The sequence below is a fragment of the Lysinibacillus sp. YS11 genome (assembly GCF_002896375.1).
GTDB classification, from domain to species: Bacteria; Bacillota; Bacilli; order Bacillales_A; family Planococcaceae; genus Lysinibacillus; species Lysinibacillus capsici.
In genome coordinates this window covers 1,757,303-1,814,973 of the sequence record NZ_CP026007.1, presented here as the reverse complement: position 1 = coordinate 1,814,973, position 57,671 = coordinate 1,757,303, and the positions used below count along the sequence as shown (strand labels likewise).

The window sequence follows — 57,671 nt, the reverse complement described above, 5'->3', positions numbered from 1 at the left end:
GTCCGCAATGTCTTCAAATTGCTCATAAATATCCTTGAAAACAATCAAACGCATTGGGTCTTTTTCTTGGATGAATAATTGCTTCATTGAAGAACGGAAAATTTCATCACATTCACGTTCATTGTCCTTAATTTGAATAGCATGTTTACGCATTTCCACAAGCTTTTTACTATTTAACAGTTCCATGGCTTGTACCATTTCGTCCGTGCTTTTCGCAATATATGTGAGGAATTGACGCATTGGCTCTGTTACTTCTGTTAGGTTGTACATATTGAAGTGCGCAATACAGCCTTCCATTCCATCAATCACATCATCTAATTTATTGGCTAATGCTAAAATATCTTCACGCTCAATTGGCGTCATAAAGGATTTATTCAGCATAACGATTAGCTCATGGATTAATTTATCGCCACTTGTTTCATATTGCTTCATTGTATCTGCAATTTCTTTTAGCGCATCTATATCTTGAATACGGGCATTATGAGCATAATAGATACCCTCATTCACGTTTTTCGCGATTTTTAATAGTGACTGAAAAAATGGATCTTGCTTATTTGAGTTGAACATCCTGTTCCTCCTGTTGAAAAAATATTGTCAATTTCTGAACCATCATAACAAAACATTTACACAATTCTACAAAATTTTAAACACTAAGATGTTGATTTTACAAAACTGTAATATAAAATTTGCCACATTTATTTTTAAGCTATTTCGCAAGTTGTAAACGTTGGAAATCAAATATTAAAAATCACTATTTTTTCTTTAAAAATGACCATTTTTTCTTTTATTTTTATAAAAATACTTGAAATAAACTTTTTTCTGCTTATTTGTTTGTCTTGTGAAATGTTAAGGAATTGTAAACGAAATTTACATGAAAATGCTGGAATTTCATTGTTATTTTTTGACTTCCGCAGTACGCTATGTTAAAACGCAATGAGGAAAGATGGGAGCATATTTATGGATATTGATTTACTTTCACTCACAATATTATTATTACTTGCTTTTATCGCATCTTTTTTAAATGCGATTGTTGGAGGTGGTGGGCTCATCTCCTTACCTGCATTAATGGCTGTTGGTTTACCTCCAAGTACAGCCATTGCCACAAATAAACTGGCCAATACCATTAGTAATGGTACAAGTATGCTAACTTTTTTACGTGCAGGTAAAGTTGATATCAAGAAAATCGGAAAAATCCTCCCCTTTATCTTTGTAGGGTCTTTACTCGGTGCCTTTACTGTCCATCTTGTATCCCCTGCTATTTTAAAACCACTTATGCTTGTTATGCTCGTCCTTGTAGCTGCTTATACAATGTTTAAAAAAGATTGGGGACAGCAATATCAAGAGCGTGTACTTAGTACAGCCAAACATTTAGCCTATATAGGTGCATTTGCGGCTATTGGCTTTTACGATGGCTTTTTTGGACCAGGTACGGGTTCATTTTTTATTTTTATTCTATTAATGATGGGCTATGATTTTCTCCAAGCTGCTGGTAATGCAAAAGCTTTTAATTTCACCTCAAATTTAGCGGCATTAATCATGTTTTTAATTTTAGGAGAAGTTCATTTTCTCTATGGTTTTTCGATGGGCTTTGTCATGATCTTTGGGGCAATCCTTGGATCCAAATTTGCACTGAAGCGTGGAACGAACATGATGCGGGTCATCTTTATTGTCATGACATGTTTATTGATTTTGAAAAATGCCTGGGATTATTTCTTTCATTGAGACCGCCAATTTTCAGTCAATTGACAAAAAATATTAGCGTGCTATAATACTTTTGGGCTTCACCGCATTGAAGCGCAGAAGTATTTATTAGGAGGATTCACATGTTTCGAATAGAAGCAAAGAGTAACCCTCGATTTCTTGAGGCAAGCTTTATCACTATTTTAATTATCGCCATAATGGCTTATAGTATTGGCTATTTAAAGGCTACGCCGCATATCCCGATTTTTCTGGTGATTGCCATTTTACTGGCTTATGGATTACTGAAAAAAGTACCCTTTCGCGATCTTGAGGGTGGTATGATTGCTGGTGCTAGCGCTGGACTTGGCGCCGTTTTTATTTTCTTTTTTATTGGCATTTTAATTTCCAGCTGGATTATGGGTGGAACGATCCCAACCCTTATCTATTATGGCTTTTTAATTGTGTCGCCAAACTTTTTCTTTGCTATCGTGTTTTTAATTTGTAGTATCGTTGGTATTTCAATTGGAAGCTCTCTGACAACTGTCGCAACGGTTGGTGTAGCATTTATGGGCATTGCCGGAGCTATGGATATCTCGCTAACCATTACAGCTGGAGCGATTGTTTCTGGGGCCTTCTTTGGTGATAAAATGTCTCCATTATCCGATACAACCAATCTTGCTTCTGGTACAGTTGGTGTAGACCTTTTTGAGCATATTAAAAATATGGGCTGGACAACCATCCCTGCTTTTCTTATCTCCTTTGTGCTCTATGCTATTATCTCCCCAACAGGAGCTGCTACATCCTTTGAGACAGTGGAGCAATTTAAAGGGGGTTTACTGTCTACAGGACTTATTCATTGGTATACATTATTGCCAATTGTTGTTCTCGTAATCATGACTTTTTACAAGGCACCTGCAGTCATTACATTGGCTGTTGTGTCCATTATTGGAGTAGGTCTTGGCTCTTTACTTGACCCAGTTCCCGCTTCGGATGTCTTCAAAATTCTGTTTGATGGCTATGTCTCTCAAACTGGTAATAAAGAGGTAGATGCCTTGCTCACTCGTGGTGGGATGAATAGTATGCTATTTACAATCGCGCTTGTCTTACTTGCTTTAACAATGGGTGGCCTTTTATTCACACTAGGCATTATTCAAAGCATTTTAGCGAAGGTCGAAAGCTTATTTAAAAGTGCTGGTTCTGTTATTACAGGTGCTGCCATCACAGGCATCGGTGTTAATACATTGATCGGTGAACAGTACTTATCCATTCTATTAACTGGTGAGGCCTTTAAGGCACAATTTGCAAAGGTTGGGCTTGCACCAAAAAACCTTTCACGCGTCATGGAGGATGCAGGTACGGTCGTCAACCCTCTTGTGCCTTGGAGTGTTTGTGGTATTTTTATCACAAGTGTCCTCGGTATTTCCACACTGGATTACCTACCATTCACCTTCTTCTGTTTACTAGGACCAATTCTAACGATCTTGTTTGGCTGGAGTGGCAGAACATTAACAAAGCTTTAACCATAGCAAAAGGTAGCTGAAAACAACATCAGCTACCTTTTTATTTTATTCAAAATTATTGTGGAAACACCATTTCTTACTACCTTGACTATGTGTTGTATAAAATAATTTTAATCCCTTATCGGCTCGGAAATTTGATAGCGTGTAAAGCTAGCTGTTGGAGAGAAAGCTATCATTCCAATTTGGAATCAAAATTCATGATTTTTCGCATTTCTGTTGGATGACCTCCTTTGCTATGCTCTACTAAAGGAGATGAAATAGGATGACAACAAAAACAAAATGGAATGCTCATTTATATGATGAAAAGCATGATTTCGTGTCAAAATTGGGTACAAGCTTAGTCGATCTACTAGCGCCTCAAAAAAATGAATATATTTTAGATGTGGGTTGTGGTACAGGAGATTTGGCTAATGACATATCAGCACTTGGAGCTTCTGTGCTCGGAGTAGATGCGTCGGCTACAATGATTTTAGCTGCTCAGCAAAAATATCCTGCCATTAACTTTCAAACGATGGAAGCTACAGCGATGCACTTTTCTCAGCAATTTGATGTCGTTTTCTCCAATGCCGCACTTCATTGGATGAAGGAACCTGATGTAGTTATCGAAAATGTCTATGGTGCACTGAAGAACGGTGGACGCTTTGTTGCTGAAATGGGTGGACAAGGCAATATTGCATCTATCATTTGGGCTCTGCAAAAAAGTATGGAATCTTTACAATTTCCCTATATCGACCACTATTTCCCTTGGTATTTTCCAAGCGTCGAGGAATATCAATCAAAATTAGAAAAGGCAGGCTTTCAGGTCGAGAATATCACACTCTATAAACGCCCTACACCACTTCAAGGGCAGGATGGGCTTCGCAACTGGTTGGTCATGTTTAGTGAAAATCTTCTACAGCACTTAAAGGCTGATGAGAAAGAGCAGGTTTATGTGACATGTGAGGAATTATTAAAGCCAACTTGTTTCCAACAGAATGAATGGGTCATTGATTATTATCGTCTGCGCTTTATTGCTCGTAAAAAATAGATTACAAAAGGTTACTATTCTGTTGTAGTAACCTTTTTTCAATGCTAAGAGCGAGGCAGCAATATTACAATGACGCCTATTAAGCATATCCCTGCGCCAATAAAGTCTAAATGATCGGGCTTTTTGCCATCAATGCCCCACCCCCATAAAATAGACAACACGATGAATACCCCACCATAGGCTGCATAAACTCTGCCAAAGGTAGGGAAGGACTGGAATGTTGCAACAACGCCGTACAGAGCAAGTGCAATACCACCAATAATGCCCCAATAAAAAGGTTTACCCTCTCGTAACCAAAGCCAAATTAAATAGCCCCCACCTATTTCACCAATTCCCGCAAGAATAAATAATAATATAGCGATCATATTGTATCTCTCTTTCTCATTTTCACTCTATTATACATGTCCTACATACTCCAATATGTAATGGTGTCCGTTATTCCGATTAAAATTAATAGGATACCTGCTGTTAGTTGAATAGCTCTTCCCATCTTCATACTTTTTCGTAGGATAATACGCTTGGCATCAAAGACATAGATCAACAGAAGCATGATGATGAGCGGTACAGCGGTCGCTACGCCAAAAATACTAGGTAGAAGCAGCCCATAGGAAGTGCTCGCCACAAGGGGCATTAACCATACAAAAAATAGAACAAACATAGTGGGACAAAAGGCAATAGAAAAACTAGCGCCCATTAAGAACGAGCCAAATTTCCCCTCTTTTACTACAGGCGGCAGCAGCGATGTTAAACGTTGTAGAAAGGTTAATTTGAATAAACCGATTAGCACCAGCCCTGTTAGCAGCATCATCGGCCCAATAGCCTGACGAAAGATTGGAAAATAAACGGTCATCTTTGTTTCAAATGATTGTCCAAAAAGCCAAGCACAAAAGCCAAGCACACTAAAAACAACCACTTTCCCCACTATAAAAAACATAATTTCTTGACAATTACTGCTCTTTTGAAGTGTTCGATTGCCGTAAAATGTAATGGCACTCATATTACCTGTTAACTGACATGGAGCAAAGGCGCCTATCAAGCCAAGAAGAATGGCCATCATCAGGGCAGAATGCTCATAGCCCTGTAGAAATTGCGTAAGCGGTTCACTAATAAACTGACTAATGGTGGACATCTAAACACCCTCTATCTATTATTTATACTAAAATAGTATAAAGGTACATTATGAATAAACAGTGCAGAAAACGGCTTTACCCATACACGCTATTACACGCTACTAAAAAATCATCATAATCAGCCGAGACATACTTTGTAAGCAAGTAAGTATCCGATACAATGTGAGAAAATTCTTTTACTGAATAGCTATGTAGAAGATTTTGCTGACAATCTGGTTCAATTACACTCTTAGGCAGCAAGGCAATACCAAGACCATGCTTGACGAAATGCTTGATTACCTCTGTTTGATTAATATGCATTGTTTGATGGCTAGTAAATTGCTGTAGCACCTGTTGTACTTCCTGCCAATAGGGCGCATATTCATGTGTGAAAAGCGTTTCCTGCTGTAAAAGGGTGAATGCATCATATTCCTTTTTAGCAATAGGAGCAATTAAATGCAATGGTTCCTGTGCGAGCATTACCGTGTGAAGCTCACGAGTTGAGGTTAATTTGGATAAGCCCATATCGATTACACCAGTAAATACCGCTTCCCCAATTTCATTGGATTTTAAAAGTTCTATCACTACCTGAGTAGAGGGCTTTCGATGCTGGAATGCTGTAATAATAGCTGGTAATGTTGAATTCGCTATTTGCGGAGCAACGCCAATCGTAAGCTTAGCGGTGTAGCCTTTTACGAAGGAATCCATTTGTTGTAGCCCTTCATCTAAAGCGGACAGGATTTTTTGTGCCTGCAGACGAAAATAAGCACCCTGCTGATTTAACGTCACCTGTTTGCTCTGTCGATTAAATAATGGGGTTTGCAATGCCCTTTCTAAATGTTGGATATGCTTCGTTACGGTCGATTGTGTAATAAATCGTTTTTCAGCTGTTTCTCGAAAGTTTTCAGTTTGTGCTGCCACTATAAATGTGCGTAGCCACTCTGTCTCCATCGCCATCCCTCTTTCGTTTTCAACTAGTATAACGAAAAATTTGTAAGTCTTGAAACCTTTTTTCAACATAAGCGTATGTATAGCTAACGATGTCAGTAGGAGGAATGAAAGATGTCTTTTTTTCATAAAGCATTAGCAAGTATTGGTATAGGTTCAGCGACAGTGGATACAAGATTGGAGAAGGATACTTATCGTGCTGGAGAGGTCATGCAGGGTGAAATCATTGTGCGTGGCGGTCAAGTTGAGCAACAGGTCGACACGATTTACCTATCCGTCAATACGACCTATATCCGTGAGTCGAATGATCACAAACATACAGAGGTTGCCGCACTGCAGAAGGTCAAAGTAACAGAGCCTTTCACACTGGGCGCCGGCGAGGAAAAAATCTTCCCTATTTCATTAACATTGCCATTTGAAACACCGATTAGTGCAGGTAAAACACAGGTATGGATTCAAACGGGCCTTGATATTAAAAATGCGGTCGATCCGAGTGATAAGGATTATATTCGTGTCGAGCCAACAGCACTAGCAGGTCATATATTAGATGCAATTCGTGGATTAGGTTTCCGTTTACGTGAAGCTGAATGTGAACAAGCTCCTTCACGCTTCCGCGGCTACTATCCATTTGTCCAGGAATTTGAATTTGTACCCACTGGACAATATAGAGGCCATTTAGATGAGCTTGAATTAGTTTTCCTTTCTCAATCCAACCATTCTGCAGAGATTTTCATGCAAATTGATCGCAAAGTAAAAGGCATTGGTAGCTTTTTTGCTGAAGCATTAGATATGGATGAAAGCTATGTTCGCACAACGGTTACGATGCATGACCTACCGACACTGCAAGCAAAGCTTCAGCAAATCATTTCAAAACATGCCTAATGAACTAAAAAGTAGTTGAAGCCTAACTTCAGCTACTTTTTTTATGATCAAATAGGAGGGTGAAAAGGATGATGATGAAAGCGGCATTATTTGATTTAGACGGAACATTATTAAATAGAGATGCATCTGTCGAACTCTTCATTAAGCAGCAATATGAGCGATTAAAGGGAGTACTAGGTTTCATTCCAAAAGAACAATATATAGCTCGTTTTATCCAATTAGATAAGCGGGGCTACGTTTGGAAGGACCATGTCTACCAGCAATTGGTAGAAGAATTTCACCTTGTTCATATTACGTGGGAAGAACTTCTTCAAGATTACCTAAACGAATTTAAATATAGCTGTGTCCCTTTTCCTAACCTTATCCCTATGCTAGAACAATTGAAAAGGGATCAGTTGGCTTTAGGCATGATTACGAATGGCTATGGGCATTTTCAGATGGACAATATAAAGGCATTAGCAATTGAACATTATTTTGATGTCATTTTAGTTTCGGAATGGGCAGGAATGAAAAAACCCGATCCCCAACTGTTTTTAAATGCCATCGAAAAGCTGAATGTCCTTCCTCATGAATGTGTTTTTATCGGCGACCATCCTGTGAATGATGTCAAAGGTGCTCAACATGTGGGAATGAAGGGCATTTGGAAAAAAGATAAACAATGGCAACATGTTCAAGCGGATGCCATCGTGGAGGATTTATTAGAAATACCGATATTCATTGACTCTTTCAGCCAATAATAAATAACCCATCTACTTGTTGGTAGATGGGTTTTTGTTTTATCCTATTTCACAGCTTGCTTTACTTTTTCCAGCACTTCTTCAGCTGTCGCTAGCTGTAATGCCTCTGTTGCTAAAGTCTGCATCTCTGGGACAGATAATTGCTTTAGCAAGGCCCTCGTTTTTAAAATAGACGTAGCACTCATCGAGAACTCATCTAAGCCTAAGCCTAGCAATAGTGGAACAGCATGCTCATCGCCAGCCATTTCTCCACACATTCCTACCCATTTTTGTTCTTGATGGGCAGCTTTAATGACCATTTGAATTAAACGTAATATGGCTGGGTTATATGGTTGATATAAATAGGAAACTTTTTCATTCATCCGATCTGCCGCCATTGTATATTGAATTAAATCATTTGTCCCGATGGAGAAGAAATCCACTTCTTTGGCAAAATATCTGCCATTACGGCTGTCGAGGGAATTTCAACCATCATCCCGACCTCGATGGAAGAGCCTACTGCAATCCCTCCAGCTATCAGCTTTTCCTTTTCCTCAAGCAAAATGGCTTTAGCCGCACGGAATTCTTGAATGGTCGCTATCATAGGGAACATAATTTTTAAGTTTCCGTAGACAGATGCTCGCAGTAGTGCTCGCAATTGTGTGCGGAATAACTCCTGCTGGTCAAGACATAGACGAATGGCACGGTGACCAAGGAATGGATTCATTTCTTCTTGCAAAGGTAAATATGGCAGGTGCTTGTCGCCACCAATATCGAGTGTTCGAATAACAACTGGCTTGCCCTTCATTCCTTCCAAGACTGTTTTATACGCTGTAAATTGTTCTTCCTCAGAGGGTAAATTTTCTCTGCCCATATATAAAAACTCTGTTCGATATAAGCCAATTCCCTCTGCTCCATGACGCAATACACCATCCAAATCATTTGGCGATCCAATATTAGCCGCTAGCTCAACATGCACGCCATCTTTAGAAACGGTATGCTCATTCACTAAAGTAGACCATTCCGCCTGCTGTACCCGATATTTTTGTGCCTTTTCCTGATAGTCTGCAATCACATCGGCACTTGGATTCACTAGGACTTGACCCGTCAAACCGTCAACAATTATAGTATCGCCATCCTGAATTGTTGTCGTAGCAACCCCTGCTCCTACGACTGCTGGGATTTCTAAGCTACGAGCCATGATGGCTGAATGGGATGTACGCCCACCAATATCGGTAATAAAACCGAGAACATAGTTGCGATCTAATTGGGCTGTCTCTGAAGGTGTCAAATCATTCGCTACGATAATTACCTGTTCGTTAATATTGCTTGGATTTGGAATATGTACTCCGAGTAAATGTGCTAATATGCGATTTGTCACATCTTTAATATCTGATGCACGGGCACTCATGTATTCGTCATCCATACCTTCAAATAATGCCACAAACATAGAGGTTACTTCATGCAATGCATACTCCGCATTTACCGCTTCGTCTGCAATTTTTTGATTGATAGGCCCAATTAATTCGGGATCATGAACCACTAATAAATGTGCCTCAAAAATTGCGGCTTCTTCTGCACTAAATTTTTCTAATGTTTGCTGTCCAATGACAATCAGTTCTTGCTCTGCTTTGGCAAGAGCGGCTGCTAAACGTTTCTGCTCTGCCTCGATATCATGAACAGTTGTTTTAGCGAATGTTAAATCTGGTTGGACGAAACGATATGCTTTCGCAATGGCAATGCCGTCTGAAGCGGCAATACCAGTGAGTCGTGTCATTGTGCAAGCCCCATTTCCGTGATGAGTGTCGTTAGTGCTGCTAATGCTTGCTCTTCGTCTTCCCCCTCTACAACAAGTGTAAATTGTGAACCTTGCTTTAAGGCTAATCCCATCACACCTAAGATTGATTTCAAGTTAGCTGCTTTTTCTTCTGTACGTATTTCTATAGATGAAGTAAATGGTGTTGCTTTTGCCACAAGTTGGCTCGCTGGTCGTGCATGAATACCTAAAGGATCGACTACTGTAAATTGTTGTGTTTTCATAATTTATTCTCCTCTTCTTGTAAGTCTGTTAAAACCATCACATTTGGATGTTTCGATAAAGCAGTTGCAGGTACGTCTTCTGTATAATCAGATGCCAGTAAACGCTCTAACACCTCACGCTTAGCTTCTCCCACTGCGAGTAACAAAATGCATTTTGCCCGCATAATCGATTGAATACCCATCGTGTATGCCTGTGTTGGCACTTCATCAATGGATGAAAAGAAACGCGCGTTAGCTTGACGAGTAGATTCTTCGAGTGTTACAAGATGTGTTAAAGAAGCAAATGACGTACCAGGCTCATTGAAGCCGATATGACCATTTTGACCGATACCAAGCAGTTGGAAATCTAAGGGATATTGTTGCAGTAATCCTTCATAGCGAGCTGTTTCCACTAAAGGATCTACTGCTAATCCATCTGGTAAATACGATGCTAAAAATGGTTTTTGGTTAAATAAATGTTTGTTCATATAATAGGCGTAGCTTTGCTGATGAGTTGCCTCAAGACCAACATACTCATCCAAATTAAAGCTAATACAATGTGAAAAATCAATATCTGTTTTACAGATTTTAGCATATAGTGGTTCCATTGTTCCACCAGTAGCTAACCCGAACGTTGTGGCGCCATTATTTTTGGCTTCCACGATGGTCGCTACTGCATGTGAATATAAATCATCCATTGAGGAAAATCTTTTTACTTTCACCACATATCCTCCTTTGTATCCTAGAAATGAATACGCTGACCATACTGATCAATGAGCGCATCGTTATTAGTTTCCCCTAAATTACTGCTACCAAACACTGGTACACTAGTGCCCTGTGCATGCATAAGCTCAATGATTTGAGCGAATAAAGCATTTAATAAAGTCGCACCTAACACCGTTGATACAGGGGCATATTGCAATTGGTCAACGGTTAACACACCATCACCTAATGGCACATGCGTATTCAATACTTCATCTACTACTTGCTCTAAACGCTTGCCTGACGGATGGCGCGACGGCTGGTGCTGATATTCCAGTGATTGGAGTGAAATAGTCAAAGCGCCCGCTTCCTTTGCATAGATAGCCATATCAATGGGCACTGGATTATTGGCAGAGGTTGAAATGATGATACAAACATCTTGGTCATCAAATTGCAGCTGATCCTTATAGGTGGCTAAAAAAGCCTGTTTTTTTTCATTTTGTGAGGATTGCCGTGCACCCTGATGTAGCATTAACGATTCTATGTGTATAGGTTTGACAGGCACTAAGCCACCTGCTCTATAGTAACATTCCTGTGCTAATAGCATGGAATGACCAGAGCCAAAGAGCTGGATAATGCCTCCCTTTGTGAGACGTTTAACAATTTGCTTTGCAATATGCATAAGTTGGTTGCTTTCCTGCTGTGCCACCATTGTTAAATATCGATTTACTTGTTGAAAATAGGTATTCATGTTCTATCACCTTTTCATTTCCATCGTTTCATGCAAGATGTTTGTATACCTGCTGCATATTAGTAACTATTGTCCACTTGAATTTGCATCATATAAGACCTTGCCCGCCTTAATCGTTTGGTGGAGCTTTAAATGTTCATCTAAAATCACTGCATCCGCATCAAAGCCTTGTATAAGCTGACCCTTATTACCTAGCTTCAATTGTTCGGCAGCATTAAAGCTGGACATTTTGACAAGCTCCTCCAGCGTACAATTCGTAATGTGATGCATATTCCGTACAGCCTGATCCATTTTTAAAATACTGCCTGCTAACGATCCATTTGACAAATGGGCACCAGCTTCTGTCACATGAACTGTTTGACCGCCTAAATCATATGCTCCGTAGGGCATTCCCTTTGCGCGCATCGCATCTGTAATTAAAATAAGCCCGTCTGCTCCCTTTAAGCGATAGGCCATTTCCACCGCGCCTTCATGCATATGGATAAAATCAACAATCAGTTCTGCCTTAATCGCATCTAGCAGCAGGACACCGCCAACTACACCTGGATCTCGATGGTGGAATGGACGCATCTGGTTGTATAAGTGTGTCCCCTGAGTGGCACCTAATTGAGCCGCTTGTTGCATTTGCTCAAAGGTAGCATCCGAATGACCAATTGAAACAATGACACCGCTAGCAGAAATACTTTGCACAGCTGCCATGCCATTCGGTTCTTCTGGTGCTAGCGTAATTTGCTTAATTTTATGGCCACTTAGTTGCTGCCATTTTGTCCATATATCTAAATCTAGCTCGACAATATATTCAAGAGGCTGTGCCCCTGCTCGCTGCTTTGAAACAAATGGCCCTTCGATATGAATACCTAGTACCTCTGCTTCATCTGGCTGTGGCTGGAACTGTGCTACATTTTCAATAGCTCGTTCAATGTTGTCATAGCTTTGTGTCATCGTTGTAGCTAAAAAGCTTGTCGTTCCTTCTTTTAAAAGGGATTGAGCCATCGTATGAAGCCCTTCATCAGAAGCATCCATCGTATCCATTTGAGCGGATCCATGAATGTGCATATCAATAAATCCTGGCAATAAAAATTTCCCTGAACCATCAAGCTGTTCTACATCGTGGATATCAAGCTGAGGAGCAATTTGCGCAATTTTACCATCCTTCATCCATACATCTACCTGTTCATCTCGTCCATTGCCATTCACTACTGTGATATTTCGAATGAGTAAACTCAAGAAAAACATCTCCTTCTTGAACAAGGGCTGTCGAAAGGGCATCCGTGTGCAATAGCTCATTGCCTCTGTATACCTTCGCTAACAGCCCCATTAGTTGTTACTTCTTCATTGTAATAATATTCGTTGAGCCTGCTCGTTGATAGCCAGTCTTTTCAAGTGTAATCTCTTGCCCCATTAAGCTTGTAAAGACAACTGGTGTGATGACAGAAGGTACTTGCCCTTCAATCTGTACAAGGTCTGCTTTTAATAACGTATCCCCACGCTTAACTTTTTGACCATCTGTAACGAAAAGTTCAAAACCATCACCATTTAGTTTGACCGTATCTAAGCCTACATGAATTAATACTTCAATGCCCGTATCAGATTTTAAGCCAATTGCATGCTTTGTTGGGAACACCATCACTACTTGACCATCAAATGGTGCATAGACTGCTCCATCTGTCGGACGTATCCCGAAACCTGGTCCCATCAAGCCTGCTGAAAATGCCTCATCAGGCACTTCTGTTAAAGGCAATAAATCACCCGTCATTGGCATTTCGAAATCACGGAATGTCATCGTGTCATTCTTCACCGTTTCTTCCATGACAGGCTGAGCTGATGGAAGTCCTACATTGGCTGGTGCTGGATTGCCTTTTTTCAAACGTTCTTTTATGGCTTCAGCTAAAAACTCCACAGATGTCCCAATGATTACTTGGACATTGGTTTTACTAATACGCATAACTCCTCTTGCACCTGTTTGCTTCAATGTTTTTTCATCGACGCTAGCAGAATCCTGTACTAATAATCGTAGGCGAGTTGTACAATAATCCACTTGCTTAATATTGTCTTTTCCACCTAATGCTTCAATTGTATAATATGCACGTAAATCGACATCATCAGCAATAGCATTTACTTCGCCATCTTCATCCTCATCGTCTTCACGTCCTGGTGTTTTTAAGTCTAATTTTTTGATTAAGAAATAGAATACCACAAAGTAAATCGCCCCAAAGCCTAAACCTAAAGGTAATAAGAGCCATGGTTTATCTGCCAGACCAAGGTTGAGTAAGTAGTCAATTAAGCCTGCAGAGAACCCAAAGCCGTCACGGAATCCAACGAGATAGGCCACCGCCAATGAAATACCTGTTAATACAGCATGAATACCATAAAGAACTGGTGATAAGAACATAAAGGAAAATTCAATAGGCTCTGTAACACCCGTTAAAAAGGCTGTTAAAGCGATGGAAACGAACATCCCTCCAACGATTGGACGCTTTTCTTTTTTCGCCGCAAAATACATTGCTAGACAGGCTGCTGGTAAGCCAAACATCATGATCGGGAAGAAACCAGATTGGAAATGTCCAGCTGTCGTGTCTCCTGCTAGGAAGCGGTTGATATCCCCTTTCACGATTTCGCCTGCAGCATTTGTAAATTCACCGAAATCAAACCAAATAATTGTATTGATTACATGGTGGAGACCCACTGGAATTAATAGACGGTTGAAGAAGCCATACATCCCTACGCCGAGTGATCCTGCACCGATCATCCAATTACCGACAGCATCAATACCACCTTGAATTGGTCCCCAAACAATTGCTAATATACTACCTAAAATTGCCATGGTGATGGACGTAATAATCGGTACAAAGCGCCGTCCACCGAAGAATGATAACCATTCTGGAAATTTTACATTATAATATTTGTTATATAATAAGCCTGCCGTAATACCGGCAATAATACCACCAAACACACCCATATTTAATTCTTCGTTAACAGTCCCTAAAACGGCGACTAAAACAAGATGCGCAATCGCACCTGCTAGAGCTGCGCCACCACTGCTATCATGTGCAAACCCCATCGCAATACCGATAGCAAAAATAATTGGTAAATTCCCTAGTATAGCATTACCAGAAGCGGCCATAATACTAGCAATGTACTGGATGGCTTCATTCGGTACGGCCCCAAGCATATCCGCTGAACCTAAACGCAATAGTAATGCTGCTGCTGGTAATGTTGCGATTGGAAACATGAGCGACTTACCGATTTTTTGTAAGAAAGCAAACATTCATTATCCCCCTTTGGTATAGTTGTCTAGACCACTTTAGTAAAAAAAAAGCGTTTTCACTAAGTTGCTATTATTATAGGCGCAATTCAAAAAAAAATAAATACTTTTTTAATATTTCGTGATGTTAAACAAAAAAACCGCACCCTAATCCAAAATTAGGGCACAGTTCTTCTTTAGCTTATGCCGTGACATCACGTTTCATAAAGGTTGAATAACTAATGACAAGGAAAACTACTGCGTATATAGCAAGTACTGTTAATGAGAAGGGTAACGTCACATCAGCAATCATGGAGCCACCACCATGCTCATACTGTGTTAAATCAGAATGTGTGAGCCAAATATATTTGACGATGTCGTATCGGCTTAAGAACATAACTATCATGCCGCCTGTAAAAGAAAGGAACATCGTTAAACCGATTGCTAATGAGCTTGAACGGAATACTGAGCCAATCAAAAAGGCAAATAATGTAGACATCACAAAATCGCCACCAGATAATAGGTAATGATAGGCTAAATCGCTCCATACAGCCTTTTCAACGACCTGTCCATTGACCATTTCTAATTCCACACCTGTTCCCATGCCGAACAAGACTAAGCCGATAAGGGCACTTACCACAACATTGACCACATACAATAACAAACCAAAAAGGAATGTTGTCAGTAATTTAGACGTTAACACTTTTGCACGGGACATTGGGCGCGTTAAGAGCATTTTAATCGTCCCTGCTGAAAATTCGCTCGATACAATACTAGCTGCGGTAATGACTGTAAATAAAGTAACAAGCGTAAGCATACCGCTTGTAAAGGACATAAAGCTTGCAAGACTACTATCTTTTTGACTTGGTGCATCATTCGCTAAACGATATTCAGAAATAGCCATCTGCTCTTGAAAGTATGCCTTATCTTCCTCCGTTAAATCTTCACCTGCTAGCGTCTCTTTATAAGATTGAATGGCATCCTGCTCTATGTCCTGCCAAGAGCCTTCCGTCGGGGATTTTACTTCATAATATTTGGTGATTCCAGCAGGAACAAGAATGACAAGAATCAGCATGGCCACCATTGCCCATGTTCCTTTTTTATGCCATAATTTCATCCACTCATTTTGAATTAGCTTCAGCAATTTGTCCGCCTCCAGTCATTTCTAAGAATTGATCCTCTAATGTTTTTTGATGTGGCTGTACAGCAAATAATTGAATACCCGCTTGGACTAGTTGTGTAGTCATAGCTGGGACATCCTCTTTCTTCATTTCCACCACATAGCCTTGATTCTCTGCTACAAAGTTAAAGTCACACTGTTCCAGATAAGCAGACACCTGCTCTTTTGGCTGTGCCTCCACATAATAAAATGATGAGCTTTCATTGTGAATATCGCGCAGATCAATTAGCTGCCCATTTTGAATCACGGCCACTCGATCACACATCAATTCAATTTCTGATAATAAGTGACTTGAGACAAAGACGGATACGCCCTCTTCTGAAGCAATCTTACGTAGGTACATACGAAACTCACGAATACCAGCAGGGTCTAAGCCATTCGTCGGTTCATCTAAAATCAAAAATTTCGGTCTGTGCAATAACGCCTGGGCTAATCCTAGTCGTTGTCTCATACCAAGTGAATACGTAGAGACCTTTTCATGTATACGATTTTCGAGCCCAACCTGTTGAATGACCTCCTGAATTCGTTCCTTTGTTACATTTTTATGCATACGTGCAAAATGTAGTAAATTTTTATAGCCTGACATAAATTTATACATTTCTGGATTTTCAACAATCACACCAACCTTACTAATGGCTTCCTCGTAATGCTCCTTCAGTGAAAGCCCGTCGATGATGACATTGCCCTCTGTTGGATGCATAAGCCCTGTCATCATTCGGATTGTTGTTGTTTTCCCCGCTCCATTCGGTCCTAAGAATCCTGTAATTTGGCCTGGATATAAATCAATGTTTAACTGTTGAATTAATTGCTTGCCTCGAATAGTTTTCGATAAATTTTGCAATTGTACAATCGGTTCTGTCATATTTTTCACCCTTTCTAATCTATTTCGCCTGAGCATTATGCAGTCTGGCACGACAACATTGCTTTATTGACGATTCTTTCTTCACCTTTAGCTGTCTTTTACTGAAGGACGATAAAACCCTTTCATCCACTCAACTGCATCCTTATTAGCCACATCGCGTAATGTTTCCACATTCTCGTAGGCCATGATTGATCCTGCCTGCAATAAAATAATTTGATCTAAAATAGGCTCTACCTCATATAATTCATGTGTGGATAGCAAAATCGTTTGATTTTCGATGTCCGTAAATTGAATTAAGCCTTTAATCAACTGCTCTCTCACAATTGGGTCTAGCCCAGCAAATGGTTCGTCCATGACATAATAAGGAACCTCTCGTCCAAGGGTGGCAGCCATTTTCATGCGACCACGATTACCCTTTGATAATTGGCGTAGCTTTGTGCGCGTATCTACCTGTAAAAATTGTGCGACGATACAGGCTTTATCATAGGAAAAATCTTCAAATTGCGAAGCATAATGCTGGAAAAGCTGTTCACCTGTGTAGTACTCAAAAAACAAATCTGTATCTGGTAAATAAGCAATTTTGTCAGCACTTCTACGTGTGACTGGCTTACCCTCTAGTGTGATCTCACCAGCAGTGGGTCTCAGTAAACCAGCTAAAACTTTCATAAGCGTAGATTTACCACTACCATTTTCCCCAACTAGTCCAATGATTTGTCCAATCGGAAAGGAGAAGGATAGATCCTGTAAAACTGGCTTTTTCTTATATTGAAAAGATACATTTGATAGCTGTAACATCCCTTCACCTCACGCTTTATTTTTCAAAACCACAAGCATCTCTTCCTTCGAAAAGCCTAATGCCTCAATCGATGTTAAAAAATTTTCAGCCAGCTGATTTTTCATCTCTTCCCGCAATAACTCAATGCGCTCCTCATTGCTCGTAATAAATGTACCCTGTCCTCGTTTGGTTTCCGTTATGTTCATTGCCTCTAACTCCTTGTATACACGTTGCACCGTATTGACATTGACACCTGTTTCTACTGCATATTCTCGAACGGAGGGAAGTCGATCACCTAGCTCCAACTCCCCCTTCAAAATGTCTCCACAAATTCGATCGACAAGCTGGCTATAAATGGGTTTGTCACGCGAAAAATCCATCGTCATCGTAAAACCACCCTTTCAAGCCACTTCGATGCTGCTAAAAACAGCAGTAGTAGTAATAACGTAATGGCTATTTCCTCAACGACATATATCGAGCCAAGCATCCATTCCATCGTCATTTCTTTCGCTTTTGGTAGATAGTGTTCGATGTTTTGAAGCGAAACTTCTCCATGGAGGAAGATCGCTCGATACAGCTGACTCTCCGTTACCCGCGCCCAACCAGCTGTGGTTACATAAAACACAATCATTGTCAGCACAATTGAAAAACGACCTATTATGCGCTTCAATTGCAAATAAAAAGCTAAAAAGAATAAAAGAACGATGAATAGCATTAATTGTAAAATCGTCAATATAATAACAATTATTACTAAAACTAATAAAATTTGTCCAGCGCTCGCGATCAGCTCATCCTTAATATTGAAGATGGCTATACTCGTGAAAAGGATAGTGAAGAGGACATAACCTACTAATGAGCAAACCAATTTTGCTCCGATAAGCTTTGTGATAGAGCTTGTTGAATGGAGCCAGCTCTCCTTTGCTTTAATATCCAAACGCATCGATGCTAAAAATTGTAAGATAGAATAGAATCCACCTAGAAAAAGGACGAGCATTGTAAATGCAAATGCTAGCTGATGCTCATGTGCAAAGAGATCGACATACTGATGTAAGATATAGGGAACGATCCAAGATAGCATAAGTCCCATAAATATCCCTACTAGAAACCATGAGCGATAAAGTACCCATTCTTTTTTAAAAGTCCTATAAAGCTTTTCAATCACAACACCTCGTGTCATAGTGTACTAGTTACATATTACACTATGACTTTTTTGTTGGCAAGTGGCAAATACAAGAAAAAGGAAATTTTGTTTACTCAACAATTACGATTATGTTCAAAGAAGGTATTCACCTATTAAACACAGAATATATGGATAGCACTCTAACACTAAGCGTAAGGTGGTACTTGAATGGATAAAAGAGTTGTCTTTGATTTTGAAATTGAATTTACCAATGGTGGTGGTATACAAGGGCAGGATTTTCGCCTTGATATTGAAGGAGATGACATATCGGACGAAGAGCTAGCTAAGTATATTGTGGAAGATATGAGGTTGCTCATGGTTGGCAAGGTAACGATCCTAAACAAAAAAATTATTAATGAAAAACATAAACGAAAACCTCTTGACGAGCAAGAAAGGATATGAAGATCGTTGAAAGCGATACTATTTGATTTAGATGATACCTTACTTAATCGAGATCATGCTGTCGATAACCTGTTTTATATTATTTTGGAAAAATACTATGGTGCTATTCAGGGTATGCTCAAAAAGGACATGCTGGAAAAATTTAAGGAATACGATAAAAGAGACTATGGGATTGCCGATAAAACCAATGTTTTATCATCGTTTTTTGATGCGTTTCCATCAACCTTTCAATTGCCTCGCCATGACATGCAAGATTTTTGGGATCAGCAGTTTCCATATTGCTTTTCTATCGATCAACATATGTTGAAGGTTCTCCAAACGATTAAGAAGCAAGTACAAGTTGGCATTATCACAAACGGCTCTACACTGCGACAAAAGGCTAAAATCACACATACAGGTTTAGCTAGCTATTTTGATGTTATTCTTATTTCTGAGGAAGTAGGCTTAACTAAGCCTGACAAACGCATATTTGAATTAGCTCTACATCAGCTCCAAGTTCAGCCAAATGAAGCCTTATTCGTTGGGGATGACTTAGCAAAAGATATTGCTGGTTGTCAGCAAGCAAGGATGAAGGGCATATGGTACAATCCTCATCGGCTCACGAATCCTACTGACATTAAACCTGATGCAGTGATTCATTCATTTGAGCAATTAATAAAAGGAAGAGCCCTGTTTAACTAGGACTCTTCCTTTGACTGTTACACCATTTTCCCTACTACTTTTACCTTCAATCTTGTTGCATTTTCTGGATGATACGCGAGAGGTGTTTCTTCTACTTCCACTAGCTCAATGGTATCCTCAAGAGCACCTGCTAATACGGCTTGTTTCACAGCCTTGTTTTGTGCATCCTTTAAGGATTCCACACGCGGTTCTTTGGAATAAATATAAATTTGCTCATATTGACCACTAATTTGTGCAATCGAGGCTCCGATGGCATTCGCAACACCACCGTATTCAGATTTTACAATTGTGGAAACGCCCCGAATATTTTCTGGCACAATGATACCACCACCCCCTACTAAGACTAATGACACATCCTCTGAGGAAGTTTTCATCTTATCAATCGCCTGTTCTAGTAACGAAGAAATTTCTTCTTGAACGGCTTTGGCAAAGGCTTCATCAATATGTGCCACTAACGTGGAATCACCTACATCTGCTAAGCCTAAACGGACAGCGATATCTGTTGTCGTTAAGGTCGAGCCACCGAAAACAAGGGCCTCCTCACTGATTTTATAGCCTACACTATCCGGCCCAACTGTAATTTTGTTGCCGTTCACACGAACAATACTTCCCCCGCCAAGTCCGACTGAAATAATATCTGGCATCCTAAAGTTTGTCCGAATGTCTCCCACTTCAACTGCGACCGAGGATTCTCGCGGGAAACCATCCTGTAATACACCGATATCTGAAGTGGTACCCCCAACATCCAATACCATTGTATTTTGAATTTGAGATAAATACGATGCTCCACGGATACTATTTGTTGGTCCACAGGCAATTGTTAAAATTGGGAATTGCTTGGCGTAGTCGATAGACATTAATGTACCGTCATTCTGGCATAGATACACCTCTACATCAAAAATGCCTTCCGCTTGTAACGCCTGTACAAAGCCCTGTGTTGTTGTCTCAATCACCTTACATAATGCAGCATTTAGAATCGTAGCATTTTCACGTTCTATTAACCCGACTGAACCTATTAATGAGGAGCAGGAAATTGGGAATTCCTCGCCATAGATTTCTTGAATCCATTCACGAACCTGCAATTCTTGATCATTTTTAATAGAGGAAAAGACACCAACAATCGCAATGGATTCTACTTGACCACGCCATTCCTCCAGTAATTTTGTAATTTCCTGTTGATCAAGCGCACTCAATAATTGGCCGTCATATTCATAACCACCATGGGCAATGGCATAATTACCAGATAATTTATCAATCATATCTGCTGGCCAAGCTGTATAAGGGAGTACGGAAGCCGTCGCTGGATAACCTAGTCGAATGACACCAACCTTTGCAAGCTTTTTACGTTCAACAATGGCATTGGTGCATTGTGTTGTCCCTAACATCGCATGGGTAATTTTTGTTTTATCAATATTTGCGCCCTCTAGTAATTGTTGCAGTGACTTTTCAATCCCTGTTTTAATATCTAAGCTTGTTGGTGATTTCACACTGTAAATAAGCTGGCTATTATGGTCTAAAAGGATGGCATCTGTGTTTGTTCCACCTACATCGATTCCAATTTTATACATGCTCTGCTACCTCCTTTTTCACCAATTCCTCAATTGGCGTATACTCATATTCATAGCCAAAGTATTTGGGTCCAGCTGTTTCAATACCTTTTGCTGTACGCCATTTTTCATGTGCTGGTAAGCCAATCACACGCACACGTTTACCATATTTTAAGCTCTCTGTTGTAACAGGCAATAAAGTTTCATAATCCACCAAACAAATTAAGTCTGGTGTCATCGCTATAACCTGCTCGTTTTTCTCAGCTAATAAGTTTTCATTTTGGAAATGAACCTTCATTTGATCATTTTTATAAGATTCAATACCTTCAAGATTCATTTTACCTAGGTTAAAGCCACCCTTCGTTTCACGAATAACATCCACTATTTTTCCTTGGAAAAGCTCATATCCATCCGTAAGCTTTAAAAGGCTTTGTAGCTTATCGTTCACCTCTTGGTCTTTCGAGGCAATAATTTCACCAATTTTTTCAGAAAGCGTCACTATATGATGAACACCGCTTTGTTTAATTTGCGCACCCGTTGTTGGGTAGAGGCTCACTAAAGAACTAGCGCCCATTTCTACTGTTGCTGTTCGGGCGATACGCTCGGTCCATTTATTATCAATGGTTTCAAAAATACCAATATTCCCTTTTTCATCAGTGATGGCCATTGGCGTTGCCGAAATCCCATCTAAGTGGAATGTCACCATTTGTAATTCCGGAAATGCGCGCCCCATGCCATCACAATCAATCAATGGTAAGCCAAGCTGTGCTGCTACTACAATAGGAATCATCGAATTGACCCCACCTGCTTCCATTGGATAGGTACCTGCAATTTTTTCTTTCCCTAAATATTGGGCAAGCTTTTGGAAAACCTTAACAAACTCATCGCCACGTGGGAATTTTTCTACTAAAACTGATGGTGCCCCCATCATTGCGGCTGGAATGAAAAAATCATCATCCGCAATTTCATCCACTGAATACAATTTTACAGGGCCATTTTTTTCGATAGCAGAAAGCGCCATTAATTTTCCAATATAGGGATCTCCTCCCCCACCTGTTCCTAAAAATGCTGCCCCTATGGCAATATGTTCAATAGCTGCCTGATCTAAATATCTCATCTATGTTCCTCCAATATGACCGTTTTTTGTACAGATACACGATACCCAACATAATAAATCACGAATGAAATAATGATGCCAATCATCGGTTGGTTTGGTAGTGCTGGCAATGCAGGGAATAAGGAAAATACCACTGGCATACAGGCAATTACAGCACCTACTAGCCAAGAAAATACACCTAATCGATTGACCCCTTCAACTTCCTGCCAGCTATCTGTTTTGCCTTTATGAATGACCCAGTAGGAAGCAATCATCACCCCTGCAACAGGCGGAATCATCGCCGATAAAATTGACATGATAGGTGTAAAATAATTTAAAATCCCTACAACGGCTAAGATTGTGCCAATTGTACCCGCCACACCTATGGCTAATCGTTCTTTGTTTTTAGCAACATCAAATACATTAATTAAGGCAATTCCACCTGAAATTGCATTGACCAAATTGGTTTTCCATGTTGCTAAAATCAGACCCACTCCACCAATAAAGGGTGTTGCGATATGCAGAAAGACTGCTGTAATATCACTTGTTTGATAGGCAATCGTTAAGACAGCTCCCACAGCAATCATTAGCACCCCTGCAGGAATAATCCCTAATGTAGCGGCTTTGAAAACGTCTGAACGTTTTTTTGAAAATTGCGAATAATCGCCCGCGATAACAGCCCCTAATGCAAAGGACCCAATCGTTACAGCTAAACCATCCATAAAGCTCATATTGCCCTGTGGCTGATAATCCCGAACGAGCTGTAGTTGCTCACCAGCTAATATTTGACCTAAACCATACAGGCAAATGATGACGAGCAATGGTACGGCGATATAGCTTAAAATACGCAACACCTTCATCCCATAAAGTGCGGATACGACCATGACCATACCACTAATGAGTGAAGCGATTGGAATAGGTATATTCAAATGATAGATTGCTAATAAATTTGCTAAGGCTACGCCACACACATTGGCCTGAATGCCAAACCACCCTAAGCAAGCAATAGCTAAGATAATGGATAATATTGTACGAGAGCCCTTTTTTCCAAACACTTGTCCTGCTATATGGACAGTGGGCTTTCCTAAATCACTGCTTTGCATGCCTTGCAAAATCATGATGATCACGACAATAGCATAGCCTACAAAAGCAACAGCCAGTGCCTTTGATAAACTCATATTGGTAATCAGTGCGTTACCGACTAATAAACTGGGAATACAAATCATGGCACCAGCCCAAATAATGCCTAAGCTATACCAAGATTGACCTTTATTTTCATTTTGCATGTGACTCCCTCCTTATTTGGTGATGGATTAATGTTTTTAATTATAGAAGATAGGTAAGAGTTGAGTCTTTTGCGCAAATGAAAAAAATAATCTGAAATTTTGTTCAAAATGACAAAATTTCAGATTATTCTAATCATTAATCAATCGATATAGCATGCAAGCCATGTAGGCATCATAAAATTCCGAATATACGGTAACATCTGTGCCAATCAGCTCACTAATTTTTTTGATGCGGTATTTCACCGTGTTTTTATGGATATAGAGGAGCTCTGCACAGCGCTCCACACTAGCATTTGCATCTAATAAAAAGGTTATCAAAGTCTGCAAGGAATCATGGTCGCGTAAAATGGGTTCAATTACAGACAAATATTCTTCAATCATTTCCTCGCCCTGCTTACTGACATCAATTGCCCTTTTCATGGAGCGCACTTCCGCTGCAGTAAACAATTTTCGCATCGGATAAATCGTATGGGCTTTGTCCCCCACCTGATTGACCAATTGATACATTTGACGAACAGACTTTGTATTTCTCATTTTAGGTGCATAAACAATTTCTGCGATTTGGGCATCATACTGAGTAGTTTCACTATATTCAATGGCAATCTCAAACTCATGATACTTATAAAAGCAATTGCCTACCAGTACAATCATACAATGGTCAATGCATTGGATGACTCTTGTTTGATAATATTTGGACAGTTGCTCTTCTAATTCATCGCGAATTCTTTTTTCGTCTGCTAAATCATGCATGTAGACAAGCCACATCATTTGAATGGCGGAAACATCAATATGAAGAAGATTGGCTAATCTTCTCATTTTCTCCCCTTCGTCATTGATAATAGCTTTAACTAAGGCATATTCACTAACCTCATCATGCTTGTCTCCCCATAAATTTATGGCTACTTGCACAACCTCACTTACTTTTTCAATTGTCTTAGCAGGTAGTTTTGTATTTTCTTTAATCAGAAATAAAAATAGCGGCTCGCCATTTTTTTGATGTACTCTTTTATAGTCTACGACACAGGCGACATCACTTCTTAGCAGCTCGAGCTTGCCTGCTTCCCTCTGAAAATTGGATTGGGAGCATTCTTCGATGACATTCGCTACATCTAATGATGAATTTCGTGGCCACATCACTTGGTTCACAATGTCAAAATGACTATTGGTGAGCACAATATTCGCCTTTAAACGATCTGAAAGCATTTTCAGTGTAATTTCAACACTTCTTAAATGCTCAGGTAGTAACGATACCTTTTCTAATGTCTCTTTGACAAAATGATCATTAACGCCTTGATTACTAACAATCGCTTCCATAACCTCATAAATAACCTCATTATAGCGCAGTGAATAATCATTTCGCGGCATACAAATGATAATAAAGCCTTGTGCCTCCGCTAACGCAAGCACTTCTTCTGGAATATCAGGCAATACAATGCCGACATAATATAAAATAAGCCCCAGCTCTCCTAAATCATGTAAATGCTGAATCGTTTCACATTGCTGCTCCACACTATCTCGAATGGAGTAAAAGGAGCTAATGACAAGCTCCTCTGCATACCATTCCTCCTGTACACGGTTAATAATTTTCGAATAAAAATCAACATTCGATACCTCTAATACAGATAGAGATGATACGGTACGGTGCAGATTATCTCGCCCTGTTAACACCTCTGCCCCTCGAAAAGATGGCAATTGTAATAATTCATTGACCGTTACCCCATGTTCCACCACCACTTTTCTTTACAACTCTTTTGAAGAAGAATACCATATCCCCTACTATCTTTCAAAATACAGTTTGCTCTCTATTTTAACTGGTAGCTTGTTAGTGTTAAAATAGTAACTAAATGGATAAGATTAGAGAGGAAAATGAGAATGTCTAATCAGACAAAAAAAGATACAACCATTGGTACAAAAATCCGACACAGTCTACAGGCAGATTGTCAAAGCTGTTTTGGCTTGTGCTGTACCGCTTTAAATATTGTGGCTTCTAGTGATTTTGCGATCAATAAACCCGCAGGCACGCCATGTCCTAATTTGCAGGATAACTATAGCTGTCACATACATAGTCAGCTACGAGAGACAGGTTTTAAGGGCTGTACCGTTTTTGATTGCCTAGGCGCAGGTCAACAGGTTTCACAGGTGACATTTCATGGACAGGATTGGCGACAATCTCGTGAGCATGCTGACAAGATGTTTCGTGTTTTTCCTATTATGGAACAGCTTTACGAAATGATTGCATATGTGGCGGAGGCTTTGTCCTATCAGGTGGATAATATGCTTTATGAACAGCTAATTGCTCAATTGAAGCACCTACAGCAGACAATAGCTCAGGATGCAGATACCTTATTAGCATTGGATATGGTAGCTATTCGTATGCCGATCAATGCACTATTGCTCCAAACTAGCGAACAAATTCGCCAGCACAGTGTGAAGGGAAAGGCTTCTAGAAACTTGAATCAGCGTGGGGCTGATTGGATGGGCAAAAATTTAAAAGGCAAGGATTTACGAGCGACTGATCTAAGGGGGAGTTATTTAATAGCAGCTAATCTTCAAGATGCGAATTTACAGGGAGTAGATTTCATCGGGGCTGATTTGCGAGATACCAATTTACGCGGTGCTGATCTTTCAACAAGTCTGTTTTTAACCCAAATGCAAATCAACGCCGCACAGGGGGATCGTTCGACTAAATTACCTTCCTATATAAAACGACCTGCTCATTGGCAATAAAAAAAGGTAGATGGCGTTTTACGCTCATCTACCCTTTTTCATTAGGCTTGTTTCTTTTTATAAAGCATAGTAGTCGCCACTAACACAAGTAAAATAGACTGTCCTATGATTGTTTCCATCGTTGGATAGAAGCCCATCAAGCTAATAACAGGTAAGCCATCAACAATCGTTGTGGACAGATTATCTGTCAGCTGCAAAGTATGCAGACTGACACCAATAATTTTAAAGGCTAGCACATAAATTAAAATAGTTGCTACTGCAAAAAATTTGTGAATTGGAATTTTGCCACTTGCTTTAAATAACACAACTGCAAGTACAGCAAGAATGAGCAGTGCCACCACAATTCCAAGAATAAACTGCGACGTTTCCATTTTAGGTGCAATCCCCGCATAAAAGACTAGTGTTTCTGCACCTTCACGGAAGACCGATAAAAAGCTAATCATAGCCATCGCAAAAATAGAGCCACTCGAAATGGCATTACCCATTTGTTTGGAAATATAGCGATTCCAACTGACCACACTTGATTTACTATGCAGCCAAATACCAACACCGATCATCATCGCAGCAGCAATTAACCCTACATAGCCTTCCATTAACTCGCGATTCGTATCAATCGTTGCCGAATTTAAAATCGTCGACATAAGGATGGCAGCTACGGCGGATAATAGAACGCCGACAAACGCTCCGACATAAATCCATTTGCGCATCTTGTTTTGTCCTGATTTATTAAGGAATGACACTAAGGCTAAAATAATCAGTAATGCCTCTAGTCCTTCGCGTAATAAAATTAACGCAGCGTCCCAAATTGTGTAATCGGAATCCCCTTGAATTAGCTCAATTTCCGTACGGAATGTATTTAATTGTTTGGTAATAGCTTGCTGATCGACGTTGGATTTTAATAAATCACTCGCGATAATCGGCATATCACTTTCAATTTTCGTGTAAAGACTACCATTGCGTGTGGAGATTTCAATTTCTACGCTTGGCCAAATGGTAATAAACTCACGTATTTTATTTGAAGCTGCCTGGTAATCACCAGCATCGACAAAATCATTGGCCTCATCTATATAGGCAATTAATGTCGCTAATGAATACTCTCCCTCTACCACTTCGGCTGTTTCTTTACCAGCTACAAAATCCTCAATCGTTTGCTTTAAAGCAGCAAATTGAGATTGCATAAGCGCTACATCAGGCTCCTCAGCAGAAATAGAGATACGAAGAAATGCCATTTGTGTTTCGATTTGCCCGTACATTGCGATACTTTGTTCACGCACAGGTCGCTCATTTTTATTCCATTTACTATTAAAATCTTTATAGGCTTCATCAATGGCCTGAATATCACCACTTGCTAAAGCTTTTTCAAAGTCTGCCATTATCGGCTTAAATTTTTGTCCAAACTCTGCTCGTTGTGCCGCTTCATCCACTGGATTTTCAAGCTTTTCTAATGCACGCAATGCATTGGATAGTGCTGATAGCGCCTCTAAACGTTCATCCTTGGACGTTGCCTCAGTAGCCTGTGCAAGGATTTCATCAACCTTTGCTTTTGCCTCTTTCTGCTCTGAAGATACTTTAGCCCAATCAATAGCAAATTGTTCAAGTGCCTGCTTGGCCTCCGCCTCTTTATCCTGCTTTGTATTCATCAGTGCATCACTAATCGCAATATAGAGATGACTATAGGACTGCGCAGCTTGCACAGGTAAAGCTAAAGTCAGCATAAGGGCAAACACGATACTACAGCGCGTTAAAAAGTGCTTCACCTAAATAACTCCCCTTTTGTACACCAGGGAAGCAAGCAAACACGGCACTGCCTCGATGGGTAATGTACTCATTCATTTTATCCATACGCCCTAAGCTATTTTGGATGGTTGTAAATTGGGCTGGGTCTTTTTGAAAAGAGATAAAGATTAGCCCCGCATCATGGGTCCCTGTATTCGACATCACGCCTGACGCATAAGAATAAGAGCGTCGCAAAATACGCGCACCTGATTTCCGTGCCAAATGGACATGTGATGTATCAGGCATAATATAATTGCCCTTATCATCCTTTGCCTCTACATCAAAATCATCGAATTCCTTTGTTTTGCCAAAAGGTGCCCCACTGTCGCGGTAACGGCCAAATGTTGCCTCTTGATCTTTCAATGATGTACGATCCCAAGTTTCAAGATGCATTTGAACTTTACGCGCAATTAAATAAGAGCCACCCTTTAACCAGCCTTTATCCACCCACACGACCTCATTTAAGTCTTTTTCATCCGTAATGGCTGGATTTACAGTACCGTCCTTAAAGGCGAAGAGGTTTCGTGGTGTCCCTCCACTAGCTGGAAACGAGTTAAAGCCCGCCTGTGACCATTTTATTTCTACTTTACCTGAAGCAGCTCGTACTAGATTACGAACAGCATGGAAGGCCACCTGCGGATCATCTGCACAAGCCTGAATACACAAATCACCACCTGTGTATTCTTTCTGTAGCTGATCTTTGGGGAAATGTGGTAAATCCTTTAGCTCCGCTGGTTTTAAATGCTGGATGCCCAGTTTATCGAATAATGAAGGCCCGACACCAATGGTAATGGATAGATTAGATGCATCTAAGCCCTCTGCCTCTCCAGTATCGCCAGTTGGCACTCTTGTATTTGTCGATACATCGACCATGACTTCACCATTCATTAAACGCACAACAAGGGGTGTCCATTGCTGGAACAACGCTTGTAGTTCCTTCTTTGATGTCACTAATACATCTAAAGAAGCAAAATAAATATTCGTCTGTACAGGTGTCACAATACCTGACTGATGCTTGCCATAGAAATTGACCTTATTGCTAGCCGTCGTGCTATCTGCTACTGGCTCAAAGACATCATAGCCCATTGCTTTCATGACACCACCCAAGCCAGAGGCACCGATGGCAACACCTGCCACACCGATACCTGTTAGCTTTAACATATCACGTCTAGAAATTTTTTTATTTATAAATTTTTCCTCGTTTGACGTTGTCATTGTTTATGTTCACTCCAAAATGATACCCATTTGACTTAATGGTTCTCCAAGCTGATTCACCGCTGCTGCCAGTGCTTTTGTGTTTTCCTCCGTTAATTCTTCGTAAGATATATAGCCACCATCAGCCGTTGTATGCTGTGCTAATAAATCGTCTACTGCTTTGAATTTTTCATCAAGTGTTGCCACTAATGTAGAATCTTTTGCTTCTAATTTTGAGCGTAAAATCTCAAAGATTTTTTCTGCGCCTTCAATATTCGCTTTAAAATCATAAAGGTCTGTATGAGAGTAAATTTCTTCCTCACCTGTAATTTTAGATGTTGATACTTCATTTAATAAATCTACTGCACCTGTAATCATTAAGTCAGGTGTCACTTCCACTGTTTGCACAAGTGCATGCAATTCCTTCGCATCTGCAAGAAGCTGATCTGCTACAGCCTCATAACCTTTTGTTGTATTTTCTTCCCAAAGCGCATACTCAAGCTTATGGTAGCCTGACCATTCTTCCTCACCCTTACCTTCTTCTTGAATATCTGCTAAACGTCCATCGATGCGAGGGTCAAGATCACCGAAGCTTTCCGCAATTGGCTCAGAGCGTTCAAAATACATACGTGCTGGCGCATACGCTGCCTTTGCCCCTTCAATATCGCCTGCTTTGAATAGGTTCACAAATTTCTCTGTATCTAGTAAAAATTGATCCATTTGCTCTAACGCAAATTGTTGATAGGCTGATAATTCAGAAGATAAATCCACCTCTTTTGTACCTTGCTCCGCCTGTTCTGTTGCTGGCTTATCTTCTTTTTTTACTTCTTCTGTATTGCCACAGCCAGCCATTAAAATGCCTCCTGCTACTAATACCGACAAAAATGATTTGTTTTTCATACTTCGTACCTACTTCCGAATTTGTTTTATATTGTGATGATAATGATTATCATCATCTATTGCAACAACTATTTTTGTAAATAGAAAAAAACGTCATTTTTCAGTTATTCTTTACGAACAACTAGAAAAAAGACGTTTTTTCTACAATATAATGATTCTAATCTACAAAATTTTTGCTTGTTTCAAATTTTCATGTTTTCCATGTAAAAGGTAATAAAGCACAATCGACACTAAAATAACAAAGACCATCGAGAAGAAAATCGAGCTGTAGCCCATAGATGGTACAAATAAGCCTAAGAAATAAGGCCCGACACCTAAGCCTAAATCATAAAAAATAAAATACGTAGATGTCGCAAGTCCTAAACGCTCATTTGGTGTTACTTTGATGGCAATTGCCTGTGCCACCGAGTTGAAGTTCCCATAGCCAATCCCGATACAAGCGGCAGCGATTAAAAAGGCAATCGTAGTTGTTGCTGAGCTAAAGGCATACATGCCTATTGCAAACAACACTAAGCATGGATAGATAATGATATTTGCCCCTCTTGTATCAAGCAATTTCCCTGTAAATGGACGTGTAGCCAAAATGACAATAGCATAGATAATAAAGAAGTAGCTACCTGCTGATACTAAATCTAACTCCTTTGCATAAAACGTCATAAACGACATCACACCTGAATAAGCAAAGCCAATCACAAGTGCCACAAAGGCAATCGGTACTGCACGCATTTCAATAAAGTTCGTCACTTTAAACCCAGCCTTTACAGCTGTATCCTTTGCTTTTTTCGGTGCATCTGGCACGGTCACAATGTAATACATAAAGAAACAAATAATCGCTAACACAGAATCTACTGCAAAAATCATACGATAATCTGCAAATAGCTGTGTTAATAATATTCCAATAAATGGGCCAATGGCTGTGGCTAGAATAGCGCTTAAGCTATAATAACCAATCCCTTCTCCACGACGCTCAGCTGGTAAAATTTGTGCAATAATGGTACCTGTTGCTGTACTGGCAATCCCTAGTGCAATCCCCTGTACTAAACGATTGATCATCAGCAGTGGTAAATTGCCTGCTATAAAATAAGACATTGTTGATAACATAAATAATAATAGTCCACAAAATAATGTTTTTTTGCTACCCCAGTCTCCAATAATACGCCCTGTCCCAAGACGACCTAATAGTGTCCCGATAATAAAAATACTCGATACAAGCCCCGCTGTACTTGTAGAGGCATTAAAATGCTCAACCGCATATGCTGCTATCGTAACCATTAATAAATAAAAGATTAACGTAATGGTAAAATTAATAAGTGAGACAATTAAAAAATCTTTTGTCCATAGTTTCTTTCTGGTTGCTTCCACGCTGCTCTCCCCTATTGATTAATATTCATACAAATTCTTGCTAAAACCTGTGTCGCAATGTCAATATCTTGTTTTGGCACGCCTGCCAAAGCCTGCTCAAAAAATGGATTTAGATGCGACTTTATTTCCAGCACAAGCTCTTCCCCATGCTTTGATAGGTGTACCAGCTTTTCACGCTTATCCTTGCCCGTCATCGTTTCCACATAGCCTAGCTCCACAAGTTTATGTACAAGCTTCGTGACACTTGGCTTCTCTATAGACATGAAATTCGCGATATCTACAAATGAATGTGGACCCTTATCATTCAAGAAACGAAGCACTGCCCACTGTGAGCTATATAACTGATAGGGTTCAAGCTGCACATTCAACTGATTAATAAACGGCCGATACATTAAGCGGTACTGATTAAAAAATTCCTGTTCAATTGTCACACTATCACTTCCTTTTATATTAGTTAGCCTAGCTAACTATATACCTAAAAACTCTATTTGTCTAGTAGGAAATAAGCGAAACATCGCTCTTGGGAGTGAGTGGTATCCTGCTCTATCCACTTAAACGAAGCGTATCCTCCACTTTCTCTGTTCTATCCATCACTTTGCGCGTTCTATCCGCTACTTTCCTTGTTCTATCCGTCACTTTCAGCACTCTATCCACTTACACGAAGCGTATCCTCCACTTTCTCTGCTCTATCCATCACTTTGCGCGTTCTATCCACTACTTTCCTTGTTCTATCAGTCACTTTCAGCATTCTATCCACCTACTTCAAGCGCCCTTTCTCTCTACAGCGCTAAAAGCTACAATTCAGACCGCTTGAATTGTAACGCTTAGTTCGCTATTCCTTAATCCAATATTTCCGATGCTTTTTGACACCCTCCGCTTTCAAAGGGAGTTGTTGCATCAACTTGTACGCTAAATCGGGAGAGTCAATGCCAAAGAATTCGCGGAAGCTTCGATTGGTTACCTGCTGCCCGACTAGTAACCTGTAGTCCTCTAATGTTCGAACCAATGCATCATCGTCCTCCAATCCACAGCGTGGGCACGTCCATTTTTTATAGTGATACGATAATCGCTGCCCGTTAACACATTGTGGACATAACACACCCTTCACCATCTCCTTAAGAGGCACCTCTACCTCTTTTTTCAACTTTGTGTGCAGGGATAATAGAAGGTTGGCTACTTGTAAAAGATCAACTCTTTCTCTAGGTTGATAATGCTCTATCCACTTTTGTAGATGAAATCGTAACCCTTTCACATGAAATATCGGTTGCCCCTCAAAACCCTTTGTTAAAATTCCATTTTTCGTTGCCAGCACTACCGCATGGACAACAGGTAATTCGATACGTTCTCGCAGTAGAAGCTTTTTCATCCATATGACATGTCGATCCAGCTGAACAAATGGATCAGTCATTCCTTCCACCGTGCCATCCAATGTCGTCCGTGTAAACTGCGCAAAAGGGACATCATATGAGAGATTTCCTGTTATATTTTTGATTTCAAGAATAAGTAAAAAATGAGGGCAGAGAAAGATGGTATCCATTTGATGGGTAGATCCGTAGCTATTTGTGGTTTGAAAATCATGTAGAAAATAATGTGGGGTTGGTAAATCGATTTCGAGCCATTCTGCATCAACACGCTGTTCCCCCGCAAGACCTGCTTGGACACGGCTCAAACGTTCACCATAATAGGCGTAGTTATTATGCGTCTGTGGCAATCTACGGAGCACCACCTCTAGTATTTTTTGCGAACCCGATGGTTGTCGTGCTAATAGAATCATGTATTCACCTCCTGTTCTAATTATACAAAAAAAGAACCTCAATAAATGAGGTTCTCAAAAACTTGAAAGGCAGATGATGTAAACTCTTTTTTTCACTATTTTTATTAAATCGAAAGACTGTTTTTGTGAGCAATAACTAATACATTTCTACACATTTTTGCGCAATAAATATAGAAAATAAGGTGCGCCAATAAATGCAACAACAATCCCAGCAGGAACCGTTGCACTTGCAATAGCAACACGTCCAATGGTATCAGCAAGCATTAGCAAGCTTGCGCCAATGAATAGCGTCAGTGGTAAAAAGAATTGGTAGCGTGGACCAACGAGCTGTTTTGCAATATGGGGAGCCATCAAACCGATGAAGGCTACTCCCCCTGTTACGGATACCGCGGCAGCCGCTAGTGCAACCGCAACAATTAATAATCGGAAACGTTCTCGCCCAATGTTCATACCAAGTCCGACTGCTGTTTGCTCCGTCATGGCCAAGACATTTAAAACGTTGGCTTTATAGAAAATGTAAGGGATGCCCAGTACAAGCCAAGGCATTAGCGCCCAGAAAAATGGCCAATCTGTGCCCCATACATTTCCGGCTAGCCATTGTGCAATAAATTGTACATCGCTCCGCTCAGCAGAGGATATTAATACCATCATGACCCCTGATAAGGCTGATGCTACGCCTACCCCTACTAAAATAAACTGTACGGGATGGACACCCTTATTACGCTGATAAGAGAAAAAGTAAATACCCAGTGCTGTCACTAAGGCACTACAAAAGCCGACAATCGGTAAAATATAGGCAAAGTGAGGAAGGTCGCCATCTACTAGCAAATAAAAGACAGTAATCCCAACACCTGCGCCAGCACTGATACCTATAATTCCTGGGTCTGCTAAATCATTGCGGGTTACGCCCTGTAATACGGCCCCTGCCAGTGCTAATGCCATACCCGCAGCCGCTAGCACAAACATTCTAGGTAAACGGACTGAAAAGAGTACAAAGGACTCTTTAAAACTACCATCGCCCAGTAAGGTTGGAAGAATTCGGTCAATAGAAACCGAAGCAGCACCTAATGAAATCCCTAAAATAAAAATGAACAAGGTTACCACAAGCCATATGAGTAACCATTTACGCTGTTTTTTGCGACCTTCTTTAAACAAATTGACGTCCTCCCTTCCGCACTAATAATAGGAAGAATGGAAGACCTAAAATCGAAATAATAGCGACAACTGGCGTTTCATAAGGTGCGTTAATCATGCGCCCTGCGAAATCAGCCAACACCATAAACCAGCCACCAACAATGGCGCTCATTGGTAAGACAAAACGATAGTCTGTCCCAACAAACGCGCGGACAATATGCGGTACCATTAAGCCAACGAAAGCTAGATTTCCGACTAGGGCCACAGCAGAGCCAGCCAGAATAACCACAACGAACATCATTACACCCTTTACGAGCGTAGTATTTTGTCCGACACCCACTGCTACTTCTTCATTTAAGCTTAAAATCGTTAATTGACGACTAAAAGCAAATGAAAGCAGTAAGCCAATAATAATAACGGGTACGATCAATAATGCCTGCCATGTTGTGCCAATGAAACCGCCACTTGTCCACATCGAAACATCTTTGGAAATTTGAAATAAAATGCCCGTCCCTTCAGCGATTGCCTGTAATAAGGCTGTGACAGCCGCACCAGCTAAAACAAGCTTTAAAGGGGAAAAGCCTTTTTTAGTAGAAGCACCAATCCCATAAACTAACATCATACCGATTCCCGCCCCAACAAAGCAGGCTAAAATTAACGTATAATACGAGAATTTAGGGATAAATGCCATTGTTAAAGCAAGGGCAGCATTTGCCCCTGCCGTTAAACCAAGCAGCCCTGGATCAGCTAATGGGTTCCGTGTAACCCCTTGCATAATCGCCCCAGCGACTGCGAGGGCACTCCCAACAAAAATAGCTGCAATGATACGAGGAAATCGAATTTCACGTAAAATCGTGTAATGTTTACCTCCACTTTGTCCGACAATTGCTTGAAAGACATCTTGAATGCTTGTATTCGCTGCCCCTAAGCACAGCGAGATACTAGCAGTACCAATTAATACAATCAATGCAAGCAATACTTGAAGCCAAAATGGAAGCTTTCGAAACTTTGTCATTCGCCTTCGCTACTCTCTACTAATTATTGTAAAAATTTCTCTTCAAAGAACTTCAGTTGATGTTCTAATGTGATAGGGTCATTGAAATAAAAGGCATTTGCATTCACTTCAAATAAATGACCATTTTTCACTGCTTCTAAATCTTTAAACCATGCTGCATCTGTAAAGGAATTATCTTGATCTTGGAACATACTGAAGATCACGTAGTCACCTGCATATTCCCCTAAAACTTCTTGAGAAATAGCATAGTAGCCAGGCTCTAACGCTGTTTCTTTTACTTTCTCAGGCATTTTCAAGCCCATTTCTTGATATAAAATCTCTGTTCCACGACCCCAGTTATCGCCATAAATATAGAACTGTTTATTAAAGTTCTCTGCTACTGTTACAGTCGCATCTTCACCGATTTTTTCTTTAATCTTTTTACCAGCTTCTGCTGCACGTGTTTTAAAATCTTCTACCCAAGCAGTTGCTTCTTTTTCTTTATTCACCACTTTACCGATTTCGATGAACTGCTGTAAATAGTCTACTTTACCATACGTAAATAATACAGTTGGCGCGATTTCTGCTAATTTATCAGCATTTTCAATACCATTTAAGCCAATAATTAAATCTGGTTCTAGCTCAAGAATTTTTTCAATATCTGTATTTTCAACTACAACAGCATCTTTAATCGCATCTTCGAAGTTGGGATTTTTTGCTGCCCATGCATCCACACCAACAACATTTACATCAAGCTGTAATAAGCTTCCTACAAAAGAAGATAGTACAACAACACGTTTCGGATTTGCTGGTACTTCTACAGGACCTGACTCTGATTGATATGTGATTGTTTCTGTTGAAGCTTCTTCTTTTGAGCCTTCATCAGCCTTCTCTGTTTTTTCTTCCTTACTGCCACATGCTGCAAGTACGAGCACAAGCATCATAAACATTGGTAATAGCCACTTTTTCATTGTTATTCTCCTTTTAAATGGTTTGTAATAAGTCATATGTAATGCACATTGGTTTGTTCGTTCGTGGATCTTTGCCAATAACTGCATCTATATTAAATACTTTTTTCAATACTTCTGGAACCATCACTTCTTCAGCCGTTCCGAATTTTACAAGCTCACCTTGTGAAAGCGCTACAATATAATCTGAAAAACGTGCCGCTTGATTTAAATCATGGAGGACCATGACAATCGTGCGCCCCTGTTCTTCATTCAGCTTGTAAAGTAGCTCTAAAACTTCTAGCTGATGAGCCATATCTAAATAAGTTGTCGGTTCATCTAAAAAGATAATGTCGGTTTCTTGGGCCAAGGCCATCGCAATCCATACGCGCTGACGTTGTCCACCAGATAAAGCATCTACAGATTGTAAACGGAATTCTTCTGTTTTGGTTACCTGTAAAGCCCAGCCAATAACATCTTTATCTTTTTGTGATAAATTCCCGAAGCCCTTTTGATAAGGAAATCGACCGTAGGATACAAGCTCTTCCACTGTTAAACCATGTGCACTTTCTGGACTCTGTGGTAAGATTGCCAGTTCTTTTGCTAATTCTTTTGTTTTCATCTTGGAAATATTTTGACCATCTAATATGACCTGTCCACTCTCATGCTTTAAAATCCGTGTGATAGCTTTTAACAAGGTTGATTTTCCACAACCATTTGAACCAATGATTGTGGTGATTTTGCCATCAGGAATTTGCAGCGATAAGTCATGCACAATCGTTTTATTCTCATAACCAACACGAATCGATTCAACTTCTAAACGCAAATCGGACCCTCACTTTCTTTTTACTTCTTTCCATGCTATGATATTCAAAGCTAAAAATGATAATCATTATCACTAGAATTAGTCTAGTTACCTGATAAGATTTTGTCAATTACTTTTTTACTATTTGTTAAGGATGTGGCAATAAAAATGCAGCATGTGTATGATGTGACAATTATTGGCGGTGGCCCAGCTGGCTTATATAGTGCCTTTTATAGTGGTTTACGGGGTTTAAAAACAAAATTATTAGAAAGTCAACCACAGCTTGGCGGTAAAGTATTACTTTATCCTGAAAAGCTGATATGGGATATTGGGGGACATCCTCCCGTTTTGGGTGAACAATTTGTTAAACAATTAATCGAGCAAGCCAAAACATTTGATCCTACAATTTTGACCGGTACAAAAGTAGATTTAATTGAACGTCACAATGATATTTTTGTCATTCATACAGCAGCTGGTGAAAAGCATTATTCTAAAACGGTACTGTTAGCTGTAGGTGGCGGCATTATTAGCCCTCAAAAGCTAACACTTGAGGGCGCTGAAAAATATGAAATGGCCAATCTACATTACACTGTGCAATCGTATAAACGTTTTGTCGATAAGGATATCATGATCTCAGGCGGTGGTAATGCAGCCATCGATTGGGCTGTTGAATTAAGTCCGATTGCCAAAAGCGTAACGGTTGTTTACCGCAAAGAGAATCTATCAGCACACGAAGCCACTGTACAGGAAGCACTGGATGCAGGTGTGCGCATTGAGTGTAATACAACGATTACAAAGCTTTCCGCAAATATTGATAAAACGGCTATTCAATTAGTCACATGTGAGAATACGATAACGAAGCAAAGTTATACGCGTCAAATCGATGAGGTAATTGTCAGTCATGGCTATAATCGTGAGGCGTCTCTTGCATTTGATGAGGCCATTGCCATTCCGAAAAAGGATGATTATTATGTTGAAGGAAAGGCAACAGGTGAAACAGCACAGCCAGGTATTTTTGCAGCAGGTGATATTTTATCATTTGATGGAAAAATTAATTTGCTACTTGGCACATTCCAAGATGCCGCCAATGCAGTCAATTCTATTAAAACGTATTTAGAACCAACTGCCTATCGTCATGGCATGGTGTCCTCTCATAATGAGCTATTTAAAGAGAAAAATCGCTCTATTATCGAAAAGCAATTTGCACCAGCCCATTAAACCTAAATATAACCCTCTTAAGAGCCTGATCTTAAGAGGGTTTCTAATTTTTATCTAAATAAACTTAATAACGCTCCCATCTGTCTCAACATATTTACTCCATTTGTAATCGTCCCAGCATGCCCCATAATTGTATTTAAATGATCTGGTAAATTTCCTAATCTAGGACCTTGCTGTTGTTGATTGGGAGAATAGTATGGTTGCACCATCCTACCTCGAAAAGGTGGGCCAAAATATTGCCTATTGTTTGGCGGATATGGACCTCTTCTAGCATTCGGCTGAAAATATGGCATTTATACACCCCCTATCTGAAAGCTTCTCACTAGTATATGTAAAAATTTTTATAGCGAATTAGACTTTTGAAGAAGAGGTTAAAAATAATAAGGGAACCATACTAGTTTCCCTGTCATACTATAAGAAAAAAGAAGGTGGTACTATTCAAGACTCTCATTATCTTACCTTTTTAGCTAAGTTCGGGGTCGGAGGCGCACATCCTGGGGGTATTAATCTATCAAAGGCTGTTTTGCAAGCGGAGAAGATCGAGCAAAACACACATATTTTAGATGTGGGATGTGGTACAGGGCAAACGGCTGCTTATTTAGCATCTTCCTATCAAGCAAACGTCACAGGTCTCGATATTCAGCCCATCATGATAGAAAAGGCTCGTCAGCGTATGCATAAAGCACGTCTACCTGTTAAACTTTTGCAAGGCTCTATTGAACAAACCTCGTTATCGAACGAGACATTTGACTTGATTCTAGCTGAGTCGGTTCTGGCCTTTGTTAATTTGCAGCAGGCTTTGCAGGAAATTTATCGTTTATTGAAAAAAGGTGGCCGCTTCATTGCTATCGAATTTACCATTCCTCAAACACTTCGTACCGAACTTGCAGACGACCTCCAACAATTTTACGGCTTTCAGTCTCTCCTCAGGAAAAAGGATTGGGTAAGACTACTGCAACAGGCTGGTTTTTATGATATCCGTATACAAAAAAACAAATTCATCTCATCCAAGCCTGAATTTCAAGTTTCCACAGATATGGAATCCGAATTCTATAAAATCATGGATCAGCATATTGCCATGAATGAAAAATACGAAGACATTTTAGACTATCGCATCTATACCTGTACAAAATAATGAGCCGGCAGCAAAAGCGTTGCTGGTTTTTGTGCTGTCTCAGCATACTTTATGACACCTGTCATCAAGATTCTTTGACTGGTGTGAATAGGTTTTCTCTTGAAATTTTCTTATCCTTAAGGTAAGAAAACAAAGAAAGAGTGATCGAACTTATGCAAACACAACAAAGACTTCCCTTTATCGATATGTTAAGAGGCTTTGCCGTCTTAGGAACGCTTGGCACAAATATTTGGATTTTTGCTTATCTTGGTGATTTATCGTATATAACAACAAGTGATTATTCTGGTTGGTGGTCCTTCAATGATTTTTTACGTATGGTCGTATTATTTTTCGTTAATGGCAAGCTGCTTGGGTTGTTAACAATTATGTTTGGAGTAGGCCTGCAATTAAAATATCAGCAAGCCTTACGGAGAGGTACAGCCTGGCCAGGAGTGTACTTGTGGACGATCGTCTTCTTAGGGTTAGAGGGGCTACTGCACTACACGCTTGTGATGGAGTATGATATTTTAATGAGCTATGCTGTCACAGCATTCATCGTCGCTTTTATTGTACGTTTGGGTGATAAGGTCATGACGGGAGCCTTTTATTTTTTTGGTGGCTTTCACATCCTAATGATTCTGCTTATTTTTATCAGTACCTTACAAGGAGCTGGAGTTTCATTAAATGGTATGGCATCCGTTTCTGAGCTCTATGAACATGGCACATGGTTTGCGCAAGTGCAGCATCGTCTCACAAACTTTTTATTTTATCGCTCAGAAGCTATATTTATTATCCCGATGAATGTCTTTTTATTTTTACTTGGCGTGAAGTTCATGCGTAATGAGGTATTTTCACCAACAGACAAAGGACGTCAAACTCGACAAAAGCTCTTTAATATCGGTGTATTCGTTGGCTTTCCTATCAATCTGCTTATTTTTATTCCTGGTGGGCTTTTTGATTTACCTGTTCGCTATCTTTGTGCCCCTCTTCTATCCATTGGCTATATTGGAATTTTAGGTAAACTGGTAGAATATAAGAGGCTAGACTGGCTTTGGCAGCGCTTTGCTCATGTTGGTAAAATGTCTTTAAGCTGCTATGTCCTCCAAAATGTGCTTGCGTCGATTATTTTTTATGGCTGGGGGCTTGGCTTAGGTGGGCAAGTCAATAGCTTCACTGTCATTGGTATTTGGCTATCTCTATCAATCTTACAACTTGTTATAGCGTTCGCTTGGTTACAGAAATTTCAAATGGGCCCTATGGAATGGATTCGTAAAAAAGCCCTTCAAGCGATGACACAGTAATCAGCAATAAAGGATGGTGCTAGTAATAAAAATATATCCTAGAGAACAAATTAAGCATTATTTAATCATTGATGCAGCTTCTGTCATTTTCCTATTCGCATTAGTATTAGGGTCTCATTCCCTTCCCTTAGCTATGAAAATAACAGTGCTCCTTTTATACCTAATAGCCTTCTACATTGCTTTATGGCATCGAGATTGGAGGCTACTTACCGCATCTCTAGTAGCCTTTGTCCTTATCACCTTACTTAGCATAATTGTCGATCCTTTTATGCTTATTTTTGGCTTTACCTTTGCCGATTTACTAGGACGTGCAAAATCAAAATGGCATATTGCCTGTGGGATTGTAGCCATCGCTGTCATGTTTTTGGCGGTTTTGTACATGACAACAGATTCCCTTTTACCAAAGGAATCACAGGTACTAGTACCGATTATGATGTTTCAACTGGTGCTCCCGATTCTCATTTATTTTGTGGAAAAGTCGAAAAATCTGCAGGCTGAGCTGGCAGACGTAAATACACAGCTTGTTCAGCAAGAGGAACGACAACGGATCGCTAGAGACCTTCATGATACAATTGGCCATACGCTCACAATGATTAAAGTAAAAACCGAACTAACGACCAAACTGATTGACCGAGATCCTTCAAGCGTGCAGCCTGAGCTACATGACATATTAGCCACTACCCGTACCGCCTTAAAACAAGTACGTGAGCTTGTGTCTGATATGAATTTTATTTCGTTGCAAACGGAGCTTATCCATTGCCAACAGCTTTTACAAAGCGCGAATATTACGACAACCCTTGACAATCAATGTCCTCAAATCGTACTTTCTAGTGTGGAGGAAACGATGCTTGCTCTATGTGTACGAGAAACGACTACGAATATTCTCAAGCATAGTCAGGCAAAAAAATGTCATTTCACCATTCAATGTTGTGCTGGACACTATACACTTGTGATGAAAGACGATGGCATCGGTTTACAGTCACAAGGACGTGGGAATGGCATCCACTCCATAAAAGAAAGAATGCATATGCTGCAAGGCTTTGCCCTGATTGAAAGTGACACACCAGTAGGCACCAGCGTCACCCTCACTCTACCAATTCAAGATGGAAAGGAGCCTCTAACATGATACGTGTATTACTAGCAGAAGACCAACAAATGTTACGTGGTGCCCTAACTTCGCTACTAGCGTTTGAGCCTGATATTGAGGTCATAGCTGAGGTGGCAGATGGACAACAAGCATGGGAATTGATCCAGCAGGAGCCACCAGATATTTGCCTAGTCGATATTGAAATGCCCCATCTATCAGGGCTTGAGCTTGCTGAAAAAATTAAACAGGCCAACCTCCCTTGCAAGGTAATGATTGTAACAACCTTTGCACGCCCTGGTTATTTGCAAAAGGCAATGGATTGCGAGGTACACGGCTATCTATTGAAAGATGAACCCATCGATTATTTAATTGCTACTATTCGAAAAATCATGCAAGGAGAAAAGGTGGTCAGCAAGGATTTAGCCGCCTCCTTATTTATGAAGGAGCAAAACCCTTTAAATGAACGAGAAATTGCGGTGCTTCAGCTAGTCAAAAAAGGCTTGACCACAAACGAAATCAGTAAGCAGTTATTTTTAACGAAGGGCACGATTCGCAATTATTTATCTACCTCTATTCAAAAGCTACAAGTTGAATCTAGACAGCAAGCCGCTCAGGTAGCAGGTGAAAAAGGCTGGCTATAAAAAAAATCTCGCCACAGCTGTGACGAGATTTTTACAATGTTAGCATAAAATACGTTCCATTTATTTAAGCTTCAAATGACAGATTCATTTTTTTATTAAGCAAAAGAACGTTTATTTTCCTTGTAGAACTAAATCTGTTGCTATAGCCCAGTTGTTTAATGGGATTACAGTATAGCTGACATTTGCTTTCAACGTACCACCATTCGTTAGATCAAAAATGCCCACAGTACCTTTACGTGATGAATAACGATATTGTGCTTGCAATGTACTCCCATCACTGCCTTTTAACGCTACACTTCGGCCAGCAAGTAAATCAGATTGCGGATCGTTTCTTAATTGTAATTCAAAGGATTTTTCATCCATGGCTTTCGCTGTTTGCAGAGTGATTGGCGCGATTTCTTTCGCTACAAAGCTCCTTACATCTATTTCCGCCCATTGTGCGTACACACGGTAAGTCACACCTGGTTTTAAAACCTTGCCAGCAGGGAGTCTAAATTGAGGAGCCTGTCTGCCATCAGCTGCTTGTGTAAATGGTACATAATTAGCAACAAACTCTTCTCCCTCACTTGTTCTCACCGTCACATAGCGATCACGTAAGGAAGAAATAACATCAAAGCGTTTGCCGCTTGCATCTCGATTATGACCATCTAAGCTAAATGCTAAATCTCCACGGCCTGCGCGATAGGCTTCAATAATATTAGCATAATCTACTACGCCATCCTCCTGAAAGGATTCCAATGTAAATGTATCATTTGTGACTTGCTCCACATTGCGTACATATACCTTTTCATCTGTGCCCTCAAAAACTTTATTGCGTTGCTCTTTATAGCTCAATGTATAGATAAAATCATCTTCTTGGAATGTTGTTGGTACAATATATGTCCTCTTAGAGCCTGTCATTAAGCGTGGCACATTGACAATCTCTAAATCTCCATTAAACGTAAAATGTTTTTTTATAGCATCTAAATGATTTAGGTCTACATCAGCTGCTGCTAATGGCTGATTAAATGTAATTTGTAGTGTCATTGTATTTAATGGCTTGATGTTTGTAATTTTAGCTACTTGCTCGTTTTCCGCTACTACTGCTTTATTGCTTGCCGCATCTGCATTTAATGGCTCGCCTATGGTTACTAGACCTGCTGATACTACGGATAAAGCCAATGCTGCTGGGACAATACGTTTTCTTAATTTCATTTGTTGAACTCTCCTTTATGGTGTAATTTGGTTTACAAAATTTATCATAAAGTCCATATCTAAACTGCTAATAAATAAACTATTAAAAAAGAATTAAAAAATAGGAAAAATAATTTAAGAACAAAAAACTGTAGAAAGTTGTCTCTACAGTTTGCATGTTGTTGAAAAAAGATGATGTCAACGCCAAAAAAAAGCAACTTTGCAAGTCGAGGGGTTGATTTCCGCAAAGTGTCTTTACTTTTTAATAGTAACAAATCGTCCATTAACTGTATTCTTAGAGGGGATAAGTTGTTATTTTCAATGTGGAGAAGTGATGCATGACAACACCTCTTCATAAAGAGTAGTGAACACCTTCCCTTTATTTGAAAACCTTTGCTAATAAGTTAGTGGGTTGAAGTGGAAGGCTGCTTGACTCCCATGGGATAGCAAGACAGGCGAAACTCTAAATGGAGCGGTAGCGGAGGAAGTGATTCGGCGCTCGCCCACAGGAAAGCAAGTAGCCTGCAACGGAAATCCATTTCTACCTTTCAATTGACTGTTTTGTTTTTCAACACTAAGAAAACTGTAGAGAGCCGTCTCTACAGTTTGGGTTACTTTGCGCCTGCTGCAAGTAGAATTTGTTCGATTGCTTTAAATCCTCGTTGTTTTGCATGTTGCAGAGGTGTCACGTTATTTTGATCGGGAATATTTACATCAGCACCATGTTCAATTAGTCGTTGTATTACGGTTTGCTGTGTTGGATTGCCGTTATTTAAGACAATCGCCTCCATCAGGGCTGTCCAGCCTAAATGATTCACATGATTGACGTCAATATCGGTATTGCTCAATAGCTCCTCGATGACCTCCACATGACCATGCTCTGCTGCTGGTATGAGTGCTGTTCCTCCATATCGATTTAAAATAGTCGGATCAGCACCAGCTTGAATGGTCATCTTTAAAATAGCCAGATAGCCCTCCGCACCTGCATAGAGAAATGGCGTATTTTGCTGATTATCCTGAATATTAACATCTGCTCCTGCATCTATTAATAATTTAACTGCCTCTATATCCTGATTATAGGTAGCTATCATCAAAGCTGTTCGATTATTTGAATCTTGTACATTGATGTCCCCTTTTTGTTTCAAAGCATGTTGAAGCCCATCGATATCTCCCCTTTCAGCTGCCTTGAGCAACTCACTCGCCCATTCTGTTCCCACCACTTCACTCCCACCTTTATCATGCTGTATTGTTTCTGTATCAATTGAGGCACACCCTTGAAGTAAAAATGTTAATGCAATGATTACTGCCTGCCTTTTTTTCAATTTTAATACACCGCCTTTCCTTCCTCAGTGTAAGCGGTAATGCTAAATTGCCCATTAACGAATTCTTAAAAAAGTCTAAAAAAACTACCCCGCCACAAGGACGAGGTAGTTTTACTTAAACATTGAAGCGATAGCCTGCACCCCATACTGTTTCCAAAAACTTGGGATGCGCTGGCTCTCGTTCAATTTTTTCACGTAGCTTTCGTATATGAACAGTGACAGTCGAAACGTCTGCAGCTGATTCATAGCCCCAGTTTCGCTCATATAGCTGTTCCTTACTTAATACTTGATTGGGGTGTCTAACAAAAAGACAAGTAAATCAAATTCCTTCGTTGTAAAGGCAATCTCCTCACCATTAACAAACACCTTTCTAGCCGAAGTATCGATTGTAATACCATGAATGGACATCATATGATTTGTTTGTTGATGGGTCGCCAGACGCTCATATCTCGACAAATGGGCCTTGACCCTTGCCACTAATTCACTCGGACTAAATGGTTTTGTAATATAATCATCCGCTCCTAGTCCAAGACCACGAATTTTATCAATATCCTCCTTTTTAGCTGAAACAAATAAAATGGGAATATTGTGTACCGCTCGAATCTGTTTACAAATGTCAAAGCCACTTATCCCTGGTAGCATAATATCCAAAATGATTAAATCATAATTACCTTTAAGTGCCTGCTGTAGCCCATCCTCTCCATGATGTTGGATATCTACTGTAAAGCCATTAATCTCTAAATAATCTCGTTGAAGCTCAGCTATGCTCACTTCGTCTTCAATTAGCAGAATTTTTTTCATGATGATTCACCTTCTCCTCAGCCTTTTTCAATGAAATGAATATGCTCGTCCCCTTTGCTAATTCACTCTTTGCCCAAATATCGCCACCCATTTCAACAACGATTTGTTTGGCAATGGCTAACCCTAAGCCACTGCCTCCTGTTTGCGAATTACGTGAAGGCTCCGCACGGTAAAATCGATCAAAAATATAGGGCAATGCGACAGGATCAATGCCTGCACCATTATCTGTTACCTGAATAATCGCATCCTCTGCTCGCTCATGCAAGGAAATAATGATTTGCTTATATGGCTTATCCATATATTTTTCGCTATTACTTAAAAGGTTCGTCAGGACACGTCTTAATTTATCTCGGTCCACCATTGCCAAAAGCGGCGAGCCTGCTGATAGATATTGTAAATGAATATCTCGTGCAATAAAATCAAAGCTTGCATCCTCTACATAATCATGCATATATTGGTGGAGATTGATGCTTTCCAATTGGAAGGGAATCTTTTTTAAATCCAATTTAGAAAATAAGAATAGCTCATCAATTAATACATCCATATCCTTTGCCTTTGTATAGATAGTTGTTAAATATTTATCCATCTTTTCCTCTGTATTTGCCACACCATCTTTAATGCCCTCCACATAGCCGATAATGGAAGTCATCGGCGTTTTTAAATCATGGGAGATATTGGAGATGAGCTCCTTTCGATTTTCCTCATATTGAAGCTGAAGCTGGATGGATTCTTTTAATTTGACTCTCATTTCCTCGAATGACCGATTCAACTGACCAATTTCATCCTTCGAGTGGGTCGCAATTTCAAAATCCAAGTCGCCCGATTTAATTCGTTCTGCCCCTTCCTTTAATGCCGAAATCGGTTTAATAATACTTCTTGATACTAAATAATTTAAAAAACCAATAATCATCATAAACAGGACAAATAAAATACCTAAAAGAATCGGTAGCAGTTCCCTCGTTACCTCTGCATGGGAACTAACCTCTCTCAATACGAAAATACTGCCCTCTGTTTGATCTGGAAAATAAAAATCAAATTTAACATACGTATAAAAGGCTCGATTTATCATGATGGTGTCACGAGAATTAATATTGGTCTCTTCAAAGCTAGGTAAGCTTTGAAGCAATAATTGTTTATGCTCTTTCTGTGTTGAATACACGATTTGATGATCTTTTCGTACCACAATCTCTATCGAAGGCGCATTGATTTGTTCAAGCTGTTCGAGATCTAAAAGCTGCTGGGGACTTTTTTTAGCTAGTAATTTTAAATCTAGAAACGCATTTTCCTCTACTGTCGTCAAAGGCTTTTGGACATAAGATTTTTTATAAAAATGCTCAATCGCTTTGACATCACCTGTAATGGCAAAGGAAAAAAGAAAAACCGCTGCTAGTAATAGTGTGATGGCAATGATGATGACACCCACATAAGATAGCAAAAACCTTGTTTTTATTGACATCTACATACCCCCATAAGCTGAAACTACTAGCAATGTACCATACAAATCTTAAAACTTTATAAAATCATGCTGAAAAATCTATAAACATTTTTGCTGCTTCAGTATAGTATTGCGTTCCTATAAATGAAATAAACAAAAAAAAGATACGGCACAAACCCGCTGTGCCGTATCATCTTTGCTTTATTTAGTTTCTTGTGCTCTTAGCTTCTTCTTTGTTTGCCAACCTAAAAGGATAAATTCAATTACTACCACAGCGATTAATGACGCACCAAATAGCGGCATCATAATCCCTAATATGACAAGGAAAATAATGAAAGGCATGGATATTTTATGAGAAATTTGCGGTGGTGCAGACAGCTCCCCTTTTTTTCTACGTAAAATCCAAGTGCGAATGCCCCACACGATTACGGCTAAGAAGGCTAGACAAACCACTAAGTTTAAAAGCTTATTCGGCCAGCCGAATAAATGCCCCTCATGTAATGGTATTCCCCATGTAAAGAATTTAGCTAATGGGCCATAATCGTCATAATTCACTTGATCGATAAACTTGCCACTATACTGATCAAAATACATTGTGGCTTCAGCTGTGGGTTTTACATCTAGCCCTGTTACACCAGAATTACTAGCCTTCGCCACTGTATAGACGCCCTCACCGTTTGACGGATAAATTATAGAGTAAGGCTTAGTAATGTTCATCGAATTGATTTCTTTTTCAAGCTGAGCAATCGTCATTTGGCTATCGTTCGTATAACGGACAGCTCCACCGCCATGATGTTGGGCATGTTCTCCTTCTGATGTCGGTGCCTCTAATTGACGAGTCGCCCATGGTATTTCAGAGACATCAGATGTTGGTGGCTTTTGTTGGAGTAATGGATACCCAAAAGTAGGATTTTCTGACGCTATATCTGCAAGCATGGAACCTTGAAAAGCAGACCATAATAGCCCAGTCGAAATGAACATCACCATTGGAATGGTAATGATTGTCCCAACAAGTGCATGCAATCTCTTACTTTTTTGCCTCTTATTCTCCGACTTGCCCTTCTTTAGGAGATTTCCTTTGAATGTCATATAAAGACCTGACAGTAATAAAAAGATCGTCCAACAAGCTGCTAGCTCTACTAAATAGTTTACAAAGGTACCACCAATAAAGAGGGAGCTATGCGTATTTCTCATAATATTTGAAAATGTATAATCGGCGTCCTGACTACCAACCATTTGATTGTGATCATCTAAAAATACGTACTTTTGTTTAGTGCCATTTGATAAAGTTAAACGCGTATTATATGGCTCCTCCAACATAATCACTTTCGTAGTAGAGTATCCTGCAAATGCCGACTCCGCTTTTTCCACGGCATCATCAATTGTTAAGACCTCTTCCTTATGGCTCTCACCAAAGAAATAATCGTCATATAATCGATTTTCTACATCTGTAAAAAACAAATAACCAATCCCACTTAATGTGAGAGACAGCAATAAAGGCGTAATAAAAAGTGCTGCGAAAAAATGAAGTCGCCAAAACCTAGAATAAAGCAAATTTTTCATATTTAATCTCCAATCTCTCTATTTATAGCAGATTAATTATATAAGTAAAAAGTGAAATATGAATGAAGTCCTAAAGGCAGTTTTATGACAAACAAATGTATTCCAATTGGTATTATATTATTAAGGTAGCCAAAAAAATCATAGCCAAACCTCAAGTTCGGCTATGATTTCAGACAATTACATGCTCATATTCACAAGAATTTTACATTGGCTACGATCCTTTGTTAAAGCTTCAAAACCTTTTTCCACGATATCCTCTATTGCAATCTGGCTTGTGATAACAGCTTGTCCATCAATTACACCACGAGCAAGTAATCGAATCACTTCAGGGAAAATATTCACATAGGCAAACGAGCCACTGATTTTTACCTCTGGAGAAACCACCGCATTAGGGTTAAATTCTACAGGTCTTTCCCATACGCTGACGATTTTAAATTCGCCGCCTGGATGAACAGCACTCACACCGCTTGTAAATGTTGCTTGCACACCTGCTGCATCATACGCTACATCGACCCCACCAGCTGTTTTTTCACGAATAAACGCTACTGCATCCGTATCAATTGGATTAATGACATAGGTCGCGCCTAATTCAAGTGCTTTTTGGCGTCGTTCATCCGAAACCTCTACGACAAAAATTTCACTTGCTCCCGCTGCCTTCACAGCCTGCAAGACCAATAATCCAATAGGACCCGCACCAAAAATAGCAGCTGTATCGCCTAGCTTTAATTGACTTTGACGCACTGCATGTACCGCTACTGCTGTAGGTTCAACAAGTGCGCCTAGCTCTAGGCTCATATTGTCAGGAAGAAGGTGAATATTTTCTTCTTGTACAACTGCATATTCTGCAAATCCGCCAGAAATTGTATAGCCATAAGATTGACCACGTTTACATAAGTTGGAATAGCCACGTCGACAATTATCACATTTACCACATGGAATTGGTGGCTCCACTGCCACACGATCTCCTACTTTTGTCTGTGTAACGCCTTTTGCAACCTCTACAACGACACCTGCAAATTCATGCCCTAATACGGGTTGTGTACGGAATGCATAAGCCCCACCAACATATTCATGTAAATCACTACCACAAATTCCAGCAAAGGCAACTTTTACTTTCACCATGCCTGGCTCTAGTGCTGGCAGTTGTGCCTCCTCTACTCGAATATCTTTTACACCGTAAAATTTTGCTGCTTTCATTCTATTACCTTCTTTTTATAAGTTTGTTTGAAGACCATGTAACACGAAGTTCACTGCAAGCTCCGCAATCTGATCGGGTGTTGCTTGTAATGAAGAACGGTTTAAAAAGGGATTGTTCAACGAATACATTAATGTTCCCATAATAAAGTTCAGTGCAACATCAAGTGACTCGAAGTAAATGGTCTGTTGCTCCTGACAAGCCAATAAAATTGTCCGAAGTTGCTCCCAGGAAGGTAAAAACACATCCTTTAGCATCTCAAGCCTAGGACTATTCATGACTATTTCTTGCTGTAATATATCAATTAACTCATGCTCCTGGATTCGGTAAAGAACAAAGTTACGACAAAAGCTACGAAGCGCACCGATTGAATCTTGAACGTCATAATGAGCATTCATAAAGGTGTGGCGTAGCGGTTCAAATAATGCATTAAAGACATTTTCCTTGCCACCAAAATGATAGGAAACAAGTGCAAGTGACACATCTGCTTCTTCACAAATTTGTCTCACCGTGGTGCCATCAAAGCCCCTTGATGAAAACAAGGTTTTTGCCGCTTGTAAAATTTGATCCTTTACCTCTTTATTTTTTTCTTTTTGATCGATAGTTCTCACCTCTTTTTTTGAACAAACGTTCAAAACAATTGTTCAACGAAATTGTACGCCTACTATTATTAATTGTCAAAACATGCGCTTATTAAAAAATGGCTACTTCGTTTTTCGAAGTAGCCAAACATATTCTATCCTCTTAATTCTTTCAAAACATTTGCGTATGCTGCTAAAATAGATTGCTCATGTGAAGCATCATGCCCAACATATTGTTCGACAAGCTCCTTTAAGGGTTTAGGCTCTTGCATAATTTCAAATTTGAATAAGCTTTCATAGTACTCAACAACTTGTGGATTCATGTGGACCGCTCCTTTAATTTTTTACATAAAAAAACATCTTTCCCTCATCAGAAAGATGTCTACTATGACAAATACACGACATAATACGGTGATTGCCAGATGGAAAGAAGCTTTCTATTAAACATAGAAGCACCCTTTTTAGCAATCATCGTACTATGAGCATGCAGGAGAAATTCTCTAGTCACACTCAACACCCCCTATCCGCGTAGGTTTTTTGGCTGTACTAGATAAAGGCAGGTCTCCTGGCTTATGTTCATCACACCTTTCACCTTCCCATTACGACTCGTAACAGTGGCCTTTTGAAATGTGCTCCCATTTACAGTTGCGGGACAGCGTCGGATTCACACCGATCTTCCCTTTTAAACAAATTAAAAAATCTAATTTGTACCTCTATCCTATTATTCCGTTTTTATTATTATACCATAGTATTAAATCTTAACAGAATAGAAATGTTGGGCTTTTGAAGTTCTAAAGATTAGATTTAGAGCTCTATCCCTCTCTTTTGAGGTTTTATCCACTTAATTTGAAGCGCTATCCTCCACTTTTAAAGTTCTATCCACCAGTTTAAACTCTATCCTCCCATCCATTTCAAATATTTAGAAATTACTCTATAATTAAGAAAAAAGGGGGACAGTCTGAGATGATTATGGGTTTACATCATGTGCAAATAACAATTCCGAAAGGTTGTGAGGAGCAAGGGAAGGATTTTTATTGTCATGTCTTAGGACTTCAAGAATTAGAGAAGCCTGATTCTCTTAAAGGACGTGGGGGATTTTGGTTACAGCTTGGTCAACAGGAGGTCCATGTAGGGACAGAGGATGGCTTCGATCGTTTGACCACAAAGGCGCATATTGCATATCAAGTAGCGGATATTCAGTATTGGCGGAAGAAACTCGCAGCTCATCAAATCAAAATACTCGATTCTGTGCCTATTCCTCATTACGAGCGTTTTGAATTCCGTGATCCCTTTGGTAATCGTGTAGAAATGATACAGAAAATCGTGTAGGCTGCCTCGTTTTGGGGCAGCTTTTTTCATGGAATTGTTCCATATTACATCTTACTGAAACATTTGTAATAAAACTGTAAATTCCCTTGATAAAGCCTTTTATAGCAAGTGTTGAAGCCCTCCCTTCAGTTACCCTGGTAACATTTACCGCCCAGAAGCCCTACTTTTTCATGCTACGATTATTTCCATGGCAAAGGTATACAGGAGAAATCCTACTAGATGCTTTAGGAGGTTACACAACATGAATAAACGATTTTTATCTACAACACTTGCATTAACAATTGGATTTAGTTCATTTGGAATGGTGCAAACAGCGATCCAGCCAATACAAGTAGAGGCTGCGACTACAAATGCTCAGAACAACGCACAGGCGGTAGCTGCAAAAGCAGACCAATTAATTCAGACTGGTAAAAGCTTAATGGGGCAAGCAACATACAGCAATTCGGTTTACAAGCCTACATACCCATACAAATTTTCTTGTGCTTCATTTTTAATGTACATCTTCGAGAAAAACGGGGTAGACCTTGGTACGTATAATGAAAATTATATGATTCAGCAAGGGACTTATGTAGCGAGAAACCAATTACAAAAAGGCGATTTAGTGTTCTTTAAAAGTAAAAAAACAGGAACTGATCCCGATCATGTCGGTATGTATATTGGCGACAATAAAATCATCCATATGGCTGATACCAAACAAAATATAGTTATCTCTGATTTAAATAGTAAGCCGTATTATAAAGAAAACTATGTATCGGCACGTAGAGTATTACCTACTCTGCTATCAGCCAACCCTGCAACAAAAGGCGATAAAATTGTTGAGAATGCGCTGACTTATAAAAATAAAGTATCGATTAGCTCGACAACAAATGAGTCAAGTCTACGCTTTACCGCTCCAGCATTTGTCGATTTCATCTATCGTAAAAGTGGCGTTAAACTCGGATCAACTTCTTTAAGCGGTTTAATGAGCAAAGGATCAACTGTAGCGCGTGCTAATTTGAAAAAGGGTGATTTAGTCTTCTTTAATAGTGTGAAAGGTTCAAAAAAACCTTCTCTTGTAGGGATTTATGCAGGCGATCACCGTATCATCATCCCTAATTCCGATGGTGTCATGACAAGAGTATTATTTGTTGATTATTATGCTCAACACTATATTACTGCGAAGCGTGTTATCTCTACTAAATAACTCTACGCCCTGTTAAGTGCACTGACTTTTACAAGTACAGGTTTTACTTACTATGTCTTTAAGAAACATGGTATTGAGTTGAAGAATAAATTAGCAAACACAAGCTTTAGTTGGTAAACGTATTCAAAAATCTCAGTTTCAAAAAGTAGATTTATTATTCATCTCTACCAATAGAAATCACACAAACGAGGATCTATTATAGGGAGTAATCAATATATTAAAATGACAACGAACTGTTGTGAAACAAAGTTTAAGCATAACATGGGCACAAAAGTTTGTAACAGCTCGGCGTGTTTTAAAATAAGTAAGAATTGGGTGTCTCAATCATGTTGAGACACCCTTTTTCTATGCGTTTTTTAGTTTATTGGCAAATTCGATCATGGATCTACTAGACATCGGTCCCTTAATTAAAACTATCGTGTCCGCATCTAGCTTTGGTTTCAATAATTCTAAAACGCCTGCTACCTCTTTAAACGTATGAACCTCTGCGCTGGTTCCATCCTTTTGCGCTTGATCGGCAATCTTCTCTGCCCTTTTGCCGATGGTAATCAATGTATCGATCTTTCTTACTGCTACCATGGAGCCGATTTCACGATGATATTTTTCTTCAAAATTGCCTAATCGCTTTATATCCCCTAAAACAACAATGACCTTTTTGTCTTTTCCCACCGTATCTAGCACTTTTAAGGCTGCCTCTACAGATGTTGGGTTATTTGTCCATGTATCATCAATAATCGTACTGTCACCAAGTCCTGTCGTAAACTCTAAATGTCTTGCCATCTGTTTAAATGTTCTTAGTCCTGCGATTGCCTGACGAATGGTCAGCCCCATTTCATGGCTCGCTGCAATCGCGGCTAAGGCATTATAGACCTGATGCTCTCCATAGCCTGGGACAAACACATTGTATGTTTCATCCGCTACCTCTAAAACAAACTTCATGCCCGTATTGGCAAACTCCACTTTCGAAGCCTTGTAATCTGCCGTATCCTGTAAGCCAAACTTGATAATCTTCCCTTTAAATCTTTTCAATGAGATTTTTTTAGTATTGGCATCATCAGCATTGATGATTAACGTGCCATCTTCTTTAATGCCTTCCACAATTTCTGCCTTAGCCTTAATATAGCCCTCCAAATTGAGACAGCCATCTAGATGATGCACACCAATGTTTGTAATGATCCCAATAGTTGGCTGATAGATCATACATTGATGTTTAATATTCCCCGTATTCCCTAAGCCTAATTCAAAGATAGCGGCTTGTGTTTTATCGTCAATGCCCGTTAAATAAGGTAATGATTGCCTTGGCTCGTTTTTACTACTGATGGATGCTTGCACTTGCCAATGCTTACTAGCAATATGTTTTAACATCTCTTTTGTCGTTGTTTTCCCACAAGTTCCTGTTAAAGCCACAACGGGAATTTCAAAGAGCCCACGATAATACTCGATAAATGTCCAATATGCCTGTGCAACACTTTTCACTTGTAAAACGGTTGTATTCTCCAGTGCATTTTTTAACTCTGTAGACGGTTTATCGGATATGATAAGAGACGGACCTTTCCGATCAATCTCTTGCCAGTTGATTTGATCGTTTCGACTAACAAACAGGAGCGAATGGCTCTTTGTTAAATCATGCCGATTATAGTAGATCGCCTGCTTAACAGACCATTGTTCAGATCCGTGAATGAGCTTTCCCTGTAGGACATTCCTAAGTTTCTGCACACTAATGGATTGCAAGTGTACTACGCCTCCTCTCTTTATCAATCTTGTAGATGACTTATTTCTTCTCTTGATCTAGCGTGCTGCTTTTTGATCAATTACTATACCTTATTAGAAAGCTCTTCTATGTGGCACAGTCAATATCCTATATGGAAAGAAGCTAATCAGCAGGTGGTGGAGGCTTTAGCTTTAGCTCCGTTGCTAGTTTAGAGACCTGTTTGCTATACATATCTCCCTTTATGAGAATGATGGTATTTTCATCCACAATCTTCTGCAATAACGGATAGACTAGCGTACTATTTTTAAATGTATAAACAGGCGCGCTAAATCCTAGCTTTACTGCATGATCAGCCATAATCCTTGCGTGTTCTCCAATAGTAATCAGGACATCCACGCCAATACGTTGAATTAATTCACCCGCCTGTTCGTGAATAATGTAGCCCCACGAACCTAAATCGGTAATCGTACCAATAACCGCAATCTTTTTCTTTCCGTCACCTAATTCATTCAACACTTTTAAGGCAGCCTCTAAGGAAGTGGTTGTAATACTCCATGTATCATCCAATAACATGGAATGATTAATGCCCTCAAAGAGTTGCAGTTGTTTTTTTAATTGACGGAATGATTGAAGCTGTTGTGCTGCGACTGGAATAGGGATCCCCATATCATGGACCGCTGCAATGGCAGCAAGAGCATTATAAACCTGATGCTCTCCAAACCCTGGTACAAGTATGTCATAGCTTTTTCTATCATGATGCAGAATAAATTTCATCCCTTTTTGATAGTAGTGGATATGGCTTGCGCGAAAATCACAGGAGTCATGCTTTCCTACCCTAATCAAACGCCCACGAAATCTCGAAACATCTATTTTTTTCGTATTCATATCTTCAGCATTGATAATTAACGTACCTTTTGGATGAATGATATCTAGCATTTCTCCCTTTGCTTGAATATAGCCTTCTAATGTTTTGCAATAATTTAAATGATGGGCTCCGATATTCGTAATAATACCGATTGTCGGTTTGAAATATCTCCCTGCATTCGTAACGTCTCCAGGTGAGCCCACTGCTGTTTCAAAAACGGCAGCCTCGGTTTCATCCTCAATGCCCAGTAAATATTGCAAAGAAGCCGTTCTAGAATTGCTGCTCAATGTCGTCGCAGTCACTTTCCGATCAGCCGAAAGAATATGTTTAATCATCTCTTTTGTCGTTGTTTTGCCTGATGTACCTGTGATCGCGACAATCGGAATATGAAACTGGCTGCGATAAAAATGGACAAATTTCCAATAGGCCTCTTCTGCATTCGCTACCTGTATCATAATGACATGATTGGGAATGTCAGTTGGCCGATAAGCTCTATCGGTCACTAGCACTAGAGGAGAAAGTGGCTCAAGATTTTTCCAATTAACAATACGTTTACTTGTAAAAAGGGCCGTATTGGACTTTTTCACTTGCTTTAATCGATAAGCCCCATGCTGAATCAGTGTATCCTCTGACCCGTGCACTAGATAGCCTGCCGTAATCATTGCTAAATTTTTCACCGAAAGAGGCTTCATATCTTTTCTCCCTCCTTTCTTTTCTAGTATATGTAACCTTTTAAAAGTTGCTTGGATGTAGACAAGATACATAACTAGAGGAAATCTATTTCATTGCATATATATAAAGGTGATTAAGTATCTAAGTACCAATAGAAGGAGTGATATACCTGAAAGCCATTGTATTTATCGGTACAAACAAATCTGGGTCTAGTCGTGAAGCAACAAGGGCAGCAGAAAAATTAGGCTACTTCACAGTACTTTTCACAAATAATGAAAAACAACTTCAGCAGCGCAGAGCCTACCCCGACATCCATAAAATGATACTCATTGATACTTTTGATATCGAGAGCATGAAAGATGAAATTGAGAAACTAGGAAAAGCTGGATTAAATATTAAAAGTATCGTTAGTTTTGTTGATCCATTTGTCCATATTGCTTCAATACTATGTGATGAATTTTGTCAGAACTATACATCCTCCAGTGCCATTGAAACTATGGAGGATAAAGAAAAAACAAGAAAGTTTTTACAAGACCAACCATACTCACCAAAATTTTCGCTCATGAAACCGAACGAACCTATAGCTAAAAATTTAACCTTTCCATTAATCGTAAAATCTCCTAAATCAACTGGCTCAAAAGATGTCTTATTAGCAACGGATGCCGACCAGCTCAATAACCACCTCAAAGCACTACGCAGTAAAAATCCCTATGAAACCATCATGATTGAAGAATATCTAGATGGCCCTCAATATTTAGTAGAGGCGGTTGTTTATCAACGACAACCACATGTCATTGGTATAATTGAGCAAGAAATTACGCAAGGAAAACGATTTATCATTACTGGCTATGGTGTTCTAGTGAAAGCCCCTAAAGACATCCAATCAGGCATCGAGGAGGTACTCCATTCCATCGTGAAAGCCTTTGGTATTGAGAATGGGGCTCTTCACTTAGAGCTTCGATTAACCCAAAATGGTTGGAAACTTATCGAGATCAATCCTCGAATTTCAGGTGGCGCTATGAATAATATGCTACAAGCAGCTCTAGGTTTTAGTTTAGTAGAAGAAACACTGAAGATTTTGCTAGGAGAACAGCCTAATCTGCAACCAAGACACAAGAAATTTGTGTATACAAAATATGTCATTGTGGAAAGTAGAGGTATTTTAGATAAGGTTATTGGCAAGGCAAGAGCGACAAGATCAACTGGCGTCGTTGAAGTATATGTCAAACCAAGAAGAGGCACCCTCCTTACCCCACCTTT

55 protein-coding genes, 2 pseudogenes and 1 riboswitch (2 of these 58 running past the window's edge) are annotated in these 57,671 nt (G+C 39.7%); of the genes and pseudogenes, 16 read left to right on the top strand and 41 right to left on the bottom strand.

Features of this window, described 5'->3' with window-relative positions; translation table 11 throughout:
• Nucleotides 1-567, bottom strand: partial view of a DUF47 domain-containing protein gene (locus tag LBYS11_RS08625; protein WP_004229078.1) — the 5' portion only. It extends 54 nt beyond the left edge of the window; 567 of the gene's 621 nt are visible here — the first part of the coding sequence; its start codon is at nt 565-567; the stop codon falls past the left edge of the window.
• Nucleotides 568-957: 390 nt separating this feature from the next.
• On the opposite strand from LBYS11_RS08625, the gene LBYS11_RS08620 reads away from it, so the two are divergent.
• The 3 genes from LBYS11_RS08620 (at nt 958) to LBYS11_RS08610 (ending at nt 4,227) form a co-directional block, all read left to right on the top strand.
• Nucleotides 958-1,722, top strand: a complete 765-nt coding sequence (locus LBYS11_RS08620) for a sulfite exporter TauE/SafE family protein (RefSeq protein WP_103117867.1) — start codon at nt 958-960, stop codon at nt 1,720-1,722.
• A 101-nt stretch (nt 1,723-1,823) separates the two neighbouring features.
• Nucleotides 1,824-3,200 (top strand): Na+/H+ antiporter NhaC, encoded by a 1,377-nt coding sequence (gene nhaC / locus LBYS11_RS08615; RefSeq protein ID WP_103117866.1) that lies wholly within the window; start codon nt 1,824-1,826, stop codon nt 3,198-3,200.
• Between the two features lie 262 nt (nt 3,201-3,462).
• On the top strand, nt 3,463-4,227 hold the full coding sequence (locus tag LBYS11_RS08610; RefSeq protein WP_103117865.1) for a class I SAM-dependent methyltransferase: 765 nt from the start codon (nt 3,463-3,465) through the stop codon (nt 4,225-4,227).
• A 44-nt stretch (nt 4,228-4,271) separates the two neighbouring features.
• Here the strand turns inward: LBYS11_RS08610 and LBYS11_RS08605 are convergent, their stop codons facing one another.
• The 3 genes from LBYS11_RS08605 to LBYS11_RS08595 form a co-directional block, all read right to left on the bottom strand.
• On the bottom strand, nt 4,272-4,592 hold the full coding sequence (locus LBYS11_RS08605; RefSeq protein WP_004229297.1) for a YnfA family protein: 321 nt from the start codon (nt 4,590-4,592) through the stop codon (nt 4,272-4,274).
• 41 nt (nt 4,593-4,633) lie between these two features.
• Entirely contained in the window at nt 4,634-5,356 is a 723-nt protein-coding gene (locus LBYS11_RS08600) for an urease accessory protein UreH domain-containing protein (RefSeq protein ID WP_103117864.1), read from the bottom strand.
• A gap of 76 nt (nt 5,357-5,432) precedes the next feature.
• Nucleotides 5,433-6,287 carry a LysR family transcriptional regulator gene (locus tag LBYS11_RS08595; protein ID WP_103117863.1) on the bottom strand — a complete coding sequence of 285 codons (855 nt, stop codon included), beginning with the start codon at nt 6,285-6,287 and terminating at the stop codon, nt 5,433-5,435.
• A 111-nt stretch (nt 6,288-6,398) separates the two neighbouring features.
• Between LBYS11_RS08595 and LBYS11_RS08590 the strand changes: the two genes are divergently transcribed.
• Both LBYS11_RS08590 and LBYS11_RS08585 read left to right on the top strand, forming a co-directional pair.
• Nucleotides 6,399-7,166, top strand: coding sequence for a sporulation protein (locus LBYS11_RS08590; protein ID WP_054550900.1), 768 nt, complete (start codon nt 6,399-6,401; stop codon nt 7,164-7,166).
• 71 nt (nt 7,167-7,237) lie between these two features.
• Complete coding sequence (locus LBYS11_RS08585) at nt 7,238-7,903, top strand: HAD family hydrolase (RefSeq protein ID WP_103119063.1); 666 nt, start codon at nt 7,238-7,240, stop codon at nt 7,901-7,903.
• A gap of 44 nt (nt 7,904-7,947) precedes the next feature.
• Here the strand turns inward: LBYS11_RS08585 and ptsP are convergent.
• From ptsP to LBYS11_RS08530, 11 genes and pseudogenes are all read right to left on the bottom strand, one after another.
• A pseudogene (ptsP, locus tag LBYS11_RS08580) lies at nt 7,948-9,659 on the bottom strand (phosphoenolpyruvate--protein phosphotransferase).
• Entirely contained in the window at nt 9,656-9,922 is a 267-nt protein-coding gene (locus LBYS11_RS08575) for an HPr family phosphocarrier protein (RefSeq protein WP_103117862.1), read from the bottom strand. The pseudogene ptsP and the gene LBYS11_RS08575 overlap by 4 nt, the downstream one beginning before the upstream one ends.
• Entirely contained in the window at nt 9,919-10,623 is a 705-nt protein-coding gene (locus LBYS11_RS08570; RefSeq protein WP_103117861.1) for a glucosamine-6-phosphate deaminase, read from the bottom strand. The genes LBYS11_RS08575 and LBYS11_RS08570 overlap by 4 nt, the downstream gene beginning before the upstream one ends.
• A 20-nt stretch (nt 10,624-10,643) precedes the next feature.
• Entirely contained in the window at nt 10,644-11,354 is a 711-nt protein-coding gene (locus LBYS11_RS08565) for a sugar isomerase domain-containing protein (protein WP_103117860.1), read from the bottom strand.
• A gap of 66 nt (nt 11,355-11,420) precedes the next feature.
• Nucleotides 11,421-12,581 (bottom strand): N-acetylglucosamine-6-phosphate deacetylase, encoded by a 1,161-nt coding sequence (gene nagA, locus LBYS11_RS08560; protein WP_103117859.1) that lies wholly within the window; start codon nt 12,579-12,581, stop codon nt 11,421-11,423.
• A 97-nt stretch (nt 12,582-12,678) separates the two neighbouring features.
• Complete coding sequence (gene nagE / locus LBYS11_RS08555; RefSeq protein WP_103117858.1) at nt 12,679-14,622, bottom strand: N-acetylglucosamine-specific PTS transporter subunit IIBC; 1,944 nt, start codon at nt 14,620-14,622, stop codon at nt 12,679-12,681.
• 178 nt (nt 14,623-14,800) lie between these two features.
• Nucleotides 14,801-15,742, bottom strand: a complete 942-nt coding sequence (locus LBYS11_RS08550; RefSeq protein ID WP_103117857.1) for an ABC transporter permease — start codon at nt 15,740-15,742, stop codon at nt 14,801-14,803.
• On the bottom strand, nt 15,720-16,640 hold the full coding sequence (locus LBYS11_RS08545) for an ABC transporter ATP-binding protein (RefSeq protein WP_009370928.1): 921 nt from the start codon (nt 16,638-16,640) through the stop codon (nt 15,720-15,722). The genes LBYS11_RS08550 and LBYS11_RS08545 overlap by 23 nt, the downstream gene beginning before the upstream one ends.
• An 87-nt stretch (nt 16,641-16,727) precedes the next feature.
• Nucleotides 16,728-17,435, bottom strand: coding sequence for an ABC transporter ATP-binding protein (locus tag LBYS11_RS08540; RefSeq protein ID WP_066037440.1), 708 nt, complete (start codon nt 17,433-17,435; stop codon nt 16,728-16,730).
• Between the two features lie 9 nt (nt 17,436-17,444).
• Nucleotides 17,445-17,801: a GntR family transcriptional regulator gene (locus tag LBYS11_RS08535; protein WP_103117856.1), complete on the bottom strand. Its 357-nt coding sequence runs from the start codon at nt 17,799-17,801 to the stop codon at nt 17,445-17,447.
• Entirely contained in the window at nt 17,798-18,592 is a 795-nt protein-coding gene (locus tag LBYS11_RS08530; RefSeq protein WP_103117855.1) for a hypothetical protein, read from the bottom strand. The genes LBYS11_RS08535 and LBYS11_RS08530 overlap by 4 nt, the downstream gene beginning before the upstream one ends.
• A gap of 171 nt (nt 18,593-18,763) precedes the next feature.
• Between LBYS11_RS08530 and LBYS11_RS08525 the strand changes: the two genes are divergently transcribed.
• On the top strand, nt 18,764-18,997 hold the full coding sequence (locus LBYS11_RS08525) for a cyclase (protein ID WP_103117854.1): 234 nt from the start codon (nt 18,764-18,766) through the stop codon (nt 18,995-18,997).
• Nucleotides 18,998-19,003: 6 nt separating this feature from the next.
• Complete coding sequence (locus LBYS11_RS08520) at nt 19,004-19,678, top strand: HAD family hydrolase (protein ID WP_103117853.1); 675 nt, start codon at nt 19,004-19,006, stop codon at nt 19,676-19,678.
• A 17-nt stretch (nt 19,679-19,695) separates the two neighbouring features.
• Here the strand turns inward: LBYS11_RS08520 and LBYS11_RS08515 are convergent, their stop codons facing one another.
• The 4 genes from LBYS11_RS08515 to LBYS11_RS08500 all read right to left on the bottom strand — a co-directional run bounded on the left by LBYS11_RS08515 (nt 19,696) and on the right by LBYS11_RS08500 (nt 25,341).
• Nucleotides 19,696-21,246: a hydantoinase/oxoprolinase N-terminal domain-containing protein gene (locus LBYS11_RS08515; protein WP_103117852.1), complete on the bottom strand. Its 1,551-nt coding sequence runs from the start codon at nt 21,244-21,246 to the stop codon at nt 19,696-19,698.
• Nucleotides 21,239-22,342: an S-methyl thiohydantoin desulfurase family protein gene (locus tag LBYS11_RS08510; protein ID WP_103117851.1), complete on the bottom strand. Its 1,104-nt coding sequence runs from the start codon at nt 22,340-22,342 to the stop codon at nt 21,239-21,241. Before LBYS11_RS08510 ends, LBYS11_RS08515 begins: the two co-directional genes overlap by 8 nt.
• Nucleotides 22,339-23,607 (bottom strand): cytosine permease, encoded by a 1,269-nt coding sequence (locus tag LBYS11_RS08505; protein ID WP_066037436.1) that lies wholly within the window; start codon nt 23,605-23,607, stop codon nt 22,339-22,341. Before LBYS11_RS08505 ends, LBYS11_RS08510 begins: the two co-directional genes overlap by 4 nt.
• A gap of 129 nt (nt 23,608-23,736) precedes the next feature.
• Complete coding sequence (locus LBYS11_RS08500) at nt 23,737-25,341, bottom strand: PucR family transcriptional regulator (RefSeq protein ID WP_103117850.1); 1,605 nt, start codon at nt 25,339-25,341, stop codon at nt 23,737-23,739.
• A 138-nt stretch (nt 25,342-25,479) separates the two neighbouring features.
• On the opposite strand from LBYS11_RS08500, the gene LBYS11_RS08495 reads away from it, so the two are divergent.
• The gene (locus LBYS11_RS08495) at nt 25,480-26,334 is read left to right on the top strand and encodes a pentapeptide repeat-containing protein (protein ID WP_103117849.1); all 855 of its coding nucleotides are present in this window, start codon (nt 25,480-25,482) and stop codon (nt 26,332-26,334) included.
• A gap of 41 nt (nt 26,335-26,375) precedes the next feature.
• Here the strand turns inward: LBYS11_RS08495 and LBYS11_RS08490 are convergent, their stop codons facing one another.
• The 10 genes from LBYS11_RS08490 to LBYS11_RS08445 all read right to left on the bottom strand — a co-directional run bounded on the left by LBYS11_RS08490 (nt 26,376) and on the right by LBYS11_RS08445 (nt 37,241).
• Nucleotides 26,376-28,091, bottom strand: coding sequence for an FTR1 family iron permease (locus LBYS11_RS08490; RefSeq protein ID WP_103117848.1), 1,716 nt, complete (start codon nt 28,089-28,091; stop codon nt 26,376-26,378).
• Complete coding sequence (efeB, locus tag LBYS11_RS08485) at nt 28,066-29,325, bottom strand: iron uptake transporter deferrochelatase/peroxidase subunit (protein ID WP_048390318.1); 1,260 nt, start codon at nt 29,323-29,325, stop codon at nt 28,066-28,068. Before efeB ends, LBYS11_RS08490 begins: the two co-directional genes overlap by 26 nt.
• Before the next feature lie 9 nt (nt 29,326-29,334).
• Nucleotides 29,335-30,204, bottom strand: coding sequence for an iron uptake system protein EfeO (gene efeO, locus LBYS11_RS08480; RefSeq protein ID WP_103117847.1), 870 nt, complete (start codon nt 30,202-30,204; stop codon nt 29,335-29,337).
• Nucleotides 30,205-30,366: 162 nt separating this feature from the next.
• Entirely contained in the window at nt 30,367-31,566 is a 1,200-nt protein-coding gene (locus tag LBYS11_RS08475) for an MFS transporter (protein ID WP_054550885.1), read from the bottom strand.
• An 11-nt stretch (nt 31,567-31,577) separates the two neighbouring features.
• Nucleotides 31,578-31,997 carry a MarR family winged helix-turn-helix transcriptional regulator gene (locus LBYS11_RS08470; RefSeq protein ID WP_054550884.1) on the bottom strand — a complete coding sequence of 140 codons (420 nt, stop codon included), beginning with the start codon at nt 31,995-31,997 and terminating at the stop codon, nt 31,578-31,580.
• Between the two features lie 401 nt (nt 31,998-32,398).
• Entirely contained in the window at nt 32,399-33,340 is a 942-nt protein-coding gene (locus tag LBYS11_RS08465) for a nuclease-related domain-containing protein (RefSeq protein ID WP_103117846.1), read from the bottom strand.
• Nucleotides 33,341-33,487: 147 nt separating this feature from the next.
• Entirely contained in the window at nt 33,488-34,495 is a 1,008-nt protein-coding gene (locus LBYS11_RS08460; protein ID WP_048390307.1) for a FecCD family ABC transporter permease, read from the bottom strand.
• Entirely contained in the window at nt 34,488-35,489 is a 1,002-nt protein-coding gene (locus LBYS11_RS08455; protein ID WP_103117845.1) for a FecCD family ABC transporter permease, read from the bottom strand. The genes LBYS11_RS08460 and LBYS11_RS08455 overlap by 8 nt, the downstream gene beginning before the upstream one ends.
• A gap of 23 nt (nt 35,490-35,512) precedes the next feature.
• The gene (locus LBYS11_RS08450) at nt 35,513-36,439 is read right to left on the bottom strand and encodes an iron-hydroxamate ABC transporter substrate-binding protein (protein ID WP_048390303.1); all 927 of its coding nucleotides are present in this window, start codon (nt 36,437-36,439) and stop codon (nt 35,513-35,515) included.
• A 13-nt stretch (nt 36,440-36,452) separates the two neighbouring features.
• Nucleotides 36,453-37,241 (bottom strand): ABC transporter ATP-binding protein, encoded by a 789-nt coding sequence (locus tag LBYS11_RS08445; RefSeq protein WP_103117844.1) that lies wholly within the window; start codon nt 37,239-37,241, stop codon nt 36,453-36,455.
• Between the two features lie 147 nt (nt 37,242-37,388).
• On the opposite strand from LBYS11_RS08445, the gene LBYS11_RS08440 reads away from it, so the two are divergent.
• Complete coding sequence (locus LBYS11_RS08440; RefSeq protein ID WP_048390298.1) at nt 37,389-38,438, top strand: NAD(P)/FAD-dependent oxidoreductase; 1,050 nt, start codon at nt 37,389-37,391, stop codon at nt 38,436-38,438.
• Nucleotides 38,439-38,488: 50 nt separating this feature from the next.
• On the opposite strand, the gene LBYS11_RS08435 is transcribed toward LBYS11_RS08440, so the two are convergent.
• Nucleotides 38,489-38,731 carry a hypothetical protein gene (locus LBYS11_RS08435; RefSeq protein ID WP_004229360.1) on the bottom strand — a complete coding sequence of 81 codons (243 nt, stop codon included), beginning with the start codon at nt 38,729-38,731 and terminating at the stop codon, nt 38,489-38,491.
• A gap of 230 nt (nt 38,732-38,961) precedes the next feature.
• On the opposite strand from LBYS11_RS08435, the gene LBYS11_RS08430 reads away from it, so the two are divergent.
• The 4 genes from LBYS11_RS08430 to LBYS11_RS08415 all read left to right on the top strand — a co-directional run bounded on the left by LBYS11_RS08430 (nt 38,962) and on the right by LBYS11_RS08415 (nt 42,581).
• Complete coding sequence (locus tag LBYS11_RS08430; protein WP_103117843.1) at nt 38,962-39,573, top strand: class I SAM-dependent methyltransferase; 612 nt, start codon at nt 38,962-38,964, stop codon at nt 39,571-39,573.
• A gap of 152 nt (nt 39,574-39,725) precedes the next feature.
• Nucleotides 39,726-40,853: a DUF418 domain-containing protein gene (locus LBYS11_RS08425; protein WP_103117842.1), complete on the top strand. Its 1,128-nt coding sequence runs from the start codon at nt 39,726-39,728 to the stop codon at nt 40,851-40,853.
• 13 nt (nt 40,854-40,866) lie between these two features.
• Nucleotides 40,867-41,979 carry a sensor histidine kinase gene (locus tag LBYS11_RS08420; RefSeq protein ID WP_103117841.1) on the top strand — a complete coding sequence of 371 codons (1,113 nt, stop codon included), beginning with the start codon at nt 40,867-40,869 and terminating at the stop codon, nt 41,977-41,979.
• The gene (locus LBYS11_RS08415) at nt 41,976-42,581 is read left to right on the top strand and encodes a response regulator transcription factor (protein WP_004229368.1); all 606 of its coding nucleotides are present in this window, start codon (nt 41,976-41,978) and stop codon (nt 42,579-42,581) included. Before LBYS11_RS08420 ends, LBYS11_RS08415 begins: the two co-directional genes overlap by 4 nt.
• Nucleotides 42,582-42,692: 111 nt before the next feature.
• On the opposite strand, the gene LBYS11_RS08410 is transcribed toward LBYS11_RS08415, so the two are convergent.
• The 9 genes and pseudogenes from LBYS11_RS08410 to LBYS11_RS23945 form a co-directional block, all read right to left on the bottom strand.
• Nucleotides 42,693-43,775, bottom strand: coding sequence for a hypothetical protein (locus LBYS11_RS08410; RefSeq protein ID WP_103117840.1), 1,083 nt, complete (start codon nt 43,773-43,775; stop codon nt 42,693-42,695).
• Nucleotides 43,776-44,365: 590 nt separating this feature from the next.
• Nucleotides 44,366-45,076, bottom strand: a complete 711-nt coding sequence (locus tag LBYS11_RS08405; protein WP_082148102.1) for an ankyrin repeat domain-containing protein — start codon at nt 45,074-45,076, stop codon at nt 44,366-44,368.
• A gap of 115 nt (nt 45,077-45,191) precedes the next feature.
• A pseudogene (locus LBYS11_RS08400) lies at nt 45,192-45,877 on the bottom strand (response regulator transcription factor).
• Entirely contained in the window at nt 45,855-47,333 is a 1,479-nt protein-coding gene (locus LBYS11_RS08395) for a sensor histidine kinase (protein ID WP_103117839.1), read from the bottom strand. The pseudogene LBYS11_RS08400 and the gene LBYS11_RS08395 overlap by 23 nt, the downstream one beginning before the upstream one ends.
• A 180-nt stretch (nt 47,334-47,513) precedes the next feature.
• A complete protein-coding gene (locus tag LBYS11_RS08390; RefSeq protein ID WP_103117838.1) occupies nt 47,514-48,875 on the bottom strand; it encodes a PepSY-associated TM helix domain-containing protein in 1,362 nt (453 codons plus the stop codon).
• 177 nt (nt 48,876-49,052) lie between these two features.
• On the bottom strand, nt 49,053-50,072 hold the full coding sequence (locus LBYS11_RS08385; RefSeq protein WP_103117837.1) for a 2,3-butanediol dehydrogenase: 1,020 nt from the start codon (nt 50,070-50,072) through the stop codon (nt 49,053-49,055).
• A 15-nt stretch (nt 50,073-50,087) separates the two neighbouring features.
• On the bottom strand, nt 50,088-50,681 hold the full coding sequence (locus tag LBYS11_RS08380; protein WP_048390496.1) for a TetR/AcrR family transcriptional regulator: 594 nt from the start codon (nt 50,679-50,681) through the stop codon (nt 50,088-50,090).
• A gap of 125 nt (nt 50,682-50,806) precedes the next feature.
• Entirely contained in the window at nt 50,807-50,974 is a 168-nt protein-coding gene (locus tag LBYS11_RS23200; RefSeq protein ID WP_167444835.1) for a hypothetical protein, read from the bottom strand.
• Nucleotides 50,975-51,036: 62 nt separating this feature from the next.
• Nucleotides 51,037-51,159: a hypothetical protein gene (locus LBYS11_RS23945; protein ID WP_004229388.1), complete on the bottom strand. Its 123-nt coding sequence runs from the start codon at nt 51,157-51,159 to the stop codon at nt 51,037-51,039.
• Nucleotides 51,160-51,188: 29 nt separating this feature from the next.
• A riboswitch (cobalamin riboswitch) is annotated at nt 51,189-51,381 on the bottom strand.
• A 233-nt stretch (nt 51,382-51,614) separates the two neighbouring features.
• On the opposite strand from LBYS11_RS23945, the gene LBYS11_RS08375 reads away from it, so the two are divergent.
• A complete protein-coding gene (locus tag LBYS11_RS08375; RefSeq protein ID WP_048390278.1) occupies nt 51,615-51,980 on the top strand; it encodes a VOC family protein in 366 nt (121 codons plus the stop codon).
• Between the two features lie 241 nt (nt 51,981-52,221).
• Nucleotides 52,222-53,163, top strand: a complete 942-nt coding sequence (locus LBYS11_RS08370) for a C40 family peptidase (protein ID WP_231595546.1) — start codon at nt 52,222-52,224, stop codon at nt 53,161-53,163.
• Nucleotides 53,164-53,508: 345 nt separating this feature from the next.
• Here the strand turns inward: LBYS11_RS08370 and murF are convergent, their stop codons facing one another.
• The gene (gene murF, locus LBYS11_RS08365) at nt 53,509-54,879 is read right to left on the bottom strand and encodes a UDP-N-acetylmuramoyl-tripeptide--D-alanyl-D-alanine ligase (RefSeq protein ID WP_233732596.1); all 1,371 of its coding nucleotides are present in this window, start codon (nt 54,877-54,879) and stop codon (nt 53,509-53,511) included.
• A gap of 157 nt (nt 54,880-55,036) precedes the next feature.
• Entirely contained in the window at nt 55,037-56,431 is a 1,395-nt protein-coding gene (locus LBYS11_RS08360) for a Mur ligase family protein (protein WP_054550872.1), read from the bottom strand.
• A 140-nt stretch (nt 56,432-56,571) separates the two neighbouring features.
• Here LBYS11_RS08360 and LBYS11_RS08355 point away from each other — a divergent pair, with 140 nt between their 5' ends.
• On the top strand, nt 56,572-57,671 hold the 5' portion of the coding sequence (locus LBYS11_RS08355) for an ATP-grasp domain-containing protein (RefSeq protein ID WP_103117835.1). Its footprint extends 112 nt past the window's final position; only the first 1,100 of its 1,212 coding nucleotides appear in the window; its start codon is at nt 56,572-56,574; its stop codon lies off the right edge, out of view.

Bases quoted from the DNA above. Each gene is read 5' to 3' on its own strand.
- LBYS11_RS08620 (WP_103117867.1), top strand. From the start codon at position 958: ATGGATATTGATTTACTTTCACTCACAATATTATTATTACTTGCTTTT.
- nhaC (WP_103117866.1), top strand. From the start codon at position 1,824: ATGTTTCGAATAGAAGCAAAGAGTAACCCTCGATTTCTTGAGGCAAGC.
- LBYS11_RS08610 (WP_103117865.1), top strand. From the start codon at position 3,463: ATGACAACAAAAACAAAATGGAATGCTCATTTATATGATGAAAAGCAT.
- LBYS11_RS08605 (WP_004229297.1), bottom strand. From the start codon at position 4,592: ATGATCGCTATATTATTATTTATTCTTGCGGGAATTGGTGAAATAGGT.
- LBYS11_RS08600 (WP_103117864.1), bottom strand. From the start codon at position 5,356: ATGTCCACCATTAGTCAGTTTATTAGTGAACCGCTTACGCAATTTCTA.
- LBYS11_RS08595 (WP_103117863.1), bottom strand. From the start codon at position 6,287: ATGGAGACAGAGTGGCTACGCACATTTATAGTGGCAGCACAAACTGAA.
- LBYS11_RS08590 (WP_054550900.1), top strand. From the start codon at position 6,399: ATGTCTTTTTTTCATAAAGCATTAGCAAGTATTGGTATAGGTTCAGCG.
- LBYS11_RS08585 (WP_103119063.1), top strand. From the start codon at position 7,238: ATGATGAAAGCGGCATTATTTGATTTAGACGGAACATTATTAAATAGA.
- LBYS11_RS08575 (WP_103117862.1), bottom strand. From the start codon at position 9,922: ATGAAAACACAACAATTTACAGTAGTCGATCCTTTAGGTATTCATGCA.
- LBYS11_RS08565 (WP_103117860.1), bottom strand. From the start codon at position 11,354: ATGAATACCTATTTTCAACAAGTAAATCGATATTTAACAATGGTGGCA.
- nagE (WP_103117858.1), bottom strand. From the start codon at position 14,622: ATGTTTGCTTTCTTACAAAAAATCGGTAAGTCGCTCATGTTTCCAATC.
- LBYS11_RS08545 (WP_009370928.1), bottom strand. From the start codon at position 16,640: ATGACAGAACCGATTGTACAATTGCAAAATTTATCGAAAACTATTCGA.
- LBYS11_RS08540 (WP_066037440.1), bottom strand. From the start codon at position 17,435: ATGTTACAGCTATCAAATGTATCTTTTCAATATAAGAAAAAGCCAGTT.
- LBYS11_RS08535 (WP_103117856.1), bottom strand. From the start codon at position 17,801: ATGACGATGGATTTTTCGCGTGACAAACCCATTTATAGCCAGCTTGTC.
- LBYS11_RS08530 (WP_103117855.1), bottom strand. From the start codon at position 18,592: ATGACACGAGGTGTTGTGATTGAAAAGCTTTATAGGACTTTTAAAAAA.
- LBYS11_RS08525 (WP_103117854.1), top strand. From the start codon at position 18,764: ATGGATAAAAGAGTTGTCTTTGATTTTGAAATTGAATTTACCAATGGT.
- LBYS11_RS08515 (WP_103117852.1), bottom strand. From the start codon at position 21,246: ATGTATAAAATTGGAATCGATGTAGGTGGAACAAACACAGATGCCATC.
- LBYS11_RS08510 (WP_103117851.1), bottom strand. From the start codon at position 22,342: ATGAGATATTTAGATCAGGCAGCTATTGAACATATTGCCATAGGGGCA.
- LBYS11_RS08505 (WP_066037436.1), bottom strand. From the start codon at position 23,607: ATGCAAAATGAAAATAAAGGTCAATCTTGGTATAGCTTAGGCATTATT.
- LBYS11_RS08495 (WP_103117849.1), top strand. From the start codon at position 25,480: ATGTCTAATCAGACAAAAAAAGATACAACCATTGGTACAAAAATCCGA.
- efeB (WP_048390318.1), bottom strand. From the start codon at position 29,325: ATGACAACGTCAAACGAGGAAAAATTTATAAATAAAAAAATTTCTAGA.
- efeO (WP_103117847.1), bottom strand. From the start codon at position 30,204: ATGAAAAACAAATCATTTTTGTCGGTATTAGTAGCAGGAGGCATTTTA.
- LBYS11_RS08465 (WP_103117846.1), bottom strand. From the start codon at position 33,340: ATGATTCTATTAGCACGACAACCATCGGGTTCGCAAAAAATACTAGAG.
- LBYS11_RS08455 (WP_103117845.1), bottom strand. From the start codon at position 35,489: ATGACAAAGTTTCGAAAGCTTCCATTTTGGCTTCAAGTATTGCTTGCA.
- LBYS11_RS08450 (WP_048390303.1), bottom strand. From the start codon at position 36,439: ATGAAAAAGTGGCTATTACCAATGTTTATGATGCTTGTGCTCGTACTT.
- LBYS11_RS08440 (WP_048390298.1), top strand. From the start codon at position 37,389: ATGCAGCATGTGTATGATGTGACAATTATTGGCGGTGGCCCAGCTGGC.
- LBYS11_RS08435 (WP_004229360.1), bottom strand. From the start codon at position 38,731: ATGCCATATTTTCAGCCGAATGCTAGAAGAGGTCCATATCCGCCAAAC.
- LBYS11_RS08425 (WP_103117842.1), top strand. From the start codon at position 39,726: ATGCAAACACAACAAAGACTTCCCTTTATCGATATGTTAAGAGGCTTT.
- LBYS11_RS08420 (WP_103117841.1), top strand. From the start codon at position 40,867: ATGGTGCTAGTAATAAAAATATATCCTAGAGAACAAATTAAGCATTAT.
- LBYS11_RS08415 (WP_004229368.1), top strand. From the start codon at position 41,976: ATGATACGTGTATTACTAGCAGAAGACCAACAAATGTTACGTGGTGCC.
- LBYS11_RS08410 (WP_103117840.1), bottom strand. From the start codon at position 43,775: ATGAAATTAAGAAAACGTATTGTCCCAGCAGCATTGGCTTTATCCGTA.
- LBYS11_RS08395 (WP_103117839.1), bottom strand. From the start codon at position 47,333: ATGTCAATAAAAACAAGGTTTTTGCTATCTTATGTGGGTGTCATCATC.
- LBYS11_RS08390 (WP_103117838.1), bottom strand. From the start codon at position 48,875: ATGAAAAATTTGCTTTATTCTAGGTTTTGGCGACTTCATTTTTTCGCA.
- LBYS11_RS08385 (WP_103117837.1), bottom strand. From the start codon at position 50,072: ATGAAAGCAGCAAAATTTTACGGTGTAAAAGATATTCGAGTAGAGGAG.
- LBYS11_RS23200 (WP_167444835.1), bottom strand. From the start codon at position 50,974: ATGAATCCACAAGTTGTTGAGTACTATGAAAGCTTATTCAAATTTGAA.
- LBYS11_RS08375 (WP_048390278.1), top strand. From the start codon at position 51,615: ATGATTATGGGTTTACATCATGTGCAAATAACAATTCCGAAAGGTTGT.
- LBYS11_RS08370 (WP_231595546.1), top strand. From the start codon at position 52,222: ATGAATAAACGATTTTTATCTACAACACTTGCATTAACAATTGGATTT.
- LBYS11_RS08360 (WP_054550872.1), bottom strand. From the start codon at position 56,431: ATGAAGCCTCTTTCGGTGAAAAATTTAGCAATGATTACGGCAGGCTAT.